The organism is Nocardia sp. NPDC050175, assembly GCF_044459885.1.
Lineage (GTDB): Bacteria > Actinomycetota > Actinomycetes > Mycobacteriales > Mycobacteriaceae > Nocardia.
Window position 1 is genome coordinate 396,370 of record NZ_JBITJI010000004.1, and the last position, 57,671, is coordinate 454,040.

Here is a 57,671-nt window from a genome sequence, read left to right on the forward strand (position 1 = left end):
TGTGTTCCCGGCGCAGCACGGTCAGCTCGGTCTCCGACATCGCGGTCAGCTCGTGGGCGCCGAGGTGGACCGTGCCCGCCGACGGCTTGTCCAAGCCTGCCGCACAGTGCAGTAGCGTGCTCTTCCCCGAGCCCGAAGGCCCCATCACCACCGTCATCGCCTGCCTCGGCAGGTCGAGTGTCACCCCGCGCAGCGCGGATACCGCTCCGCCGCCCGCGCCGTACACTCGCTCGAGTCGGTTCAACCGAACAGCGGGGCCACCTGCATGGCCGACGCTATCCGGAACGCCAACGGATTTCGGAACCGATCGCATGCGCGATCCACCCTTCTCCACAGTCGGAACAATTCAGGACGTTGTGAGATCGATGTCGCCGGAACCCGAGGCGACCGTCAGTGTGTTCGCCGCTCCCGCGACGTTGGGGATTCCGTTGTGGATCGATCCGCTGTCGGTATGCGTATCGATCCGATAGGGATGAGCGGGCACGGTGACGGAGATATGGCCCGACTTGCTGTGCGCGGTCAGCTTGTTCGGCGCGGCCGACAGCTCGATGCCGATATCGCCCGATTTGGTGGTCGCCGCGACGGCGGGCGCGACATCGCTCAAGGACACACTGCCGGAACCGCTCTCCACGTCCACCGGGCCCGCGATCTTCCTGATCGTCGCCGATCCGGAACCACCCCGATAAGTCACCTCGCTGACGCCCTCGATGTCCACGGAACCGGAACCGCCGAAGACGCTGATCTTTGTCGCGGCCGGGACGGTCAGCGTGTAATCGATCCTGCAGTTGTCGCAATCCGCGCTGAGCGCCAGCGTGCCGTTTGCCTGGCTCGGCACAGCCGAGGGCGCGTGGGAGCGGTAGGCGATCTCCCGGTGAATCTGAACGGCATTGCCCGGCGTCACCCGTACCGATCCGCTGCCGTTGTGGATCTCGATCACCGCCGGATTGCCTGCCACCGACGTATCGTCCGAGGTGTGATTGGCGGCCGGTCCCAGGTCCGAGCATGCCGTCACCCCGAGCGGCACGGCCATCGAGCAGACCACCACTCGGAGAATCGCCGACGATGTTTTCGCCGAAAGTTTCATAGCCCCCCTCTCCTGTTTTTGTCGGCAACATACAAGCCGTTGTGCCGGTCACCATATCCGGCGATAGCGGGTACAGAACAGTCAGGATTTCCCTACCTGACGCAAATGTCTTCGTGCAGAAGGCTTTTCGGATCGCCTAGCGGTCAGCTGTGGACACCTGGCGTCGTTTGGGGCACCAGCTCGGCGCCCCGTGGCGACGAGGCGCTCGCATGCACGGCGAGGACACACTGCAGGAGGGCCTGCGCTCCCTGCACCAGCAGCGGTTCGGGGGTGTACTCGTCCGGGGCGTGGCTGATGCCGCCGGTGCTCGGCACGAAAACCATTGCGGTTGGCACGTATCGGCTGAGCACGCTGGCGTCGTGTCCGGCGTAGCTGAGCAGCCGACCGACTGCGGGAGCAACCGTTCGCAGCGACATCTCCACCGTGTGGCACAGCGCGGGATCGAAACGAGCCACCGGCTTGTAGGAGATCTGTTCCACGGTGCCGGAACAGTTCTCCGCCTCGGCACTGTGCTGGACCAGCTGCTCCAACTGACGGCGCACCGTCCGGAGCGCTTGTTCCGTACCGGCCCGGAACTCGACGACGAATTCGGCCCGGCCCGGGATCACATTGGGTGCGCCGGGCTCGAACTCGATGAAACCGAGGTTGGCGACCATGCCGGGGTCCAGGGCGGTGACCAGGTCGATGATCTGGGCCGCCGCCTTGACCGCGGCCTGCCCCGCGTCGGCCCGTCCCAGCATGGGCGTGGTGCCGCCGTGGTTGGCGACACCCTGCATGGTCACGGAATAGCGTGCCACACCGACGATTCCGCTCACCGCAGCGAGCTCGAGCTCTGCGGCTTCCATTCGCGGACCCTGCTCGATGTGCAGTTCCAGGTAGCCGGCGACGCTCTCGATATGGCCGCCCGCACATAGGGCGGTGGAGCCCACCAGTCCCCCCGTCGAGTTGGCCTGTGCCCCTTCCTCATCCCAGAAACTGACGATCTCCAGCATGTCCGCCGCCGGGTGGTCGGCCTCATGGAGCACGCGAAGCACCTCGAGTGCCGCGATGACGCCGTAGGCGCCGTCCAGGTAGCCCCCGCCGGGCACGGTGTCGGTGTGCGATCCGACCAGCAACCAGGGGCCTCGGCTGTTCCCGCGGCGGCCGAAGACATTGCCGGTGTCGTCGGCCCAGCTGGACAGCCCGCATGCTTCGATGCGCTCCCTGATCCAGGCTCGGGAGGCAAGGTCGGCGGCGGAACCGGCGACGCGGTCGATCCCGCCGTCCTGCCGTCGTCCGAAGGTGGCGAGTTCAGCCAGGTCCAGCAGAAATCTCCGGCTCGAAATATGTAGTGGTGTCATGTGTTTCAGCTCTCTGTCCCGGGGACGTACCGCAGCAGGGCATCGACCCTGGACGGTTCGAAGACGCCCTGGTGATCACCGGCGATCCGGTCGATTCGCAGACCGCGCAGCGCGAGCGACCGCCATCGGTCCAGATATTCGGCGTAGCCACGCCCGCCGGTGACGGAGTGGGTGCCCGTGGCGCACTCGTCGGTCAGTACCAGGTGGACGCGCGCGGCGAGCGGTCCATAGCGGTAGGCCGACATGCTGCGGTCGAGCAGGCGCCAGGTGCGCATGTTCGCCGCCAGTTCGTCCAGCAGTTCGGGCTGGGCGCTCACCCCGGCCAGCCGCAAGAGCGCGATCAGCGTCTCCTCCACGCTCGCCCTGGACGCGCCTGTGGCGGCCGCACGGATGGCGAACAGGCGCTCGGCCTCGGCGAAGAACTGTTCATCCACGGCACCGCCCTGACCCGTCGCCGAATCCGCCCGATCGATGGCCGGATCGATGAGCGTCAGGATCGGGGCCGGCTCACCCCGCTCGATCAGTTGCCTGGCCATCTCCCACGCCACCGCGGCCCCCGACGACCATGCGAGCAGGTGCACGGGGCCGTCGGGTCCGGTCTCCGCCAGTTCCGCGAGATAATCCTCGGCCAACATCGCCACCGACGGCGGAGCGGCCTCGTCGCGAATTGCCTTGGCCGCGAAGGCCGCGACCGGGCGCTGCGGGCCGATTCGCTCGGCGAGCGGCCGGAACCAATGAATGCTCCCGCCGACGGGGTGCACGCAGAAGATCGGGGTGCCCTGACGGTTGGGGCTGAGCCAGACGAGGGATCTCGTCGCGGTGTCCGCCCGATCCACCTTGGCGGCCAGCTCCGCCACCGTCCGGCATTCCAGCAGGTCCGCGGTGGACAGGGCGAGGCCGAGTTCCTGCGCTTGGGCCACCACGCGCAGCATGAGCAGGGAGTGCCCACCGAGCTCGAAGAAGTCGTGGTGGACGCCGATGCGTTCGAGGTCGAGCACTCGACGCCACACCGAGGCGATCAGCACTTCGGTCTCGGTGCGCGGCGCGAGGTAGGTACGACTCGCGGCGAGACTCGTCAGTTCTGGCGCGGGCAGCGCGTTGCGGTCCACCTTCCCGTTCTGGTTGAGCGGGATCTTGTCCAGTTCGATGAACAGCGTCGGCACCATGTACTCGGGCAGCGTCTGCTTGCAGTGGGCGATCAACGCATCGCGGCCAGGTATTTTCGCCCCCTCGGCCACGCAGTAGGCGATGAGCTGTTTGTCGGTGTCGGCCAGCCTGCGCGCGACTACCAGGGCGTCACGGATCTCCGGATGGCCGGTGAGCACCGTCTGGATCTCGCCTGTCTCGATGCGGTAGCCGCGGACCTTGACCTGGTGGTCGACCCGATCGACGAAGACGATATTGCCGTCGGGGCGGACCCGGCACAGGTCACCGGTGCGGTAGAGCCGGGATCCCGGCATCCCGAACGGATCGGGGACGAACCGGTCGGCGGTGACGTCGGGCATATTGGCATAGCCGCGCACCACCCCGACCCCGCCGACGTAGAGCTCGCCGAGGGCTCCGATGGGAGCAGGCTCCATATTTTCGTCGAGCACATACATCGTGGTGTTGGGAATCGGCTTGCCGATCGGAACGAGTTCGCCATCCTGGTCGCCCGCGATCTCGTAGGTACAGTTGGCCACCGAAATCTCCGTCGGCCCATACTCATTGAGCAGGACCGAGGGGGCGCCGAGCACCCGCCAGCGTTCCAGGGTGCGGCGCGGGAAAGCGTCGGCCCCGACCGCGAGCAGCGGTGCCAGGTCCGCCGCCTCGCCGGCGGTGAGCTGCGCGGTGAGCAGGTCGAGGTGGCCCGGCGTCATCTTGATGAAGCGGTACGGGCCGGACTCGACCAGCAGCCTGCCCAGGTCGTCGACCTCGACCTGCTGCGGAAGCACGTGGACCGCCTCGCCCATGATCAGCGGCGTGTAGAGGTCGGGTACCACCATGTCGAAGGCGATCGACGAAAACAGCGGCGCCCCACCGGAGCCCTGCGCGGCGTAACCCTCGACGCACCACCACAGGTAGTTGGTCACGCCGCGGTGCGGAACCAGCACACCCTTCGGTCGTCCGGTGGATCCCGAGGTGTAGATGACGTAGGCAAGGTTGTCCACCCCGGCGGCGGGCGGCAACGCCTCGCCGGACTGGGCGTCGATCAGCTCGCGGTCGCGATCGACCAGCAGATAGTCGTCGGCGGGCAGGATATCGGCGAGCAGTTCGGCGTAATCGCTGTGCGTCAGCACAATGTTCGCGCCCGCGTCGGTGAGCATGTAGGCGAGCCGCTCGGCGGGATAGGTCTGGTCGAGCGGAACATAGGCGCCGCCCGCTTTCCACACACCGAGCAGACACGGGACCAGCTCGGGGCCGCGGTCGACCAGCACCCCCACCACCTGCTCGGGGCCGACACCACGCGCACGCAACAAGTGGGCGTACCGGTTGGCCCGGGCATCGAGTTCCGCATAGGTCATCCGGGTTCCGGCGAAGGTCACCGCGACCGCATCGGGATTCTTCGCCACCTGGATCTCGAAAAGCTCGTGCACACAAGCGATCCGGCGCGGCGCGGCGGTGTCGTTCCACGCGGCGAGGACCTGTTCACGCTCCCCGGCCGGCAGGTAGGCGGCGACCGCGTCACCGCCGGGGGCGGCGGCCATCGCCACCAGCACCGCCCGGTACATCGCGCCGAGCCGGGCGCCATTGGCGCGGCTGACGGCGGCCGTATTGGTGGTCAGGACCACGTGACCGTCCTGCGTGGCCGCGGAGAGTGCGAACTCGTTGGGGCTGGCGTCCACGCTCATCGCGTAGTCGACGAGATCCCGGTCGACCATGTGGAAATCGAGGTAATTGAAGAAGACGTCGACCAATCGCCGGCCGCCGGCGAATTCGTTCTGCATGGCCGACAGCGGGAATCGCCGGTGCGGCCACAGCTCGATCTCCTGCGCGAAGACCTGCTGGACCAACTCCCGCCAGGTGGACGCCGATCCCCGGAAGGCGAAGGGCACGGTGTTGAGATACATGCCGTAGACCTGGTCCGCGCCGAGCCGCTCGGGGCGGGTGTCACAGACCAGGCCCGCGAAGAAGGTGTCCTCGAAGGTGAGCATGCTGAGGACCTTGAGGTGCGCGGCGTGCACCACGCTCTTCATCGGCACGCCCGCCTCGGCGGCCAGCGCCCGCAGACCGTCCTCCAGGTCGTGGAAGGCGACGGGGACCTGATACATCTCCCGCGGCGCGGCGAGATCGCCCCAGTGCGCAGGCAATTCGAATTTTGTCCCCTCGCTCACCACGCGACTCCAGTAGCCCCGGTCCTCGGCCGAGGTGAGCGCCGCGCGCTCGGCGGCGACATAGTCGGCGTAGCGCACCGCGGGCATCGGCGTGGCCACCGGAACAGCGCCGGCCCGGATTTCGCGATAGCAGCGCAGCAGCTCCATCAACAGCGAGTGATAGCTCCAGCCTTCGAGAATCGCGTGGCACTCCGTGATGACCAGCCACCAGTCGGTCTCGCTCGTGATCTGCGCGAACACCCGAAGCAAGGGCGGATTGCCGAGGTCGAACGGATTCGCTCGTTCCAGTTCGATGTGCGCATGGACCGCCTGCCGCTGCGCCTCGTCGTCCAGCCTGCGCAGATCGTCCATGCCCACCGACATCTCGGCCGTGCGGTGCACCAGCTGCAGTGGCTCGGTGTAGCCGAACAGGTCGATGGAGGTCCGCAGCACCTCGTGCCTGCCGACGACCATGGCGGCCGCGGCTTTCAGGGCGGCCGGTGAAAAGGGCCGATCATCAAGGACTTTGAACGCGGTCACGTTGTGATAGGTCCGCTCCGCGCTGCTGAGCATCTCGAAGATCATCCCGGCCTGCACCTGCGACAGCGGGTACGCGTCGGTGACGTCTGTCTCGCGGACGCGGTCCGTGTCGGCCGCGGCCAACAGGCTGAAGGGAGCCACGGTCGGCTCCTCCACCAGGGCGGTGGTGTGCTCGGCAACCATGTCGGCCAGCCGCGCCACCGTCCGCAGCCGGAACACGTCGCGGACGGTGACGTCGAAACCGGCCGCCCGGATCGCACCGACCAGGACCACCGCCTTGATCGAGTCGCCGCCGAGATCGAAGAAGTCGTCGTCGACGCCGACCTGGTCCAGGCGCAGCATCGTTTCCCAGATCTCGGCCAGCACCGCCTCGTCGCCGGTGCCGGGGGCACGGTAGCCGCGGACCGCGCGATCGATCGCGCGCCCCGGCGCGGGCAGCAGCCGCCAATCCAGCTTCCCGCTGGTGGTCAGCGGGAAATGGTCGACAGCGACGAAGGCCGACGGGATCATGTAGACCGGCAGCGACCGGGCGGTCCAGTCCTTGAGCTCGGCCGGCTCGGGCGCCCCTCCCGAATCCTCGCCACGAATGACATACGCCACCAGCTCCTTGATGCCCGGGATGTCCTCCCGGACAACGACAACCGCGTCCCGCAGCCCCGGATGACCGGCCAGTACCGACTGGATCTCGCCGAGTTCGATGCGATAGCCACGAACCTTCACCTGGCTATCGATGCGGCCGAGATGCTCCAGCTCCCCGTCCGGACGGACCCGGCCGAGGTCTCCGGTCCGGTAGAGCCGGGCGCCCGGCGGACCGAACGGGTCGGGGACGAATCGTTCGGCGGTCAGGTCGGGGCGTCCGAGGTAGCCCCGGGCCAGCCCGGGACCGCCGACATGGATTTCCCCCGGCACCCCGATCGGGGCCAGATTGCCGTCTCGGTCCAGGACGTAACTGCGCAGGTCGGCGATCGGGCGGCCGACCGAATTCGAGGCGTACTCGTTCTCCGCCATGGTGATTCGGCGGTGGCTGACATGCACCGTCGTCTCGGTGATCCCGTACATGTTGATCAGTTCCGGGCGCTCGACGCCGAGCCGGGCGATCCAGGGCTCGAGCTCACGGACGTCGAGGTGTTCGCCACCGAAGATCACCGTGCGCAGGGCGAGGCGGCGCATCCGGGGATCGTCGCGGCGCGCCGCGTCCGTCAGGGCGCGGAAGGCCGACGGAGTCTGGTTGAGGACGGTAACCTGCTCCGCGACAAGCAGATCCAGGAACTCCTCGGGTGACCGGGACACTCCCCCGCCGACGATGACCAAGCGGCCACCGTGCAGCAGCGCCCCCCACAGCTCCCAGACGGAGAAATCGAAGGCGTAGGAGTGGAACAGCGTCCAGGTGTCCTGGGGACCGAACTCGAAGTGGCCCTTGGTGGCCGCGAAGAGGCGGACCACATTGGCATGGGTGACCGCGACGCCCTTGGGTTTGCCGGTGGAGCCCGAGGTGTAGATGACGTAGCCGAGATTGTCCGGGGCCGTACGGTTTTCCGGGGTGGTCGCGGGCATGGCGGCGATCGCCTCGTGGTCGCGATCGAGCAGTAACAATTCGAGCGAACGGGTAGCCGCCTCGGTCACCGTCGCCGCGTGCGCGGCATCGGTGACCACGATCTCGGCACCGGCGTCCGAGAGCGCCCAGCCGAGCCGTTCGGTCGGATGGGACGGGTCCAGCGGCAGGTAGCCCGCACCGGATTTCAGCACCCCGAGCAGCGTGGCGACCAGCTCTATCCCCGGCTCGAGGCAGACGCCCACCAGGGAGTCCGGCCCTGCGCCACGTTCCCGCAAAGCATGGGCGAGCCGATTGGCGTGCGCGTCGAGCTCCGCGTAGGTGCGGCTCGCACCGCCGGACACCACCGCGACCGCATCGGGTGTAGCGGCGGCCCGCGATTCGAAGAGCTCGTGCAGGCATGCCGCGCTCGGCGACGGTAGCTCCGCCGCCGACGGCGACCGTCCCCCCGCACTGAGCAGCGCGAGCTCGGTGGGCTCGAGCAGCGCGAACGCCGAGACCCGGGTATCCGGTGCCGCCGCGATACCGTCCAGCAGCCGAAGGTATCGATCCGCGAGGCGCCGCACGGTATCGGGTTCGAAGAGCGCGGTGGCGTATTCGATGACGCCACGCAGCGGGCCGCCGGCCTCCTCCTGCAAGTGGCAGGAGAGGTCGAACTTGGCGACCGTCGACGGGACGGCGACACGTTCCACCGCCACGCCCGCGATGCCCGAGACGGCATCGGCGGACTCGTGCATCGCGAACGCGACCTGGAACAGTGGCGTTCTGGCCAGGTCGCGGTCCGGCTGCAGATCGTCGACCAGCTGACTGAACGGCACGTCCTGATGCTCGAGCGCATCCAGCAGCGTCGACCGGTTCGCCACGAGCAGTTCGGTGAACGACGGATCTCCCGACCAGCGGGCCCGCAACACCAACGTGTTGACCAGATAACCGATCAGGTCGCGGATCTCGGCCCGGGTCCGAGCGGTGACGGGCGTGCCGACGGCCAGATCGGTGGTGCCGGTGTGGCGAGCGAGCAACACCTGAAAGGCGGTGAGCAGCACGACGAACGGGGTGGTGTGCTGCTCCCGCGCGATCGCCCGCAACGCGTCGGCGACGGGGGCGGCCACCGCGAACGGAACCGTCGCCCCGTGCCAGTCCCGCAGCACCGGTCGCGGCCGATCGGTGGGGAGTTCCAGCGGGCCGAGCCCGGCCAATTGGCGCTGCCAGTAGGCCGAGCCGCTCGCCTGCGCCGCCGACCGGTGGTTCCGCTGCCATGCCGCGTAGTCGGCGTATTGCACGGACAGCGCGGGAAGTTCGCCGTTCTTCGGCTCGCCACCAGACCCGTACAGCGCGGCCAGCTCGCCGGTGAAGATCTCCAGGGAACCGTCGTCACCGGCGATGTGGTGCATGACGACGATCAGCAGGTGCTCGTCGTCGCTCAGCCGAATCAACCGGGCCCGGATCGGCGCCTCGCGCTCCAGATCGAACGGGGTTGCCAACTCCTGCTCCAGCAGCGCCCACGCGGTCGACTCCCGCTCTTCCAGAGCGAGTTCGGTGAGATCCACCGAGTCCATGGCCGGTACGGTGTCGACCGAGCCGATCACCTGGACGGGCACCGCTCCGGCCAATCGGTAACGGGTGCGCAGGATTTCGTGCCGCCGCAGCACCTCGGTGAACGCCAGGCGCAGCGTCTCGGGGCACAGTGGCCCGCGCAACCGCAGCACCAGCGGCATGAGGTATTCCGGGCTCTCCGGAGCCCATCGGTTGAGGAACCACATCTGCTGCTGCCCGAACGACAGCGGCAGGTCCCCGTCCCTGGCCGCGGGACCGATCTCCCGCGGCACGCGCGCGGCGGCCGCGTCGCCACTTGCCGGGCGACCGGCCAACCGCCGCCGCAACAGCTCCTCGCGGAGGTCCCGGTCCTGGAAGTTGGCCACGCCGGCATCACCAATCGTCATGACGGGGTCTGCTCCTTGATCTGGTTCGTGTACGCCGCGATCTCGGCGTCGTCGAGCAGGGCGATCTCCGCTCGGATCTCCGCCTCCAGCACGTCCGCCAAGTCGGCGAGGGTGGGCCGCTCGTAGACCGTGCGCAGCGGCAGCACGAGCGCGAAGGACTCCTGGATCTCGGTGACCATGCGGGCCGCGAGCAGGGAGGTCCCCCCTGTGTGGAAGAAATTGCATCGTGCGCTGTCGACCCGGATCCCGCCGAGCAGCTCGCTCCATATCTCGGCGAGCCGTTCCTGCACGGGGCCGAGCAGGGCGACCCGCTCCTCGGGCGAGCTCCCGAATTCGGCGGGCGGCAACGCCTTTCGGTCCACCTTCCCGCTCGGGTTGAGCGGGAACTCGTCGAGCGTGACGAAGACCATCGGGATCATGTAGTCGGGCAACCGAGTTCGGCAGTACGCGGCGAGTTCGGCGGATGGCGGCCCCGGCGGATAGGCGGGCACGCAGTACGCGATCAACTGCTGCTCCGTCCCGACCTCGGCGGCGACCACGAGGGCATCGTGCAGCTCCGGATGGGTGCGCAGGACCAGGGCGATCTCGTCCGGCTCGATGCGGTGGCCCCGGATCTTCACCTGATTGTCGATCCGGTCCAGGTATTCGATCGTCCCGTCGGGCCTGCGCTTGACGAGGTCTCCGGTGCGATAGAGGCGCGAACCCGGGATCGACGAGAACGGGTCCGGGATGAACTGCGCCGCAGTACGTTCCGGCAGGTTGCGGTAACCGCGGGCGAGTCCCACCCCGCCGATGAGCAGCTCGCCGGGCACCCCGACCGGGACCTGCACCAGGTTCTCGTCGAGGACATAGACGGTGGTGTTCTGCAGCGGCCGCCCGATCGCGACCCGATCGGGGGCCTGCGCTACCTCCCAGGCCATCGACCAGATCGTGGTCTCCGTCGGGCCGTAGACGTTGGTCAGCCTGCCCACCCGCGTGCGTAACTGCCGCGCGAGATCGACCGACAGCGCCTCCCCGCCGACCAGGGCGACCGTCGAGGGTCGGTCGAATCCCGCCTGCAGCAACAGTTTCCACCCCGACGGGGTGGCCTGCACGTGCGAAACCCGGTGCCTGTCGACGAGGCCGAGCAGGGCCTGTCCGTCTCTGGCCTGCTCGGCACTCGCCAGCACGACCCGGCCGCCGGAGATCAGCGGGAGGAAAAGCTCGAGCCCCGAGATGTCGAACGACAGCGAGGTGACGGCGAGCCACACATCACCGGGCGCGGCACTCAGGTCGTCGCGCATGGCGAGGAGCAGGTTGGCCAGGCCACGATGTGCGACCTCGACGCCTTTGGGCCGCCCGGTCGAACCGGACGTATAGATGACATAGGCGAGATCACCGCCCGGCGGCGCGAATCCGGCTGTCTCCGTGGTGTTCTCGACATCTCCGCCCGACGTGAGCAGCACGGTGGTGCCGTTCGCCGCGGGCAGCAGTCCCTGGTGTGCGGCGTCGGTGATCACCACCGTGGCCTGCGAGTCGCCGAGCATATAGGCGAGCCGCTCCGCGGGCAGCTCCGGACTGAGCGGAACATACGCGGCGCCGGCCTGCCAGACCCCGATCAGGCAGGCCACCAGATCGGGGGTGCGGTTCATCAGCACCCCGACCACCGATTCGGGCCCGACACCGATGGCGCGCAAACGGCGGGCGTAGTGGCCTGCGCGCTGGTTCAGCTCGGCATAGGTCATCCGGCTCGTCCAGGAATCCGGGGATCGGCCGTCGATGATCGCGACCGCGTCCGGGGTAGCCGCCGCCTGCCGCTCGAAAAGCTCAGCGGCACCGGCCGAGTCGCGGCCGACGACGGTGTCGTTCCATTCGACGAGCGATTGCCGTCGTTCGGTCGCGGTGCGCAGCTCTACCGTGGAAACCGGCGCGTCTGGTTGTGCGGCAACGCTTTCCAGCAGCGTCAGGAAGTGCAGGGCCATCCGCTCGATGCTCTCCCGATCGAAGAGCGCCGTAGCGTATTCCAGTACCGCGCCCAGTGACCCGTCTCGGTCACGGTGCATCACCAGCATCAGATCCGTCTTGGCCGTCTGCCAACCTTGCTGCAGTACCTCGATTTCCGCGGCGTCCGCCATCGGCGCGGTGAAGCCCTCGTCGTGCAGGTCGAACATGACCTGATACAGCGGCGTGCGGGACAGATCGCGCTCGGGCTGCATCGCCTCCACCAGTCGCTCGAACGGGAGCTCTTGATGAGCGGACGCGGCCATCGCGGTGCGGCGCACCCGATCCAGGGCCACGTCGAAACCGGGATCACCGGTCAGGTCACAGCGGATCACCAGGGTGTTGAGGAAAAGACCGACGACGCCTTCGGTTTCCGGGCGGATCCGTCCGGCGACCGGAGCGCCGACGGGGATATCCCATCGACCCGTATAGCGAGCCAGCAGGGTGGCGAACGCGGTCAGCAAAGTCATGTACGGGGTGGCGCCGTTGCGCTGTCCCAGCTCGGTGACCGCACGGCTCGACCGGGCCGGAACGGTGAAGACGACAACTCCCCCGCGCACGTCGCGGATCGCCGGACGCGGCCGGTCGGTGGGCAGGTCCAGTGGCGCGATGCCGTCCAGGACCGAGCGCCAGTGGGCCAGCTGCCGATCCAGCAGGTCGCCGGTGAGCCGATCGCGCTGCCACACCGCGTAGTCGGCGTACTGCACCGGCAGCGGCGCGAACTCGGGCTCGCGCCCTTCGCGCAGGGCCGCGCAGGCGACCCGGAATTCGCGCTCCAGCAACGCGGATGACCATCCGTCGCAGGCGATGTGGTGGATCGTCAGGATGAGCAGATGCTCCGTGCCGGGGTTGCGTACCAGCAGCGCCCGCCACACCGGACCCGCGCCGAGGTCGAACCCCTTGGCGCATTCCGCCGCGAAAAGCTGTCCGAGCGCGGCATCGGCGGCCGGTCCGAGATCCTGCTCGGCCAGCTCGACGACGGGTTCGAGGTCGATGACCTGCCGGGGTTGTCCGCCGATCACCGGGTAGCGGGTGCGCAGCACCTCGTGCCGCCGGGCCAGCGTCGCCAGCGCTCGCGCGATCTGCTCGGAGCTCGTCTCGGCGGGAACCCGCAACAACAGCGGCACAACGTATTCCGCGCTGGCCGGGTTCAGCCGGTCCAGCAACCACAGGCGCTGCTGCCCGAAGGACAGCGGCATCGAGGCGCCGCGCTCGACCGGGCGCACCGGGGACATCTCGGCGCCGCGCGTCGCGATCAGTGCCGCCTGCTCCGCCACGGTGGGCGAGGCGAGCAGGTCCGTCAGCGCGACCTCCTGCCCCGACGCACTGTGCAGCCGCCCGGCCAGGCGGTTGAGCATCAGCGAATATCCGCCGCGCTGATAGAAGTCGTCGTGCACCCCGACGCGGTCGATACCGAGCAGTTCGGACCACAGACCTGCGACGAGGTGTTCCTCGGCCGTCCGAGGGGCTACGTACTCGGGGTCCATGGGCGACTCGCCGGACCAGTGATCCGGCAGCGCCGCCCGGTCGAGCTTGCCGCTGCTGGTCCGCGGCAGCTCCGCAAGCGAGACCAGGACCGTCGGCACCGCATAGTCCGGCAGCCGGGCGCGGAGATATTCGCGCAGTTCGCCGACCGTAATCTTGCGCGTGGCAACGAAATACGCCACGAGCTGCCGGGTACCGGCGCGATCCACACCGACGGTGACCGCCGCCTGCCGAATCACCGGGTGCGTGGTCAGGACACTCTCCACCTCGCCCGGCTCGATCCGGACGCCGCGGATCTTGACCTGATCGTCGAGGCGGCCGAGGAATTCCAGGATGCCGTCGGAGCGCCACCGCGCCCGGTCGCCGGTGCGATAGAGCCTCGCGTTGGCCGGACCGTAGGGGTCGGGGACGAACCGTTCGGCGGTGAGCGCAGGCCGGCCGAGATAGCCCCTGGCCACGCCGGGCCCACCCGCGTAGAGCTCGCCGGGGACGCCGATCGGGGCCAGTTCACCCGCCGCGTCGAGCAGCAGTACCCGCATCCCGTCGATGGGACGGCCGATCGGCACCTGACCGGTGGTTTGCGCGCGGTCGAACCGGTGGGCGGTGATGTCGATCGAGCATTCGGTGGGGCCGAACGTATTCCATAGTTCGGTGTCCGGTCCCAGCGGATCGAGGAGCCGATGCGCCAGCTCCGCGTGCAGCGGTTCGCCTGCCGAGAAGATCAGCCGCAGCGAGCCGCACAGTGGCCAATCCGGCTCGCCCGCAAGCAGACTCAGCACCGAGGGCACGCCCTGCAGCACGGTGGCGCCGCGCTCGATCACGGCGCGGACCAGGGCCTCGGGATCCCGCTCGGCACCCACCGGCGCCAGCACGACCGTCGCGCCGACCACGAGCGGGGCGAAGATCTCCCAGCCGGCCGCATCGAAGCTCAGCGGCGTCTTCTGCAGCACCCGGTCGGCACTGCCGAGCTGGTGGCGGCGCACGGTCCACCGCACCCGGTTGGCGATCCCCTCGTGGCTGATGACCACGCCCTTCGGCCGTCCGGTCGAGCCCGAGGTGTAGATCGCGTACGCGGCGCCCGACGGATCGCCCGGCCGCCCCGCATAATTCGTCGGAAATTCGGCGATCCCGGCGGCCGCGTCATCCAATGACACCCCGTTGTGCACTTGGTGGGCCAGCCGGGACTGGGTCAGCGTCAGCGCGACTCCGGTATCCCTTTGAATGAAATCCAGCCGGTCGGCCGGGTGGGCCGGATCGAATGGCACATAGCCGGCCCCCGCCTTCCACACCCCCAGCAGGGCGATCACCAATTCCGGGCTGCGTTCGATACATACGCCGACCAGATCGTCACGGCCGATGCCGCGGGCGCAGAGAAAGTTCGCCAGCTGATCGGCCCGCGCGATCAACTCACGATAGGTGAGCCGGTCGTCACCGGCTTCCACCGCAACGGCGTCCGGCGTCAGCCGAGCCTGTTCGTCTACCAAGCCTGGCAGCATAATCCCTACCGTTCCCGAAACCGATGAATTGTTCAGCCGCTATTTTTGGACTGCCGCCATACGCTGCCGCAGGCTGAGCGGACGCATATCGGTCCAGACCGACGCGATATGCGCGAGACAATCCTTTTTGGGGCCGCGGGTACCCTCCGCTCGCCAGCCGGCGGGGATATCCCGCTCAGCCCACCACACCGAATACTGTTCCTCGTGGTTGAGCACGACCAGATATTCGCGAATATCGGCTTCGTCGGCCATGACTGTCCTTTCTGTTCGAATAGCGAGATCAGTTCGGCAGGGCTTCCAGCAGCTGCTTCTCCCCCGCGATATTCAGATTCCGATCCACCCAGTCGTCCGAGAAGACGGTCTGCAGATACCGGTCACCGCGGTCCGCCAGAATCAGCACACAGTGCGACCCGGCCGGAATCTCCGCCGCCTTCTCCAAAAGCGCGGCCACCACCGCCCCCGACGAGGCGCCCGCCAGAATGGCCTCGGTGGCGACCAGCCGACGGCAGGCGCGGACGCACTCCGCGTCGGTCACATGAATGACCTCGTGTGCCGCGCCCTGATCGAACAGCGCGGGGCGAACGGCGGCGCCGTGCCCGGGCAGCAGCCGTTTCGTGGCGGGCTGCCCCTCGAAAATGCGGCTGCCGACGGCATCCACCGCGACCAGGCGGGTCGACAGCGAGTGGGCGGCAACATATTGGGCACAGCCACGCAGGGTGCCGAACGAGCTGACCGCCGAGAACAGATAGTCGACCGGCGCGTCCAGCGCGGACACGATCTCCCGCATGGTCTGTTCGTGGGCACGCGGGTTGAGCAGGTTGGCGTACTGATTAGGCCAGTACGCCCCCGGTAGTGAGTCGGCGATCTCCTGAACCCGCCGGATGCGGCTCAACAGATACTCGCCGTCCGCGCCCGGCCGGTTCACCATCTCCACCTCGGCGCCATAGGCATGCAGCATGCCGATGTTGTGCGGGCTGGTCTTCGCGTCGACCACACAGACGAACCGGATGCCGTAGTAGCAGCAGATCTGGGCGATCCCGACGGCGAGATTGCCGGAACTGGATTCCACCACGGTGGACCGGCCCGGCACCAACTCGCCGGACGCGATCTTGTCGGCCAGCATGCTGAGCGCGGAACGGTCCTTGATACTGCCGCCGGGGTTGGCCATCTCCAGTTTCGCGTAGACGGAGAAATCGAATCCCGACGACAACTTGACTAATTCGACAAGAGGCGTCTCGCCAATAGTGGCGAGAATACCCCCATGTTGCACACCCATCAGAATCCTCGTCCCTGCCAAGCTTCCCTGCCGCACAGTTTGGTGCCATTTCCTATATCCGCCCTATACTCCTCGCGGATCCTGTTCCGGGTAGCTGCCCCGGGGCCTGCTGTGATAAACAGGGACTCGGACCGCCTATCGGTTCCAACTCAATACATATGCATATGAAAATTGGGGGATCTATGGCCGCCATATCGCCACTGACCATCCAGCAGGAATCAATGCTGCTGCTCAACAAGATGGCGCCCGACGGTATCGGGTACAACCACTTCGTGGGATTCGCCGTCCGCCCGGGTATCAGCGTCGAACAACTGCAACGTGGCATGGATACGCTGCTGGCCCGGCACGAACTGCTCCGGTCTACCTTCCATGCCGACCACACCGGCACCCATCGGCTGACCAGCCGGCATGCGGTAATCGAACCCGAAGTCATCGACGGCACCACACTGGATGCCGACCAGACCCGTGAACTGGCACAGCAATTCGGCTACCGCCACTTCACGCTCGGCGAACAGCTACCGCTGCGCTGCCTGCTGATCACCCGGGGCCGGGAAGAATCGGTGGTGGTGCTGGTGACACACCACATCGCGAGCGATTTCCATTCGATCGGCGTGCTCGTGGAAGACCTGTTCACCAGCGCGCTCGAGCCGGATCGCGCACTGTCCCCGGTCGAGCACCCGTTCACCGATCATGTCCGGGCGGAGCAGCAGTGGCTGGACTCGGACGAGGCCGCGAACGCACGCGACCATTGGTTGTCGCTGCTCGACGGGGTCGATCCGGTGCTGGAATTGCCTGCCGATCTGCCGCGGCCTGCCGAGTACCGGCTGGTCGGCGGCACCGTCGACTTCCGGCTGCCCGACCAGCTCGTCACCGAACTCAAGACCGTGTGCCGCGAATCCGGTGTCACGCCGTTCTCCTACCTGCTGGCCGCCTTCGTCGTCCTGTTGCAGCGCAGCAGCGGCCGGCGCGAGTTCGTCATCGGCTCGGGCATCGGCACCCGCAGCCGCCGAAGTGCCCATGTGATCGGGCCTTTCGTGAACACCATGCCGATCAAGGCGGCTCCCGGAGCCGACCTCACCGTCGCCGCGCTCGGCACGGCCCTCGCCGAGCAGATCACCCGGTCCGCCGAACACGCCAGGTATCCGTTCGCGCTGCTGCCCAGCGCCCTCGGCATTCCGCGCGACCCAAGCAGAACACCGTTGGTGCAGGTGCTCATGACGCTGATGGCCGTCGGCCGGACCAACCCGGTGCTCGCAGCGATCGCGGAAGGCACGGGGCACGTGGAGATCGGTGATCACCTGCTGGAACACCTGGACCTGCGGCACCAGGAGGGGCAGTTCGACCTGGGTCTGGAGATCTACCAGACCCCACAGGCGATCCGGGGCCGACTGAAGTTCAACAGCGAGATCTTCACCATGGCCACGGTCGAGCGGATGGCCCGGCACTACACCACCCTGATCGCCGCGGCGGTGCACCACCCCGGCGAACTCATCGACCGGTTGTCCATGGTGGACCAGGAGGAGAAGGCCAGATTGCTGGCCTTCTCCTCCGGCGAATAGCGTTGGTGCGCACGGGGAACTAAGCCGACCGCTCGACAGGTGCGCTGGCCATCGGCACCCGAGGGCGGCAACCCAGCAGATCCAGGGCATCTTCCACATCGCTGGTGTCCTGGATCAACGCCCGGTCCTCCTGGCCGATGAAATCCGAACGGACGAGGTGGTCCAGCATCAGGATCAGCGGATCATAGAAGCCGTCGCGGTTGACCAGCACCATCGGCTTGCAGTGGAACCGCAGCTGATTCCAGGTGGCCACCTCCATCAGCTCGTCCAGGGTGCCGAGACCACCGGGCAGGACCGCGAACGCATCGGACATCCGATACATCAAGGCCTTTCGTGCGTGCATATCCTTCACCACGTAGATCTCACCCCGAACCTCCAGGGACTTCTCGCGCTCGCGCAGCTCGCGGGGGACGACGCCGGTGACCGCGCCACCACCGTCGAACACGCCCCTGGCCACGGCATGCATCACGCCGGTGCCGCCCGCGCCGTAGACGAGACTGCCACCGCGGCCGGCCAGTGCGAGCCCGAAGTCGTGGCCGAGCGCGATGTGATCGTCGGACGCGCCGGCCCGAGCGCCGCAGAAGACGGCGACCTTGTTGGTGAATGTGTTTGTAGCGCTATTGAACATGCTCATCTCCTCGATGACTTACTGGGATTTCGTGGCTGGATGACCACGGGTTGGTCCGGTCCGCCGGTCGGGAACGAGCACCAGAGCGCTGCAACACCCTCATTCCGGTGTCGCTCGCGACAGTTGGACTTCGGCAAACGCCCGACTGAAAAGCTGCTCGCCCGCCGCACGAACATCGAGCGCCACGGTGGCGGCGTCGGGTCCTATCGCCTGGATACGACCGCTCAGCGCGAGCTCGACCGCGGCCTCCGCGTCGACCTCGGCCAAGCGGGAGAACCGCACACCGAATTTCCGGATGGCGGTCGGATCGCCGAGCCACGCGGCCAGATATCCGGCGGCCAATCCCATGGTCAGCATTCCGTGCGCGACGACCGTCGGCAGACCGGCGAACCGGGCGGCGGCGTCGCTGAAGTGAATCGGATTCGGGTCCCCGGCTACGCCCGCGTAGTTCACCAGATCGCCGCGAGTCAGCCGGGCCGTCTGCGGCGGGAGCACATCGCCGACGGCCAGCCGGTCGGCCTGCGGCACCGTGTCGACGTCGGGTCCCCGATAGGGCCCGGCGGTGGCGACCTGCGGTTCCGCCGCGGCGGTTACCGGAATCAACCGTGGCGGCCGGTCCCCCGCACCCTGCCTGGCCACAGCTTCGACGAGCCGGGCGATATCCGGGCGCACTTCCTGCCCCTGCCGAACCGCGATCGTCGTCGATTCGGTTCGGATGACACAGCCCGACTGGTCGGTGACGACGAATCGTAAAGCCACGAAGTCCGTGTCGGCCGGCGAGCGAATCGACGCTATCGTCACGGCGGAGCGCAGCCGGTCCCCCGCGACGATGGCCCGGTGCGTCTCGATTGTCTGCTCGGCGTGCAACACCTGCGAGAGATCACGGTCGGGGAACACCGCGTTCAACACGGCGCGGATTCCACTGACCGTGAGAATCGAGGTGAAGGTCGGCGGCGCCACCAGCCCGAGATAGCCCAGTTTCCGAGCGCAGTCGTCGTCTCGATGCACCGGATGATCGTTCTGCACCGCCGCGGCGAATTCGCGAATCTTCTCCCGGCCCACCTCGTAGTGGTCGGGCAGCCGGAACCACCGGCCCACCAACCTGCGATCGTTCGTCAAGGGATCGTCACCACTTGGGCAGCGTGCACCAGTCCGGCGCCGTAGCCGACGACCAACGCCAGGTCGCCCCGGGATACCGCGCCGTCGGCGCGCAGCGCATCCATGGCGAGCGGGATCGAGGCGGCGCCGGTATTGCCCTGGGTCACGATGTCGCGCGCGATGGCCACCGCGGGCGGCAATCGCAAGGCGCGCACCAGAGTCTCGGTGATTCGCAGATTCGCCTGATGCGGGATGAAGGCCGCGAGATCGTGCGCCGTGACCCCGGCCGCCGCCATCGCCTTTTCGGCGACCGGTGCCACGGCGCTTGTCGCCCAGCGGTATACGTCCTGACCGATCATGGTCAGTGCCGGGAAGCGGGATCCGGATCGGGCGAAGTCGTCCGGATCCCGCAGCGCGTCCCATGGGGTGTGCTGCCGGATCGCCTGACTCTTCGCCCCCTCCGAACCCCACACCACCGCACCGATTCCCGGTGTCGCCGACGGCCCGACCACCACGGCGCCTGCGCCGTCGGCGAACAGGAACGCGGTCATGCGGTCCTCGAAATCGGTGAGGTCGGACAGCCGTTCGACCGATACGACCAGCACCCGCCGCGCGGAACCGCCACCGACCAGGTCGCCTGCGATCGTCAGTGCGTAGTTGAACCCGGCGCAGGCGGCGCCGACATCGAACGCGCCGGACCGTAACCCCAATTCGTGCGCTATTTCCGCGGAAACGGACGGAGTATTCCGCATCGACGACAGCGTCGCGACGATCACACAGTCGATATCCGCAGGCACGAGCCCGGCATCGGCGACGGCCGCGCGCGCCGCCGAGGCCCCCATCTCGACCAGAGTTTCCTTCTCCGAAGCCCGGCCTCTGGTCATGATTCCGGAGCGCGCCCTGATCCATTCGTCATCGGAGTCGATACGCTCACAGATCTCTTCATTGGTTACTGTCCGGCGCGGGCGATAGGCGCCGAGCCCTTCGATGCGGGCGAATCGCGTGCGGCGATCGGCCCGCATCTCACGTAGCGACATCTTGTTCTTCAATTCACGTGCCCCGTACCGTCTCTAAATTGCTTCGGGTAACATCTCCGGTTCACGCCGACGCCGACTCCTACCGTCGACCTCTCGGACCATGTACGTCGCCGTTGTCACGGCCGCCCTGGCACAGCCCAACATCTCCCGCGCCCGGGTCGTCTCGGAGTGGTTCAGCAATGACATGCCGTCCAGCGCGCATCGAACAAGGTAGGTCGTCGCCACGGTCAGTGGTTCGCCCGCCGGGATCGTATTCAGCTTCTCGTACGCGGACCGGAGTAGAAATTCCGCCTCCTCGAACGAGCTCCCTGGCATTACGCTGCCCCGGATTGATCGCTTTCCTGCCGCATGACGTAGTCGGCAAGATCGGCGACGGTGGTCAGCTTCGGCAATTCCGCATCCGGAATTTCGACGCCGAAGGAGGACTCGCTCGCCACGATCAGATCGACGGTGGTCAGCGAATCGACGCCGGCCGCCGTAAAACTGATCGACTCGTCATTACCGCCCTCGTACTCGGGAAGGAATCGCTTGATGAGAGCGAAGATCTCGGTGACAACCTCGACACGGTTCATGATAAACAACTTTCTCACTGATTTCCGATGAAAAATTCTCGTACCCTAAAGGCGAACAACCTGAGCCGCGTGGCTCAATCCCGCTCCGTATCCGATCAGCAGCGCCAGGTCACCGGATCGCACATCGGAGCTCTCGTACAGGCGATGCAGCGCGAGCGGGATCGTCGCCGAAGAGGTGTTCCCGGTATCGATCACATCGCGTGCCACCCGGTCCTCGGCGAAACCGAGTTGACGGGCGAGCGCATCGACGATGCGCAGGTTGGCCTGGTGCGGCACGAACCAGGCGATCTCATCGAGTCCGACACCGGCGAGCTCGCAGGCCCGTTTGGCGGCCGCGGGCATTTTCCCGGTGGCCCACCGATAGACGGCCTGGCCCTGCATCGCGATCCGGTCGTTTTTTCCCTCCTGTGCTTCGGTGGCGAGTACCGACGCCCGCGACCCGTCACTGCCCCAGCTGACCGGACCGATACCCCATTCGTCCGACGCCGAGACCACGGCGGCACCCGCACCGTCACCGAAGATGACGAACGGCTCGCGAATTTCCGGCCCGATCAGATCGGACAGCCGCTCGGAGGAGGTGATGAGCACATTTCGCGCTTGGCCGACCGCGACCGCATTGGACGCCATCGACAGCGCGTAGGTGAACCCGGCGCACACCGCTGCGAGATCGAAGGCGCCGGGCGCCGGAATGCCGAGTTCGGTCGCGATCTGCGGCGCGGCAGCGGGCATCAGCTGGCGTCGGCTCGAGGTGGTCAAAATGACGAGATCAACCTCGTCCGGCGCCACCTTCGCCGCTTCCAGGGCTTGCCCACCTGCGACAATTGCCATGGAGATGATATCGTCCGCCGGCCCGGCGTGATAGCGGGACTCGATACCGGTGCCGTTTCGAATCCAGTCCGGATCCAGTCCGGCCAGGGCGGCCAATTCATCGTTTTTGACGAGGTTACCGGGGCGATAAACACCCAGGCCACTGATTCTTGTTCCGCTAGAAGTCACAACGTCGCTCCACCATCGATCTGAAATACCTGGCCTGTGATATACGAAGAACGGTCGGAGGCCAGAAAGGCGACCAGCTCGGCTACTTCTTCGGCGGTGCCCGGCCGTCCCAGAGTAACGCCGGAGAGTATCTTTTCGGTGTGTTCCGCAGACAACGCCGAACTCATATCTGTTTCGATCAGTCCCGGTGCCACGATATTAGCTCGCGCGCCATACCGGCCTATCTCCTTCGCAAATGATTTGGTGAATCCGATCATGCCGGCCTTGGAGGCCGCATAGTTGGTCTGTGCGAAATTTCCGTACACGCCGACCACGGAGGACACGGTGACCAGCGAGCCCGACCGGCGGCGCATGAAACCGCGAACCACACTGCGGGCAATATTGTAAAGACCGGTCAGATTGACGTGGATGACATCGTGCCAGTCCTGATTGTCCATCAGGGCCAATGGGCTGTCCTTCACGATGCCCGCACTGTTCACGACGGTGGTTATCGGTCCGACCGTGTGCTCGACGTGCCGGATGAACTCCTGCACCTGCTCGAAATCGGTGACATCCAGTTTTTGGGACACCACTTCTACGCCCTTGTGACCGACCTCGTCGACCACTACTCGGGCGGCGTCGGAATTGGCTCGGTAAACGAAAGCAATGTCGTAGCCTTCCTCGGCCAAGCGGTTCACCACCGCCCGGCCGATGCCACGCGATCCGCCGGTTACCAGCGCAACCGGTCTTTTCGGGGTCGGGACCGACACTTTACCCCCACGATTACTGGTTGTTTCTTTTGTCGAGAATAAGCGTGCGCCACGCGTCGATACTGAACCTATATACAAGTGCGCACGCGGCTAATGCTTGTACGCATCCTCCTGCACCCAGTGAAAACCACGGGCGAGTTGCGGGATTTTCTGTAGGTCAAGCTGTTCCAGGCGCATATGCACGGGTTGTCCGTCGAGCTGCCCGTCCAGGGTGAGCCGGTCGGGCTGGGGCCTGGTGTAGGTCAGCACGATGACTCGGGCGCGATTACTCGGGTCCGTCAGGGTGAGCGTATTGCGGTTCTGGTCGACGTCGGCGCGGTATTTGGTCAACGAGTCGTTCATCGATTGCACGGACGTCTGCGCAGGCACATCGTCGAACACAATGCGACGCCAGCGTTGCGTGTCCGTGGTCAGCGGCGGCAATTCGTGGCCTGCGACGGAGTATTCCTCGATGTTCCAGATGCCGTACAACGGCGACTTCGGCTCTTCCATCCTGGTGATGGTCCAGCTCTGGTCCACGAGCGCGGCCAGAATCCAAATCCCCAGCAGCACTTGGGCGCCCGCCGCGATCCGGTTGGCGCGCACCGTGCGAAACAACGTCTGCGCACGCGATCGTTCGACCGGGCGGTCGCTCAGGAATACGTCCCGCAGTCGACGCGCGTGCGGTGCGGCCAGTACCAGGCTGAGCAGCAAGAGCTGGAACGCGAAGAGCTTCACCGGCACATCGAAAGCCAGGTTCAGCACGAACACCTGCAGCATCGACACCGCACTGAGCAGCGCACCCAACAGCGCCGTGCGCGGCAAGATCAGCAGCAGGCCGGCGACGATTTCGGCTGCCCCCAAGGACATCTCGTACGGTCGCGACGAGGCGACCTGCTGCCACAGCACGCTCATCGGACTGAAATCGCCCCACGGCTCGATCATCCTGGCAAGCTCGAACCGCATTTGGACCGGGAATACCTTGAGCGTGCCGTAGAAGAACATCTGCGATGCCAGGCATATCCGCAGAAATACCTGAAACCACTTGTGCAGCATCGTGTACTGCGTACGCCGTCGGTCCAGGACCGACCAGATCACGGCGACGACTACAGCCAGGACGAGCAGGCAGAACACCCATACCCAGTAGAACATGATGTCGCCGCCGCGCGAAGGATGGTATCGCGCCTGCACCCCGAACACGTGGGAGCCGACCCAGTCGACGACCGGGCTCAATTGCCGAGCCTCCCATCCGAGCACGCTCTCGCCGGCGTCGTTGGTGAGAAATCCGCCCCACCGCACCATGATCTGTCCGGTGCTGAGGCAGAACAACAGCAAATATGCGAAGTAGAACCGGAACACCATCAGGGTGGCCGGGTGCCAGCGCCGCTGAGGTTTCTCCTCACCTACTTCCCGATCATCTTGCAACGCAATAGAATCCACGTAAGTACTCATGCAATCGCCCTACTTCTTGGTCCGCGGTCCCGGCGGCGGCTGGATGCGGTAGCCGTCGGGGATCGTCGGAACATGCACTCGCCGACGGCCGAGCGCCTTTTCGATCGCCGGTGCCAGCCGGTCCAGCTTGGCCTTCTCGTTGGCCTCGTCGCGCTCATGGAATTCGGGCATGACTTCCCGCGCGAACAGCTCCATCGATGCGCAGATCTGCTCGTGCGGGATCCGGCCGGTCTGACAGATCAGCAGGATCTGGTCGACCCCGGCCGCTTCGTACTTGCGGAGGTTGGCTCTGATCTGGTCCGGCGTGCCGACCCCGTCGAACGCCGAGCTCCCGGTCGTCGAATTCTCGTCGGCACCCGACGCCACGTCCGGAATACCGAGGTCCTCCCACAGATTGGTGTTGCCGGGCACCGGGCGGCCGTACCGGTAGTAGTAAACGACGGCCCTGGCGAAGAATTCGTGATTGGCCATCCCCTGCTTCTTGGCCACCTCTTCATCCTCGTGCGCCATCAGATACATGGTCATGGCCACGTTCGGATTCACCGTCCGGCCGACCGGAACGCAGCTTTCGGACTCGATCGTCGCGTAATAGTCGTCGACCCACTTCCCGGCTTCCTCAGGACCGACGAAAGAAAGGGTGAGCGCGCCGGTCCCGCGTTTCGCGGCCTCAACGATCCCGTCGCGGCGCGACGCCGAGCGCCACAGCGGCGGGTGCGGTCGCTGCAGCGGCTTGGGCAGCACGTTCCTCGGTGGCATCCGGACATATTCGCCCTGATAGCCGGCGAATGGCTCCTCGCTGAACATGCGGATGATCGCCTCGAGCGACTCCTCGCACGCTGCCTGCTTCGTATTCCATTCGACATCGAATCCGCCGAGCTCGACCGGCGTGGACGACTCTCCGGAACCGAATTCCACCCGGCCATCGGAGATGAGGTCGAGCATGCTGATGCGTTCGGCCACCCGCGCCGGATGGTTGATCTTCGGCGTGATGACCATGACCCCGTGGCCGAGCCGAATGTTCGTGGTGCGCTGGCTGGCCGCCGCGAGGATTACCTCCGGCGCCGAGGAGTGGCTGTACTCCTCGAGGAAGTGGTGCTCCACCATCCATGCGTAGTCGAAGCCCAATTTATCGGCCAGTTCGATCTGGTCGATGGTCTGCTTGGCGATGCGATGGGCACCGCCTTCGACCCAGGGCTTGGGTTCTTGGAGTTCGAAGAACAGACCAAACTTCATTTGCGGCTCCGGTCTTGTCGTCTAACTGGTCAGATCCAGCCTGGAGCGCAGGGCAATACTGGACCTATACACCGCATACGAAGGGCGGCAACCTGCACTTTTCCGCCCACCGTTGCACCGCGATCACGAAGTCCGGCAACAGCACTCACGCATTCCGATAGAGAATTGCCGTCCGCTCGCTGTGCAACCCGGGCAGCGGAAAGAGCCCCGGATCGCCGTCGAGTACGGCACGAAATGCTTGCACAAGATCGAATCCGGGATCCACCCCGAGTTCGTCGGCCAGCAGGGCTCGTCCCTTTTCGTAGACGGCCAGCGCCTCCGCCTGACGGCCGGACAGGTACAGCGCCGCCATCAGCTGCACCCGAAGCCGTTCCCGGAACGGGAAGCGGTTGACGAGACCGACGAGTTCCAGGATCAATGTCCGGTGCAGTCCGAGCGCCAACTCGGCGTCGATGCGGTACTCCGTTGTCGTGGTCCAGGCTTCGTCCAATCCCGGCAATTCGGTTTCGGTCAGATACTCGGTGACATTGGTGAGTGCTGAACCACGCCAGATGCCCAGTGCCGCGCGAAGCAGTTTCGACGCCTCCTCGAACAGCCCCGCGGCCAGCCGATCACGCCCCTGCTGGGCCATCTCCTCGAATACCTCGATATCCACCCAGGCGTTCTTCGTGTCGACTCGATAGCCGGGCGCGCGGCGGATCAGCTCGACCTCCGGGCTCAGCCGTTTCCGCAACCGGGAAATGTAGGTGTAGATCTGCGCATCCACCGTCGTCGGCGGATTCCAGCCCCACAGCAGAAAACTGAGCCGGTCGACGGAAACAACCCGGCCGCGGGAGAGCAGCAAAATCGCAAGCATCGTTTGCAATTTCTTTCCCGGCAGGGCAAGCTCACGGCCGTCCCGTGTCGCCTCCACCGGCCCGAGGATCTTCAATGTCACATGTTCCCCCACCTCTCTTGCCAACGGAATTGTTCTTGCTTCTACAATTGCCATTGTCTCTCCTGGAAAATCTGTCAGGCACAAAGAGAAATACGGCCGGGCCGACTGCGGCTCGGACCTCGACGCCGCCGGCCACCGCGCCGATCCCGCCCTCCCACTGTCGAGATCGGTGCGCAGGCCCCACCTGGGCAGCCGGGCAGCGCAGGCCGGGCCCGGGCACCCGGTCAGGTGCGGGCACGGTACGGGCGACGTGCCTGCTACGGGCATCTGAAACGCCGACATGCGCGTCACGATCGCCGATGCCGCTTTCAGATCGCTTTCGTCCGTGCGGCCCAACCGAATCCACCCCGCGATAGACCAAACTTATAGGGGCACAAAACAATTCACGGAGGATTAGAGGGACACCGGAAGCGGCGTGTGGAATATTCGAAGCATGCGACGCACAGAGCCGCAATCTGCGGATACGCGCTCGTCCACTCGCTCGCTGGTTGCTGTCGGTGCGGGTGTCATGCTGGAGAACTACGACTGGGTGCTCTACGGCCTGCTGATCAATCAGTTCGCACCGGCCTTCTTCGGTAGCGGCAACCACGATCCGCTGCTGCAAGGCTGGGGTGTCTTCGCGCTCGGCTTCCTGGCCAGGCCGATCGGCGGCATCGTCTTCGGGCGGCTCGCCGACACCCGAGGGCGGCGATTATCGATGCTGTGGGCGATCGCCGCGGCGGCGGCGGGCAGCCTCGGCATCGCGCTCACCCCCACCGCCGATGCGATCGGATTCCTCGCTCCGGTCGCGCTGGTGTGCTGGCGCCTGCTCATCGGATTCGCCGCGGGCGGCGAACTTCCGGTGGCACAGACCTATCTGGCCGAACTGGCACCGGACAACCGGCGCAATCTGTGGTCGAGCGCCATGTACTTCTCCGGCTCGATGGGAACGCTCGGTGCGACCGGACTCGCGATGCTGTCGTTGCAGCTGTTTCCGCTCCCGCTCACGTCTGGGTTGAGCTGGCGCATCCCGTTTTTCATCGGCGGCGTCGGTGGGCTGGCGGTCCTGCTGTTGCGCATGCAACTGCGCGAGAGCCTGTCGTTCACTGCTCCGGGCACCCGCGCCGGGCGGCGACGGGTCAGGGCCCCGACCACCCTCCTCCGGCCGATGCTTGCCGTCGTTGGCCTGACCGCAGGGGTCACCAGCGCCCTCTACGTCTGGGGCACCGCTACCACCAGCTACGCCACCGCCACGCTCGGCCTGTCGAAAATGACGGCCCTGGCCGCCAGCGGCGCGGCGACCATCCTCTTCGCCAGCACGCTGCCGATGTTCGGCCTGCTCGCCGACCGGATCGGGGCCCGCACGGTGATGGCCACCAGTGCCGGACTGTTCGCCGTCGCGGGATTTCCGCTCGCACTACTGCTCACCAACGCCACCACGATCCGATTCGTGGGTTCGCTACTGATCGCCACGGTGTGCCTGTCCGCGATGTGCGCGGTCCTGCCCGGGATGCTGTCCGGACTGTTCCGAACACACATCCGGGCCACCGGACAGGCCATTCCGTATACGCTCACCGTCAGCGTCTTCGGCGGGACCGCCCCCTGGCTGCAACATCTCGCGGGGCGCCACTCGGGTCTGTTCGCCGCCTACCTGGCAGTCCTGCTGGTGATCACCGCGATCACCGCCCACCGGACCGCTCGGCTCGGCTCGACGGAAAAAGAACCAGCTCACCGGTTCGCACCGATTCGAACCGGAATACCAGGACATACCGCAGCTCAGCATCCCGCACGGGAGTGAGATGCCCTGTATCATAGGATGATTGGCGTATGATCGCTCAGGTGCGACCTGCCACGTGGTTCGGCATTCTCGGACCAGTAGCGGCCGTCGTCGGTGGGGAACCCGTAACCGTAGGTGCTCCCAGACAGCGCGCCCTACTGGCCTCGTTGGTGCTGCAAGCCAATCAACTGGTGACAGTGGACGAGTTGGCCGAACATCTCTGGGGGGAACATCCGCCCGCAGACGCCCGCGCGTCCATTCAGATCCACATGTCCCGGCTTCGGAAGCTGCTCGGGAAAGCCACGCCCAGCGATCGACCGCAGCTGATCGAGACCAGAGCCCGTGGCTACGTCCTCGGCCTCGAGCCGGAGCAGAGCGATATCTCCGAGTTCCGCCAAGCCAGAGCCGAGGCTACCCGGGCTCGTACCGACGGCGATCTGGCCGCGGAGGCGGCGGCCCTGTCCGCGGCGTTGCAGGTCTGGCGCGGTGAGGTTTTCGCGGATGTGGCGTCGGAATCGCTGCACCGGGACATAGTTCCCTATTTGCTCGAATTGAAACTGGAAGTCATCGAACGTCGCTACGAGGTACAGCTCGAGCTCGGCAATCACCGGCGATCGATACCCGAGCTGCGGGCCGACGTCGCGCGCCATCCGCTGCGCGAACGGCTGTGGTACTTCCTGATGATCGCCCACTGCCGGTGCGGCCAGCAGGCCGAGGCGCTCGAGGTCTACCGCACGGTGTCGCGCGTGCTCGATCAGGAGCTCGGCACCGCACCGTCGGCCGAACTGTCGGCCCTGCATCGATCCATCCTCGCCACCGGCCCGGTCGAACAACCGCCGTCGATCGGCTGGACCGCCACGTGCGGACTGCCCGCCGATATCCCGGACTTCGTCGGCCGGGCCGAAACGGTGGCCACGATCGCAGGCCAACTCACCGCGGCCGTTGGCGCATCCGGGATTCCGCTCGTCTCGATCGACGGTCCGCCGGGGGTGGGTAAAACGTCCCTGGCGGTCCGCGTCGCGCATCGCCTTCGCAAACAGTTCCCGGACGGGCAGTGGTACATCCGGTTGTCCGGACCGGCACGGCAGGGCAAGCGTCCGGCCGATGTACTCGCCGAACTGCTGCAGGCCTCCGGCGTCAGCAGAAGCCTCCTGCCCCCCGGCATCGACGCCCGCAGCGCCATGCTGCGCGCGCGGACGGCCGACCGGCGGGTACTGCTCGTCTTCGACGACGTGCTGTCCGCAGAGGCCGTCCGGGACGCGATTCCGGGCACCGCCGGGTCCGCGGTGGTCATCGTCGGTCCGACCTACCTACCGGATCTCGTGGTGCATCACAGCGCCCACCCGGTGCATCTCAGCGAATTGTCGTTGCCGGAGGCACGCGAGCTGCTGACATCGATCCTCGGCGAACGACGCGTGTCCGCCGAGAGCGCGGCAGTCGATCGTCTTGTCGAGATCTGTGCGCGGCTACCGCTGGCCCTGCGCGTGGGTGCCGCGTATCTGATGGGCAGGCCGCTGCTCGGTATCGACGAATTCGTCAGCCAATTGGGCCGGGGCAGTGCGCGATCCACGTTACGCATGGGTGCCAGGGACAAGTCGGCGCTGATCGCCGCGCTCGATTTCGCGTACTTCGCCATGTCGAAGGACGCACAGCGCGTGCTGCGGCTGATCGGTCTGCTGCCCGGGCTGGATTTCACCCTTGGCGCGCTGGAGGCGTTGACCGGCAACGACATCCCGACCGCCGCCGTGCTCGACGAGCTGACCGTGTTCGGGCTGCTGCGCGAAACCGTCGCGGGGCGCTTCCAGGCCGGCCGGCTGATTCAGCTGTACGCGGCCGATCGCGTCGCCGATGCCGAGGGGCGCGACGAGCGGCGCCGGGCCATCGAACGTCTGCTCGAGTGGTTTCTGTCCGCGGGCAACGCCACGATCGAACAGGACAACCTGGCCATCGCGGTGAGCGTCGCCGCGCAGAACGGTTTGCACAGCCTGGGCAGACGAATCGTCATGGCCATCGGCCCCACGCTCGGCTCGGGCGACGTCGGGCACCGGCGTAGCCTTCCGCGGGGCGAGCCCGCGACCACCTCCGATGTCTACGCCCTCAACGCACGCGCCCTGTACTTGCAACGTATCGGCAAAGCGGGCGAGGGCACGGCACTGCTGCGCGAGGCGCTCGACACCGTCCGCCTGCGCCAGGATTTCAAGGCGAAAGCCTTCACCGCAAGCAATCTCGCCGCAGGGCGGGAGCACATCGGGCGTCTTCCGGAATCGCTCGGTCACGCGATGTCGGCGATCACGCTCAAGCGGACGCTGGGGTCCGAGCTCGACGACCCCGAGGATCTGTACGCGCTCGCGATGATCCTGCTGTACTCCGGAAAGTCCGACCAGGCTTTCGCGCAGCTCCGTCGCGGGGTACAGATCAGTCAGCTGATCGGCTCGACAGACGCGGAGGCCCGCGCGCGGTGCGGATTGTCGGCCATCTATCGAGGACAACGGCACAGCGGGCAAGCGGTGGCCCAGGCCCGCAAAGCCGAGGCCCTGGCGGCGCGCGGCGACGACTCCGGCACGATGGCCATGGCGTCGAGCGCGCTCGGCGAGGCGCTCCAGGTCGAGGCAGTGCTCGGCGGCATCCCCGCACAGCTCCCCGAGGCCATGGCTTATCACACTCGCGCGCTGGATATTTCGGAGTCGATCGGTGATCAGCTGACGTCCACGCAGGCGCACATCTGTCTTTCCGCGGCGCACCGGCATCTCGACGATCGGGAAGGAGCGCTGGAGCACGCCGTGCTGGCGACGAATCTGACTGTCGCGCACGATTTCCGGTTACTGCAGGGGAAAGCCCTTGGTATTCTCGCCGTCGCGAATCTCGCGGTACAGCGGCTCTCGATCTCGTCGGACCGGATCGACGAGGCGCTGCAGATTCACCTGGCCACCGGGAACGCGCTCGAGGAGGACTGCCACCGAAACTGGCAGCACATCATCAGGGAATCCGAGCGGAAAGCGCACCGAACAGTACTGTCGTGACCTCGTTCCTACGAACGAGCCGCACCCAGATCGGTTTCCGAACCCAGGACTCGGATACCTCCGGTCGAGGGCACCGCGCCCGTTCCCACGGGACGACGTCGCCGGGCATCGGTGGACGGAAGTCGAAGCAGTCCCGCCGAATTGCCCGCGCCGACGGTGGCCAGGTTGATGATGCTGGATTCGATTTCCTCGCCCTGCCGCTGAGTGAAGTCGAGGACCAAGCTGGCCACCGTCGATCGATCGGCCAGGGTGGCCGGTGCCTGGACGAGTACCAGCGCATCGGGGTCGTCGACCGGCCGGAAGGCGGAGAACATCAGCCGGAGTCGATCGTGCGGGCCGACGGCTACGACCACCTCGCGGGCGGTCAGATCGTCGATGGCCTGGCACTCCCACCAGGTGGTGAGCTCCGGAAAATCGGCGCGGAGTACCGCGTATATCTCTTGGGTGCGAGCGTCGTCATGCCGTGCCGTCTGGGTGCGGAATTGCGCGAGGACGGCGCGGGCGAGGTCATTCCACTCAATGACATTGGCGCGGATCGCCGGATCCCCGGCGACACACCACATGAAATTGCGGCGGGCCGGGGCGATGTGCCCGGGGTCGGACCATACTGCCGCATACGCTCGATTCCACGCGGTGATGTCGAACCGGGAGTCCAGCAGCACCGCGGGACTGGTCTCCCAGGAGTCCAGCAGACACTGCGTGCGCCGCGCGACCGCTTGGTGATCGGTCTGCTCCAGCGCGGGCGGTAGGTACCCGGCCAACGCGAGCAAATGACGGCGAGCCGGCACGTCCAGACCCAGAATCTGCGCGACCGATTCCAGCACCTTCTTGGATGCCACGACTCGGCCCTGTTCCAGCCAGGTGTACCACGCCACGCCGACGCCGGCCAGGGCAGCGACCTCCTCGCGACGCAGGCCGGGAGTACGGCGTCGACCGGTGTTGGGCAGACCGACATCCTCGGGCTGTCGCTGTTCGCGGTGCGCACGCAGAAACGCGCTCAGCTCTTTGGGATTGGCAGAATCCTTGGGCGCAACAAACCTCGCGGCTCCATGATCGCTACGCAACAGTCGGCCCCTTCGATCGGTCGGCGAGGAGCCCTGACACTCAGCCATCGACCTAACCGGTGCGCATCGAGAATCCCCTTGTCAGCCCGGCGGCCGCTCCCACAACGCGCTACCGGGAACGCGGCAAGTGTATCAAAAGATCACCGTACCCGCTTCGATCAGCCGACCACAGCGCCTGCGAAATTGGCTGTACGACACAATAATTCAGCACCTAGTCGACAAGTGTTGTCAACCTCGACAGTCAGCCGAGCTGGGCGCGAAGGAACTCGGTGACGTCGCGCACGGCGTCCACGGCGGCCGGTAAGCCGGGAACGGCGATATGCCAGAGATGATCCGTGTCGTCCCAGATGCGGTGTCGTACCTGACCGCCGACGGCGCTCATTCGTTCGGCGAAGCGGGTGGCGTCGTCGGCGAGCACTTCACGGGCGCTGGAGTGGATCAACATCGGCGGCAGCCAGGCGAGCGCTTCGTCGGCGGCGAACAGCGGGGAGGCCAGCGGGTGCCGCGGATCCGCTCCGGCAAGATAGCGATCTACCGAATCGCGCACCGACGCGGCGTTGAGCATCGTGTCCGTGCCGTGGCAGCGCTCGTATGCGGCGGCGACGACGGTGAGGTCGTACCACGGGGACAGCCCGACGATCGCGGCGGGCGCGGGCAACTCGATATCGCGCGCAGCGAGTACCGCCGCCACAGCGAGTCCACCGCCGGAGGATTCACCGAGTACCGCGATCCGCTCCGGCGCAACGCCGCGGTCGAGCAGCGCGGCGTATGCCGCGAGTGCGTCGGCGACCGCGGCCGGGAACGGCTGCTCGCCGGAGAGCCGGTAGGTGGGCAGCAGGACTTCCATATCGGCGCCGGCCGCGAGGTAGGACGCCAAGCCCTGCGAGGTCATGGGCGATCCGGTCCGGTATCCGCCGCCGTGCAGGTGCAGGATGGTGCCGGCGTGTCCACCGGTGGCGGGACGGACACATTGGGTAGGCCGGCCGCCGAGGCCGGTCGCGCTGAGCACCGTGCCGACGGCCAATGGCGCGCGCCCGCTGGCCGCCAGTGACCATGCCTGTGCGGGATCGATCGTTCTGCGCCGCATGCCGTCTCGGTGTCCTTGTCGATCAATCACCCGAACGCAGCTCGGCCAGCAGTGGACGCAGCTTGCTCGGCTCGGCGGCCAGTTCGGGAGTGACGCCGATGCACAGCACCACCGTGGTAACACCTGGATGGAGGTAGCGGGCAATGCGTTCGCGCAGTTCGGCGGGACTGCCGTGCAGCCACAGCTGATCGATCAGCTCGTCCGGCAATGCGAGTGCGGCGCGGGGCCGGTCGCCCGCGGTGAAAAGCTGGTAGGAGTCGTGCAGCGCCTGCTCGCGCCCGCGCCAGACGTGGAACGCGTGGTAGGGCTTCTGATTGAGGATCCAGCCGAGGAAGCCGCGGCCAGCCTGCCGCGCCGCGGCCGCGTCGGTGGTGGGGCAGACGAACAGCTTCACCACCGTTTCTCGATCTGGATGCGGTCCGCCCGCGGCCGAAATCACCTCCGGCACATCATCATCGGTGAGCAGATTGAGGATCGCACCGTCGGCCTTCTCGTAGGCCAGCCGCAGCATCCGCGGCCGCAAGGCCCCCACGATCATCTTCGCGCCGCACTCGGCGAGCAGCGGCCGGACCGCGTCGACCGTGCGCCCGACCGTCTCCAGGGGTGCGCCGTGCGGAAGGCCGTTGAGCGCGGTCACATGGTCGGGGACCGAGGAGCCGACGCCGAGCACCACACCGCCTGCCGCGAATTCGGCCAATCCGGCGGCGGTTTGGGCGAGCACGCCGGGGCCGCGGGTCTGCGCGGGAACGACGCCGACGCCGACGCGGAGCCGGGGCTGCCACGCCGCGGCGGCGGCCAAGGGGGTGAACGCGTCGATCACCCCGCCCTCGCCCGTCCACACGTCGGTATATCCCAGATCGGGCAGTGCCTGCACCGTTTCCCGTTGTTCGCACATCTTCATCGCGGGCAGCGGGAGGTTAACGCCCCAGCGAAGCGGTTGTTTCGGCAATGCCATCGGCAGTCTTCCTCCTGGTGCTCGGGAACGCGCGGCGCAATCGACGCGCGGGCCTTTCGATCAAAATGTAGGACAGCCAGGCGAGTACCGTCGTGACAGCGACGGTGAGGGGGAACAACACGGCGAAAGACACCGTGCCCGGCCCGGTTTCGGTGAGCCGGAACCAGCTTTCGACCACCACCATGTGCCACAGGAACAGGCCGTAGGAGATCCGGCCGAACCAGGCGGGAATGCCCCGGGACAGCGGCCGAGCCGGCCCCCGCTGCGGCGCGGCCAGCAACGGTGCCACCAGCGCGACCGCGACCACCATATTGAGCACGTGCTCCAGCAGCGCTTGGCCGACGGTGGGATAGAAACTGGTGCTGCCGGTGATCGGGCTCGACAGCAGCACGTATCCGACCAGCGCCACCACCCATCCGGCCCACGGATATCGGGCCAGCGCGGCGAACCGGGCGCCGGACGCGGACACCACCGCCAGCGCCATACCGGCAGCGAAGTAGCCGAGATATTCCGGCAGCCAGAAGTTGGCCTGCGGATAGGCGCCCGCCGACGGCACGTGCGTGGCCACCACCGACACGATCGTGACAACCTCCAACACCCCCAGGGCGGCGAAGGCCATGGCGGGCCGGCGCAGGAGTGGGTGCAGCACAACAGCAATGAGCGGCAGTACCAGGTAGAACGCGACCTCGGTCGCCAGGCTCCAGGTCTGCGTGATCCCGGTCGGGATGCCCCCCTGCCCGTAGATGTGCAGCAACAACAGCGCGCGCAGGGTCTCCCACGGGTGCACCGGCGCGAACAGCAGCAGCGCCGCCAGTGCGGCGATCCAATACGGGGGCAGGATGCGCAGCGCTCGATGCCCCAGATACCGGAGGGTGGCCGGGCGTCCGCGCCCCGCCAGTCCGGCGGCGGCGTAGGGCCGATACAGCAGAAACCCGGACAGGACGAAGAACACCGGCACCGCCACCGTGCAGCGCGCCAGCACGACCCCGAGCGGGCCGCCCTGCCCGATCCCCAGCCAGCTGGAGGCCACCTGCCCGGTGTAGATCCCCACGTGCAGCGCCATCACCATGAAGGCGGCGATCGCGCGCATCCCGGTCAACGCGGGCGCGTCGAAAGTCGCTCCGTCGGCGCTCGAGGCCAGCGGCTCGCCCGCCGGAATCGTCAGTGGCGAAACGGCAGTCATGAATCCTCACCAGCCTTGGTCCGGGTTTCGGCCGACCGGGTCCGGCCCGCCAACGGCAGCGCGGTCAGTGCGGACAGCAGGGCCAGTCCGCCGCCGACCAGCGCGATGCCGACGGCCGCGTTCGCGAACGCCCCTACTGCGGCAACGCCGATCGCGGCACCCGCGTACAGGGTCGCGCTGTTCCACGAACTGGCGGTGGCGGCGAGATCAGGGCGCGTGGTCAGCAGCAAGGTCTGCACGTTCGTGACGAAGGCGCCACTGGCGACGAACCACACCAGCACCACCGCGGCCACCAGGACCAAGGGCGCCGCCCAGGCCGCGAGCACCGCCGAAACGCCGAGCACGACGGCCCAGACCGGAATCCACCCTGCGTCGTCGCGACCGTGCCGCCGGGCCCGGTCGCCGATCCGCCCGGCGAACAGCGATCCGAGCGCACTCCCGATCCCGACCAGCACGCCGAGCACGCCGAGCGCGCCGACCGACAGGTCGAAACGGTCGTGCAGCACCGCGCCGAGGAAGGTGTATGCCCCGAGACTGGCGGCTTGCAGCAGCAGCACCACGACCAGCGCGCGCCGCGCCGTCTGGTCGCGCCAGATCACGAACACCGCCCCGAGCCGCAGCGGTCGCCGCTCGAATCGACGGTCCGGCGTACGAGTCTGGCTGTGCAGCAACGGAAGTGCCAGCACGGTCAGCGCGGCCAGTACCCAGAACGGCGCGTGCCAGCCGCCCCAGCCGGCCAGGAAGCCACCCGCGGGGACGCCGAGCACCTGTCCCGCGGCGAACAGGGCCATGCCGAGGCCGATCGCGCGACCGCGGACCGCCTCGCCGGAAGTCTCGGCCAGGTGCGCCCAAATCGACGGTCCGGCGAATCCGGCGCCCAGCGCACCGACCACCCGGCCGAGCACGAGAACACCGAGATTCCCGGCCAGAGCGGCCATGACGTTACCGAGCAGGAACAGCACGGCGCCGATGAGGATGGTGGGCCTGCGGCCGAAGCGATCGGAGACCGCACCCAGGAAAGGCGCGGTGAGCGCGTAGACGATGGTGTAGGCGGTCACGGCGCTCGCCGCCGCGGCCGTGCCGACCCGCACGGACGAGGCGATCGTCGGCAGCAGCGGGGAAATGAGGAATGTTTCGGTGCCGATCAGGAACAGCAGTAGATAGACGCCGCAATATCGGGCCCACGCCACCTGGGACGGTGGCGCGATTGCGCGTTCGGCGGTGCGAGACATGCGATTCCCTTTAGTTTCGCGATCGAATAGGTTGGTTGTAATGGGCTTCGCGGACGCCAACAAGTTCTCCGTTCATGCTGTGAGTGGCACACACCCCCTGAGAGGGGGCCGACGAGCTCACCGTGGGACGGCACGCCAGGCACGCACGGAAATCCGGTAGACCTCGCCATATTCGGCCATCCGGCGAGCGGCGACCGCGCCGACGGCCCGGAAATAATCCGCTTGGCGATCCGGCACGACCCGGCTGAAATACGTTCCGAAAGTGGCGATATGGAAGCGGCGGTACTGCTCGGCATCGACTACCCGCACCGATACCCGGCGGTCCTCGACGGCATCGATGACGAGCCTCCGGTTCAGGATCGCGCGTACGTCGTCGACCGGTCGCGCTCGTGCGCCCATCGGGATCACTCGATCGAGCAGCTCCGGTGCGGCTCCGATCAGGGCGAGGGACTCGGCGGCGATCGTGTCCTCGCCCCCGCGCCCCGAACTGTCGATATCGGGATGGTGGGTAGTGACGAGAAATGCGCCGTCCGGTGCGAGATGCGCTGCTATCCACGCCGATACGCGGTCCTCGTCGGGATACAGCCAGTGCAGCACCGACGTCATCGTGACCAGATCGAAAGTCTCGGCGCGATCGGGCAATTCGCGCAGGTCGGCCAGCTCCACCGCGGCACGCGCACCCAACCGCGCGCTGGATTCCCGCACCCGCGCGGGCAAGCCGTCGATGCCGAGTGCGCGTTCGACCGGCCATTTGTCCAGCGCGGTCGCGAGCAGTAAGCCGGTGCCACAGCCCAGGTCGGCGATTCGTCGCGGGGCCCGCGGTGCCATGGCGAGCACCCAGTCGATGTCCTCGGCTTGGCGCAATCGGCTGACCTCGTCATAGTCGGCCAGGTTCTCCGCCTGGGTCACGAGGTCGGATGCGGCACTTTCGCTGCTCATCAGAGCGGTCGCGAAATCAGCTGCTGGATACGTTCCCGGACCGCGGTCTGGTCGTGCCCGCGGAGCAGGTTGATGCGATTGCGGGCGAGGTCGCCGCGGTGCACGGACTCGTACAGGTGCTGGCGCTGGCCGAAACTGTCCGAGGTCAGCTCCCAGGCCAGGCGGAACAGGCGCGACTTCTCGGCGGCCCCGATGTCTTTGCCGTGCATGTAGCGGTCGAGAAAGGTGCGCAGCGTGGGATTGGCGAGGTCGTTTTCGGTCGGTTGCATCAGGGTGCCGGACTGACCGATCCGCCGAACGATGTCCACGGCGCGGCCGGAGACTTCGGCCGCCCAGATCGCCGCGGCGGGCGTTGGCCCCGGCGCCAGCAGGCCGCTGTCCGTACGGCCTGCGCCTGCCTCGCCCGCCGCCAGGAAATGGTCCAGGATCTCGACATAGCCGGCGAGCTCGCCCAGCTCCTCCTGGATGTTGCGGAACTGGTCGACGCCGATGGCTTCGGCGATCAGGGTGCCGACACCGAGTAGCGTGCGCAGCCGTTCCTGATAGCGGATCTGGCCGATGTACTGACTCCATGCGGTGACCCGGCCGAGCCCCTCACGAGCCAGCGCACCGTCGTGCAGGAGAAAGACCCGCTCCCACGGGACCTGCACCTCGTCGAAGAACAGCATCGCATCCTGCTCGTCGAACCGGGAGGCGAAGGGGCGGGGGTGGCCGTGCCCGCTGGTGCCGAACGGTTCCCGGCACAGGATGTGTAACCCCGGCGCGTTGATCGGCAGTGCGAACCAGACGACGAACTGTTCGGTGCCACGCTGGGCGAACGACGCGGAAAGGTAGACCAGCACTTCATGGGCGAAGGGCGCGAGGGTGGCCAGCTGTTTCGCCCCGCGCACGACAATGCCGCTCGCGTCTTCGCTGATGATCCTGAGTGCGTGGTCGGGATGGTCGACCACGTCGGCGCTCCGGTCGATCTGCGGGTCGCCCAGGGCATGGGTGAGCAGCAGGTCTCGATGTGCGGCATAGTGATACCAGGCGGCGGCGTGCGCGCCGAAACCGGCGCGATTGCTCTCCAGCCGATGCCGAAAGTCATACAGCCCCAAGGCAATCGACGCCATGAACGCGGGCGCCCTGCCATGTTGTCCCCACGACTCGCGCATCCACACCGCCGCGCCGCGCCGCGCGGCACGCAGATCATCCAGGGTGTGCGGCGGGTGGTAACCGCGACCGATGCGCAGACCCGTCGCGGGATCCTCGACGGTCAGTGTTTCGCGGTATTCCGGATCGTGCTGCAGGTCGAGCAGCCGCGCGAGCTCGGCGACCGATCGAGCGAAGGCCGGATGTTCCGCGACACTGTCGATCTGCCGACCGTCCAACCACACGGCGCGCCCGTCGTCCAGTGACGCCAGGTAACGGTCTCCCGTCAGCGCACCTAACGGTGCGACATCCACCGCCAGCGGCGGCGCGCCATCGATCCCGCCGGAGCGGTCCGCCGCGCGCGGTTCGAAGTACTCGGTATCGGTCATGCGCATTCGTCCTCTGGGATCGGCGCGTGCTCGACGCGCGGTAATCTGCCGCTCACGTGATCCGCACCTGATAGGTGCTCAACCAGGAGTTAACGGCCACAAGGAATTCCAGGCCCCCCGTAGGGTGCGGCGCGGCGCGCGGCCCGGGTAACACCGCACCGTCGTCCAGCAAGCGCCGGACCTTGGCCCGATCGACGAGCTGGAACACCGGGGCGTCCCGGCGCAACAGTTCCTCGACCTCGTCGCGCACCGCGCGCCGGTAGGCCGGGGCCGAGCTGGCCGGATAGCCGCTCTTCGGACGGTTCAGTACCAGGTCCGGTAGCAGTCCGGACAGCGCCATGCGCAACAGCGCCTTCGGTGTGCCGCCCTCGGCCTTGAGCCGCCAGGGGACGTTCCACAGGTATTCGACGAGGCGATGGTCGGCGAACGGCACGCGCACCTCGAGACCGGCGGCCATGCTCATTCGATCCGTCCGATCCAGCAGGGCCGGCAGCCAACGCGTCAGGGCCAGATAGGAGATTTCGCGCATCCGCCGGTCGAATGCGTGCTCCCCGGGCAGCAGCGGCACCTCGGCGAGGGCCGCGCGCAGGCGTTCGCGCGCGTACTCGCGCGGGCGCACCAGGTCTGCGACGTCGTCGCGAAGTAGCTCCGCGGGCGAGCTCTTGTGCCGCGACCACGGGAATTCGTCCAGCGGACCACCGGAACCGTGAAAGTACGGATAGCCGCCGAACACTTCGTCGGCGACGTCACCGGACAGGGCGACCGTAACCTGTTCGCGGACACCACGAAACAGTAGGTGCAGCGACGTGTCCGGTTCACCCCAGCCGGGCCGGTCGCGGGCCGCCAGTCCGGCACCGCGATGCGCCAGCAGCCCGGTACCGGTCACGGCGACCGAGGTGTGGGCCGTACCGAGTTCGGCGACGACTTCCCGGATGTAGGGCTCGTCGTCGGCCACGTTCCACGCGCCGAGTTGCTCGGGTGACTCGTGCGCGGGGAAACCCACGGAAAAGGTCGAGATCTTGTCCGTCGCAGCGGCGCCCGGCGCGACGGCAAGTGCGGTGAGCGCACTGGAATCCAGACCACCCGACAGCAGCAAACCCAGCGGAACGTCACTGATCAGCTGACGACCTACGGCATCGGCGAGCAGATCGCGGACGTGCGCCACCGTCTCCTCCGGCGGGTCACGATGGTCGGCCGACCGCAGTTCCCAATAGCGAGCCGAGTGCAGCCCCGCCCGCGAGAACCGAACCAGGTGGCCGGGACGAACCTCGTACAGTCCCCGATAGAGCGCGTGCCCCGGGGTCGGCGCGGTCGGCACCGCGAACAGTTCGGCTATCCCTTCGGCGTCGAGCTCGGCGCGGAACAAGGGATTGGCCAGCACCGCCTTCGGCTCGGATCCGAACAACAGCCGCCCGGCCGCCGGTGCGTAGTACAGCGGTTTGACGCCGAGCCTGTCGCGAACCAGCAGCACCTCTTCGGTGCGCGCGTCCCAGATGGCGTAGGCGTACATACCGTTCAGGCGCTCCGCTGCCCCCGCGCCCCACTCCAGATGCGCACGCAACACGACCTCGGTGTCCGAGTGGGTAGCGAAGCGGTGCCCGAGCGCGGTGAGTTCCGCGCGGAGCTCGCGGAAGTTGTACACCTCGCCGTTGTAGGTGATCGCCGCCCGCACGCTGCCGTCCTCGTCGCGAACGACCATCGGCTGCGTGCCACGGTCGACATCGATGACCGCCAGCCGACGATGTCCGAACGCGGCCCGCTCGGACAGCCACACGCCGCCGGCATCGGGACCGCGCCGAATCATGGTGTGCGTCATGGCACGGACCGTGGCTGCGTGGGTGCGCAGATCACGCCCGTAATCGATCCAGCCGACTATTCCGCACATGAGCTCTCATCCGCGGATATCGTGTGCGCACCGGTCCGGGCGGTGATCTCCCACCGGCATCCGTGACCGTTGGCGCCGTCGATCAACGTGTACCGCGACTGGAAACCCTTCGCAGCCACGTTCGCGCCGATCGCATGGGTGCAGTACTCGCACGGGGAATCGAGCGTGATCGGCACGCCGCGCGCGCGGGCCCGCTCCCGGTAGTCCCAGATGCCGCAGCGATCGATCTCGATCGTGGCACGATCCGAGCCGGCGTCCGGCACTCGGTACTCGGACGAGTAGAGCTCTGCCTGGCGGGCAATGCGCAGCGCCGGGTCGAGCGCACCATTGCCGTTGTCCCGCTCGACATATCGGTGGACCTCGGCGTTCGCGTCCGCCCACCCTTTGAGTTCACCGTGTCCGTACCTGGTCACCAGAAACCGCTCCATCAGGGCCTGTGCCCGGAAGAAGATCCGCTGCCACCCGGCGGAGTCCGCATCGTCGGGCAGATCAGCGAACATCTGTGCGCACAACCGAAGCCAGTCACCGTGGTCTCGACCACCGTGGTGCTCGGTGAGGTACCGCGTCATGCCCGCCGCTGCCTCGAAGACCCGCTGTTTCCAGAGTGCCGACCTCTCGATCTGGCTCATCGTCACGGAATGCCCTGCCATGGATCCCCCCTATACCGGGTTTGCCCCTAATAATGGTGTCGTATCATCATCGAAACTCGACGCCCCCTCGGCCTTCGCGGCCAAGCCCAACAATAGAAATGGCGCTGACTTCGGTCAATGCCAATCCGATATACCCTGATAAATACACTATCTAGTACAGGTAACAGGATAAAATTGTTCGCCACCGGCGGGCCCGGCGCTACACTGCAGAGGTGTTCACCGGCTTTACAGCGTTCGATTTCGATGTCTCCGGCGTGCGGATCCACGGCGTACATGGCGGCACCGGACCACCATTGCTATTGCTGCACGGTTTTCCCCAGACGCACGTGATGTGGCACGCGGTCGCACCGCGATTGGCAGAGGAATTCACCGTCATCGCCAGCGATCTGCGCGGCTACGGAGACAGCGGAAAGCCGCCGACGACTCCCGACCACGCGCCGTACACGAAACGCGCGATGGCCGACGATCAGGCACAACTGATGACATTGCTCGGGTACCAGCGGTTTTCGGTCGCGGGACACGACCGGGGTGGTCGCTGCGCCTACCGGCTGGCATTGGATCACCCTGGGCGGGTGGAGCGCCTCGCGGTGTTGGACGTGGTACCGACCCTGGACGCGCTGGCGGGAATGAACGCGCAGTTGGCTCATGCACTGTGGCGCTGGTTCTTCCTCAGCCAGCCCGCGCCGCTTCCGGAAAATTTCATCGCCACAGACCCGGAGACATTCTATTTCGGCAAACACGCCAACCTTTTCGAGCCGAGCGCCCTGGAAATCTATCGGCGCGCGGTAGCCGACCCGGAAACTGTCCACGCCATGTGTGAAGACTATCGCGCAATGGTCGATTCAGATGTCCGCCATGATGAAGCCGACCGCGCCGCCGGACACCGGATCACCTCGCCACTATTGACTCTTTGGGGTAAGCGTTCACACCTGCACCATCATTACAATGTCCTCGACATATGGCGCTTATGGGCAGATAACGTGCACGGCCGCGCACTCGACTGCGGCCACTTCCTTCCCGAGGAATCACCAGCCGAAACCGCCGAAGAATTAGCGGCATTCTTCAGATGAATCTGCCGTCGCCCCAGCGAGCACCCATACCCATGCTGCCGCGGTGATACCGCGAGCACGGCTCAGCCCTCGTCGGGAAGACCGTTCTCCTTGGCGAGGATCCGGTATCGCGCCAGCAGGGCATGGTGGTCGAGCAGGGCGACCTGGGGGAAAAAGGAGAGGTGGCTGACCAGGAATCCGGGGAAAATGCAGTTCGGGCGGCCGAGGTAACCGGGGATCACCACGGACAGCAGATGTTCGTCATCGTCCACGGCGGACATGTACGACAGGTCCGTGCCGAGCCAGGAGATGAAGTTGATCGACAGACGATCCTGCCACGGGATCGGCGCTCGCGGCACTTCCTCGAACGGTCGCTGGTCATCCAGGAAGTGATGGTGCAGTATCGACGCCAATGTGCCGCTCGCCCAGAGGGTTCCGCCGAATCCCTGCGCAGGCAACTCCAGCCGCATCAGGTCGTGCGGTATCGCGCCGGACTGCTGCTGGTAATAGGCGCACACACCGTTGTTGACGACGTTGGCGCTGACGAGAAAGAAGTTCGGTTCCTGCCGCCGGAATCGGATGAATTCCGCTAGCTGATCGAGCTGCAGGTAGACGACATCGTCATCGCATTTCAAGAAGACGGCATCGGCATAGTATTCGGCCCGGACCGAGTAGAACCGGTAGAACTCGGCCCAACCCTGGCCACCGACGGCGGTCCGGTACCGGTACTCCGTCGCCGCCAGATCGGGAAAACGCCATTCGCCGTCGGAGCCGTACCCGGTCTTCACGTAGACGCAGTACGCACCGATGCCGCCGACATCTGCCAGCACCGTGTTCCCGTCCACGCTGAGCGCAAGGCCCGACGCTCCGACCGATACCTCCAGATCGCGAAATACATTCTGCGACAGAATGCCTGGCGTGTAGCGATCGGCGACCGGCGGCGGACGATCAGTACGCGACTCGTGCTCGTGCAGAAACAGTTCGCCGGCGCGCACCTGTCGAAGCACGGTTCGTTGATTACTCCATCCACCGATGACCAGCTCGTAAGCCGGCGCATCCTCGTCCTGAGGTGCGAGCCCGATGTGAACATCATTGGCCGCACGCACCCGGCCGCGCCACGGCGAGTCCGGAACAAGCTCGCCCGCAGCGGAATACAGCGGATCGTCCGCGGTGCGGCCGACGATCGGGAAACGCGATGCCAGCCAGCGGCCGTCGTCGTCGTTCCGGGAAAAGTCCCAGACATGCCATTCGTCGATCAGACCGCGCCGAATCGCCTCGCCCACATAGCCGGCGAGCAGCTCCATCCGGTCCCGTCGCCCCGCGAAGGTGACAAGGATGACGGGTTCCGTTGCCATCAGTTCGATGCCCGCTAGGTCAATGTGGCCAGGACGCTGTCGAGCGCCTGGCGCATGTCGGCCGCCTCGATCCGCATCAGCGTCTCCTGGTCCAATGCCCGCAGATCCAGCGTGTCGTCCATGGCGAGCCGGTACTCCCGCTCCTCCTCGGCGGTTTCGACGATATTACGGATGAATCGGCCGTTGCCCGCGATGTCGACGCCGCGCCGCGGCAGGCCACTCTGATCGGTGCGCTCGGCGTTGTACAGCTCCGTGCACGCCGAGCGCAGGAGCTCGATCGCGTCGTCGGAGATGGTCGAATCACGCTTGCCCGCAATGAATGTGCCGATGTCGCACAGTTCCGTCGGCGAATACGAGTCGAATTTGACCCTTTTCGAGAAGCGGGACGCCAAACCGTCGTTGCTGGCCAGGAATCGGTCGATCTCGCCGTCGTAGCCCGCGATGATCACCACCAGCCGGTCGCGATCGTTCTCCATCCTGGCGAGCAGGGTGTCGACCGCTTCACGACCGAAGGCATCACCACCGGACAGTCCGGTCTGGATCAGCGTGTATGCCTCGTCGACGAAAAGCACACCGTCCATTGCCGAGTCGATCAGCTTGTTGGTTTTGATGGCGGTGGAGCCGAGGTGCTGGCCCACGAAATCGGAGCGTTTGGTTTCCACGACCTTGTCGGTTTTGAGCAGGCCCAAGCCGCAATAGATCTTGGCCACCACCCGGGCGATGGTGGTTTTACCCGTTCCCGGCGGGCCGGTGAAGGCCAGATGCTGACCGCGCGGCATGCTGGTGAGGCCCTTCTCGGCCCGGATCTGCGCCAGTGTCGCCGAGGATTGCAGCTTGGCGACCTGGACCTTCACCGCGCCGAGGCCGATCTGCGCCTGCAGTTCCGCGCGGGCGACGGCCAGGATCCCCTCGGCCCTGTGCTGTTGCTGCTCCTGGGCGGCCTCTTCCAGTGACGGCGCCGACGCCGGATCCCAACGGTCGACCCGGGATTCGAGCTGTTCCTTGGTGGTGACCACGATGCGGAACTTGGGGTCGTGCATCGCCTGCGCGACGGCCGCGAAATCGGGGACCTGGGTGTAGACGGTCTCCAGTAGTGCGCGCGCCTCGTCCTCGTTGCCCTGCTCGCGCACGCACAGGCCGCGGCAGTACATGGCCGCGATGCGCGCGGCCGGAATGGGACCGCGCTCGGCCATCTCCAAGCGCCGGGTCGCCTCGCCGAACAATCCGAGGTGCGCGCACGCGGTGCCGACCATGACGTGCGCACCCGCGGCCATGTAGGTGTCCTGCCACTCCGCGGAACCGACCAGCACCGACATCACGTCCGGCCAGCGCTGCGTGATGAAGTGCAGGACGGCGCGGGTATAGGCACACACCTGATCGTCGACCACCCGGTCGGGATCATCGACGATCTTGCGGCGTCGGGCCGCGAGCTCGTCCAGGAGTTGCTCGGCATCGCCGAAACGCTTGTCGTCGATCAATCGCATCGCCTGGGCGAGCCAGATCTCGGTCAGGCTGGCGATCGGATAGTCGATGTACTGACCGATCTGGAACCGGCCCGACAGTTGTCGCGGCGGCAACCCGAGGCGCCGCTGCTCGCGCAGCAGCGAGGTCGACGAGGTCTCGTAAAGCCGTTGCAGCACATCGGGAGTCACCTCACCGGCGGTGACCCGGCCCAGCCAGGCATCGCACATGCCCGGATCGAGTTCGGTGGCACGGCGGAAGGCGGCTTTGGCGTAGTCGAGATCCTTCGCGGCCTGTCGGCCGTCGACCATGACACCCAACGACAGCACGCCCGCGTCGAAGATCTGTTGCGCTTGCCGGTTGGCTGACATGCCCGGCAATGTAGCGGCCATCGCCCGCACCGGTCGCCTCGGAACAAACCGCGCCTACCGGACATTCACGGACCGTTCACATACTCCCGAGGGCGTGACCGGGGTTTCCGCATGTCGTCTCCGCGGCGCGGTTACGACGAGGCGAACTCTGTTCGCCACGGGTGCCACGCCATCGGCCGATTGATACCTTGCCGAAGATCGAGACCAGGAACTTCGGGAGTCGTTTAGGTGATGGAGTCGACGGCTATCGAGCCGCAGCGGTGCCGTGTTTCCGTGATAGGCGGAAATACCCAGGTGGACGTGGTGTTGCCCACGGCGGTCGCGATCGCCAATTTCATCCCGGATGTGGTGGAGCTCATCGCATCCCGCAATCCGGACCTGTCCGAGCACGACGACGGCGGCCCGCTGGCGGCCCAACATTGGACGCTGGCGCGGTTGGGCCACAGCGCGATCGATCCCGCGCGCACGTTGACCGACGCGGAAGTCTTCGACGGTGAACTGCTGGTGCTGCGGGCGGTGGACTCGGCCGAATCGCCCGCGCTGTTCGACGATGTCATCGATGCCGTTGCCCGGTTGACCGAAAGTTCTTTCCGCGGTTGGACATCCAGTTCGTCCGGGCGGGCGGGCATGGCGGCCGCCCTCGCCGCCAGCGTCGGGGTATGCCTGCTGCTCCTGGTCTCGGCGATGCGCGGCTCGGGCATCGTGGCGGGTGTGAGCGGCCTGGTGGTCGGACTGCTGACGCTGGTCGCCGCCACGCTCGTCGCCCGGATCTACGGCGCGGCGGCAGCGGCCACCGGGCTGTCACTGTGCGGGCTGTTGCTGGCGGGCAGCGGCGCGGCCGTGCTGGTGCCTGGTTCACTCGGCGCCCCGCATCTGCTGCTGAGCAGCGCGGTCACCTTGTTGCTCGCGGTGATCGCGCTGCGGATTGTCGGTGCGGGCCAGACGATGTTCTCGGCGGTGATCAGCCTGGCGGTGTTCGGCACGGGCACCGCGGGCGCGGTGACGGTGTGGCACGTGGCACCGTCGAAGGCCGCGGCGGCGGTCATCGTGGTCGCACTGATCGGCATCACGCTGGCGCCGCGCATCGCGGTGGCGGCGGCCCGGCTGCCGGTGCCGCCGGTACCGACGGCCGGTGGCGCGATCGATCCGCGAGACCACGAGCCACGCCCGAATATCGAAGGCATCGGCGCGATCGGCGCGACGTCGATCCCGTCGGCGGCCGGGCTCGGCCTGCGTTCCCGGCTGGCGAACCAGTACCAATCCGGCATGATCATCGCGATCGTGGCGGTCACCGTAAGCGCGACGATCACGACGGTGGTGACCGCGACGCACTGGAACGCGGTGGCGCTGGCCGGTGCGGTCGGGATCGTATTGGCCAGGCGCGGGCGCGGATTCGCCGACCTGACCCAGGCCTCGACCCTGGTGCTCGGCGGCTGCGCCGGCCTGGTGGTACCGGCGGTGGTGGTGGGTCTGCGGATATCGGACGCGACGCTCCCCGCGGCGGGCGCGCTGGTGGTGTTCGCGGTGCTGGCCGTGCTGATCGGCGTGGCGGGCCCGCACCTGGAGGTGTCGCCCGTCGTGCAGCGCGCGGGTGAGCTACTGGAATACCTGATGATCTGCACGATCGGCCCGCTGGCCTTCTGGATACTCGACATCTACTCCCTCGCGCGCCATGGCTGAGCCCCGGCGCGCGGTGCTGCGGGGCTGCGCGGCCGGGCTGGCGCTGGGCTTGGCGCTCGCGCCGATCGGCACGGCGCAGGCCGTGGCCCCGCCCGAGGTGGATCCGGGTGCGCTGGTCACGAACGCCCCGGTGGCGCCGCCGGAACCCGCACAGCAGCGACTGCTCTGCTCGCATCCGATCTGGACCGGTCCCCCGCCGGTCGGGACACCCGCCGTGCAGAAGGCGCTCGGACTCGAAGCGGCCTGGAAATTCAGCAGGGGCGACGGGCAAACCGTGGCCGTGATCGATACCGGCGTCAATCCGCACCCTCGCCTGAACGTGGTCCCTGGTGGCGATTACGTCGCCGATTCCAATGGCACGGTCGATTGCGACGGGCACGGCACGCTGGTCGCCGGACTCATCGCCGCGCACCCGGCGCCGGACGGCAGCGACGGCTTCTCGGGCGTGGCTCCGCAGGCGACGATCCTGTCGATCCGCCAGACCAGCCTGGCCTACGAACCCAAGAACAGTTACGGCACAGACCATCCCGGCGGGATGTCGGCCGGCGGCTTCGGGACGGTTGCCACCCTCGCCGACGCGGTGGTGCACGCGGTCGACCTGCACGCCACCGTCATCAACATCTCGGAGGTGTCCTGTCGCCCGGTCGGCACCGACCCGGTGGACGGAATGCTCGGCGCCGCTGTGAAATACGCCAACGACCACGATGTCGTCGTCGTTGCCGCAGCGGGCAACCTGGAGTCCCAGGGGGCATGCAAGGACCAGAACGGCACCGCGGGCTGGGATGCGGTCAATACCATCGCGGCCCCGGCCTGGTTCGCCCCCTATGTATTGACGGTCGCCGCGGTCGAGGCCGACGGATCACCGTCGCCGTACACCCTTTACGGACCGTGGGTCGGGGTCGCCGCGCCTGGCAGCAATCTCATGTCGCTCGACAGCACCTCAGGTGGTACCGGGCTGGTCAACGGCACGCCGCAGTCCAACGGCCAGGTTGCCCCGGTCGACGGGACCAGCTTCGCCAGCGCCTACGTGGCCGGTCTGGCCGCGCTGGTCCGCGCCCGCTACCCGCAACTGTCCGCGGCCGAGGTGACAAACCGCATCACGGCCACCGCGCACGGGCCGGGCACCGGGCGCGACAGCCGGATCGGGGCGGGCATGATCGACCCCGTCGCCGCGCTCACCGCGGTGCTGACGCCAAGGACCGCGGGCGACCCAGCGGCCGGCATACCGATCGCCGCGCCGATCCCGCCGGTACCCGAAAACCCTTGGCCGCGCTGGATCGGCGAGGCCGGGGCCGTGATCTGCCTGGCTCTGCTCGGTCTGGTGCAGGCTCTGTCGATTCCGTTCCGGCGGGAACAACACAAAAAACTCGCCTTCCCCGGCGACGAGACCGAGGAGCTGTCATGACTACTCAGGGCTTCATCCGGGTGGCTCGGATCGCACCGCCGCGCGCGCCGGGCGGCGAGGTGGTGCTCAACGCGCCGCCCGAGATCACCGCACCGATACCGAGCCCGCTGTGGCAGCGGTTGATGCCGGTGGTGATGGTGGTCGCCATGGTCGGCATGGTGGTGCTGATGGTCACCATGAGCGGCAAGGCCATGCTGAGCAACCCGATGACCATGATGTTCCCGATGATGATGCTGATGTCGATGGTCGGCATGATGGCCGGACGCGGACAGGGCGGCACCAAGAAGGCCGCCGAACTCAACGAGGAACGCAAGGACTACTTCCGCTATCTGGACCAGCTGCGCCGCGATGTGCGCGATACCGGTGCGCTGCAACGTGAGTCGCTGACCTGGAGTCACCCGCACCCGATCGACCTGCAGGCGCTGATCGGCACCCGGCGCATGTGGGAGCGCCGACCCAACGACCCCGACTTCGGGCACGTGCGCATCGGCATCGGCAGCCACCGCATCGCCACCAAACTCGGCAGGCCCGAGACCGGCCCGCTCGAAGACCTGGAACCGGTGGGCACCGTGGCGCTGCGCCGTTTCGTCCGCACCCATTCGGTGGTGCACGCGCTGCCGACCGCGATCTCGCTGCGCGCGTTTCCCGCGGTCAATATCGAGGGTCCCCGCGAGCACGGCCGGACGCTGGTGCGCGCGATGCTGCTCGAGCTGGCCACCTTCCACGGCCCGGACCACCTGGTGTTCGCTATCGTCACCGCCGACCCCGAGTCCGATACCTGGGCGTGGACGAAATGGCTTCCGCACCTGCAACATCCGCGCGACGCCGACCGCATCGGCACGGCCCGCATGCTGTACGAATCGCTGTCGGAGCTGGAGACCGCGCTGTCGGAGGACCTGCTAGAGCGTGGGCGGTTCCTGCGCAACGCGCCGCCGACCGCGGGCCGGTTGCATGTGGTGGTGGTGATCGACGACGGTTATGTCAGCGGCTCCGAGCGCACCATCAGCGACGCGGGCCTCGACTCGGTGACCGTGCTCGACCTGACCGCGCCGCAGACCGGGCTCGCGGTACGCCGCGGGCTGCAGCTGGTGGTCGAGGAAGGGGTGATCGGGGCCCGCACCGGTGGTTCGGTGGAGAAATTCGCCGACCCGGATCTGGTGAGTTCGGCAGTAGCCGCGACCTTCTCGCGCGGCATGTCCCGCTACCGCATCGCCACCACCGCACAGATCGTCAATCTCGGTGACGGCGGCAGTGGTGACCCTGGTCTGATGGCACTGCTGCGGATCTCGGACGCGGCGGCCATCGACCCGAACACGGTCTGGCGGCCCCGGTCTTTTCGCGAGCGGCTGCGGGTGCCGATCGGTGTCACCCCCGACGGAACACCGGTCGAGATCGACATCAAGGAATCCGCCGAGAACGGCATGGGTCCGCACGGATTATGTATCGGCGCAACGGGTTCCGGTAAGTCCGAGTTTCTGCGGACGCTGGTGTTGTCGCTGGTGACAACTCATTCACCCGACCTGCTGAATCTGGTGCTCGTCGACTTCAAAGGCGGCGCGACCTTTCTCGGCCTCGATCCGCTGCCGCACGTGGCCGCCGTCATCACCAACCTCGAGGAAGAACTCTCGATGGTGGACCGAATGCGCGACGCGCTGGCGGGCGAGCTGAACCGCCGCCAGGAACTGCTGCGCTCGGCCGGAAACTTCGCCAACGTCACCGAATACGAGAAGGCCAGGGCCAACGGCGCCCCGCTCGATCCGCTGCCCGCGCTGTTCGTGATCGTCGATGAGTTCTCCGAATTGCTCTCGCAGAAACCGGATTTCGCCGAGCTGTTCGTGATGATCGGCCGGTTGGGCCGCTCGCTGCGGGTGCATCTGCTGCTGGCCTCGCAGCGACTGGAGGAGAACCGGCTGCGCGGGTTGGACTCGCACCTGTCGTACCGGATCGGCCTGCGCACCTTCTCGGCCGGTGAATCTCGTCAGGTACTCGGCATCACCGACGCCTACCATCTGCCCGGCCAACCGGGCGCCGGATACTTGAAGAGCGACTCCTCGGATCCGTTGCGGTTCAACGCGACCTACGTTTCGGGCCCCTACGTGCCGCCGACCACCCGGCCGACCGGCGGCGGTCCGATCGCGCCCGCGATGGGCGTCGTCGATGTGTTCACCGCCGGCACCGCCGAGGTCACGACGGAGACGCCGTCGGTGGTCGAGGTGGCGCTGCCCGACCTCAGCGAGCTGCTCGCCGAGACGCCGCTGAGCGGGGTCGAACGTTCCGTGTTGCAGACCGTGGTCGAGCGGCTGGTCGGCCACGGCCGTCCGGCGCACGAGGTGTGGCTGCCGCCGCTCGAACTCTCCCCCACCGTCGATATGCTGCTGCCGCAGTCGGATTGGCGCTCGCCGGAAAACGTGCACGGCAAGCTGTGGCTGCCGATCGGCATCGTGGACAAGCCGTATGAGCAGAAGCGCGACGTCTTCACCATCGATCTGGCCGGCGCACAGGGCAATGTCGCGGTCGTCGGCGGACCACAGTCGGGTAAGTCCACCACGCTGCGCACCATCATCATGGCCGCTGCCGCCACGCACACCCCCGAGCAGGTGCAGTTCTACTGCCTCGACTTCGGCGGTGGCACCCTCGCGGCGCTCAACGGCCTGCCGCATGTCGGCTCCGCCGCCGGCCGACTCGAGAGTGATCGGGTGCGCCGCACGGTCGCCGAGCTCAGCACCCTGTTGCGCCAGCGCGAGGCCCGATTCCTGGAGCTGGGCATCGAATCCATGCGTGACTTCCGCAAACTGCGGTCCGGGCTGGCGGCACTGCCGCAGGACCAGCGCGCCGCACATCCACTCGCCGCGGACCTGTTCGGCGACGTCTTCCTGGTGATCGATGGCTGGGCCGCGTTCCGCGAGGAATTCGAGCTGATCGAACCCCAGGTGCAGGCGCTGGCCGCGCGCGGGCTGTCCTACGGCATCCACCTGATCATCGGTGCCAACCGCTGGGCCGAGTTCCGGCCCGCCGTCAAGGATCAGATCGGCACCCGGATCGAACTACGCCTCGGTGATCCGTCGGACTCGGAGATGGATCGCCGTGCGGCCGTCGGGGTTCCGATCAATCGACCGGGCCGCGGGCTCAGCCCGGACAAGCTACACATGCTGCTCGCCCTGCCCCGCCTGGATTCCGACGTCGACCCGAACACGTTGTCCGAGGCGGTCATCGCGGCCAAGGAGGCGCTGACCGAGCTCTACGGCGAACGGCGCGCGCCCGCGGTCCGGATGCTGCCACTGGAACTTCCGCGCGAGCAAGTACTGGCGACAGCCCGTGCGCAGGGCCTGGTGCTGGACAACCAGCGGGTGCTGATCGGACTCAGCGAGTCCGAATTACAGCCGATGGTCCTGGATTTCGCGGAACAGCCGCATCTGATGATCTTCGCCGACGTCGGCTGCGGCAAGACCACGCTGCTGCGCAACATCGCGCAGAGCATCGTGGAGAATTGTGGTCCGGACGAGGCCCGCATCATCCTCATCGACTACCGGCGCACCATGCTCGGCGCGATCGAAACCCCGCATCTGGCCGGGTATTCGACCTCCGCGCAGACCTCGATCCCGACGCTGAAAGAGGTCGCGGGATTCGTCTCCGCCCGCCTCCCCGGTACCGACATCACCCCCGCGCAGCTGCGCGAACGGAATTGGTGGACCGGGCCGGAGGTGTACGTGATCGTCGACGACTACGACATGGTGGCCGCCAACAATCCGCTGCTACCACTGATGGATCTGATCCCGCAGGCCCGTGACATCGGGCTGCACGTGATCATCGCCCGGCGTGCGGGTGGTGCGGCGCGGGCACTCTATGACGGCGTGCTCGGTCCGCTGAAAGACATGTCGGTGGACGGCATTTTAATGAGCACGCCCAAGGACGAGGGCGTGCTGCTCAGCGATGTGCGGCCGGCGCAGTACCCCACCGGGCGCGGAATGCTGGTGTCGCGCACTCGAAGTCGCGAGCTGATCCAGGTCTGCTACCTGCCGCCGGTGTGAGTTTCCGGTGCGGAATCGGTCAGCGCCGCGCGGAGAACTCGTCGGCGCCCTGTAGACCGTCGGCTGCCTGCCGCATGCCCTTGGCGAACTCCGTCAGCGTTTGCGCCAGGTCGAAACCACCCTGCAGCAGGTCGACGCTCATGGCGACGTAGCCGGAGGCGCCGGTGGCGAACTTGCGGCCGGTCGCGTCGGTGGCCCACGGCGGCCGGGGGCTGTCGGTGGAGCTCACCACCGTGGCCGATCCGCTCCCCGAGGTACCGCTCGGTACCGCGGAGATCGGGTCGCCGAGGCGGGTGAGGGTCTCGTACAGCGTGGTAACCGTGTGGCTGATCGCCTCGTACACGCCGTCCATGTCGGCCGCGGCGGCCCGGAGTCCGGCGGCCGAATCGACGGTAATGACCTGTGCCACAGTGGTTCCTCCTGGTCGGGGCGGACCACACCACCGTGATCGACACAGTCGACCGGGACCAGGATTGTGCGCGAGCAGCGCCGAAACAGTTTCTTAACAGTATGTTTCGGAGCTTATGAGCTGAATCACGCTGTTACGCAGCACTACTCGCCCGACGGCCTCGGTATTCCAGCTCGCCCACCGGGAGGAAGCGGCGGACGGGGCGGGTGCCGAGGGTGTGGTGGATGCAGCGGGCCCTGCGGCTCAGGGGGCTCGGGCGGTCCCGGCGGCTCCGGCGGCTCCGGCGGCTCCGGCGGCTCCGGCGGCTCCGGCGGCTCCGGCGGCTCCGGCGGCTCCGGCGGATTGGGCGGATTGGGCGGCTCGGGCGGCTCGGGCGGGTGCGACGGATTCGGCTGGCCCCATGCGGTCGGGTCCGGCGCTGACGGCGCGGAGTACGGGATGATCTCCGGGTTGTGGTGCTTGTACTGCTTCGGGCGGGTCTTGCCGCGCAGGTCTGTGGCCTTGGCCTGGTAGACGTCGGTGCCGGGACCGCCGGTGCCGTACTCCTTTCCGATCCGTTCGCTGCGCATCAGAGCCCGCTTCCACCAGGTGTTCTCGTCGGTGCCAGGTTGCGTGCTCTTCCTGGCTTCACCGTCGGCCGTGCGATTGATCGCCTCCCGGTTCATCCGCACCATTCGGTGGTCGTCGGCATGGCGCTGTGCCTGATCCGCGCGGCGCTGCAGGTTGTCGGCGTCGGCCTGATGGTGATCCGCCGTGCGTTGCGTGTGGCCTGCCTCCCGCTCGGCAGCGCTCAATCCGCGCAACGCCTGCTCGTGCGCCCGCTGCGAATCGACGAGACGCCCTTGCAGGTGCTCGACCCGCTGCGGGTCGGGCGTCTGGGCGGTCCGCGCCCCGGCCAACTGCCTTTCGGCATCGTGCACTTGACGTTGTGCTTGAACAAGATTCGCCCGCGCCTCACCGACCCGCCCCTCCCCCGCATCGGCCAGCGTCTGCTGCACGGTCGCTTTCCGCTGCGCGGTATCGGCGACGTCCTGAGCCTGGTCGGCCGCCTGCTGCGTCGACGCTGCCCGTTCCGCGAACTCCCGCGCACGGCCCGACATCCGCGCTGCCCATGGCGGCTGCCGCTCGGCTGACTCCAATCCCGCTGGGTCGCCGAGCGCCCTAGCCCGGGGGCTGCTCCCCTGCGACTCGACGGGTTGCGCCCGCAGCTGCGACTCGGCGGACTCCTGCCTCGCACCGGCTCTCGGGCGGCTCCCCGGCGACTCAGGTGATGGTGTCGCCGGGTCGTCTGCCGCTGACCGCGTTCGCTCGCCGAGCGCCCTGGCCCGCGATCTATTCCCCTGCGGCTCAGTAGGTTCGGCCTGCAATCGCGGTTGACGTTCACGCACCTCGGCGTGGTAGCGACGCAGGTTCGCGGCATCCTGCCGGTCGAGTTCCGCCAGCCTGCGTTGACGCGTGGCGCCCGAGCCTTCGACCGTGGATCGGTCCACCGGTGCGGGGCGTGCGACGGTGTCGTTGCCTGCGGTGCCGATAGCTTTGGCGACGCGGCTCGCGGGCGCGTAGACGTTGCCCTCGGCGTCGAAGTGGAAGTGTCGGAGAAAACCGGTGTTCGCCGGGCCGCGGGGCACCCGGTTGAGCTGGAACAGGCCGCGGGTCGCGCCGGGCACCGCGCCGCGGAAGGCACCACCGGCCATCGATGCGGCGAAGCCGGAGCCGCTGAAGCCGCTCTGCCAATCCCCGGTATTCAGCGCGGCGCCGACCGCGCCGCCGATGGTGCTCACCTCACCACCGAACGCACCAATTGCCATGCCGCGCACCGCTCCACCGGCCGGGCCGAGCCGATTGGTCAACCGGCCGATCGTGGTGTCGAAGGCGATGCCGCCCCAGTGCGCTCCGGCCCGGCCCACCATGCCGCCCAGGAAGGACGAACCGAACGACAGCACCAACTCGTTGCTGTCGAAGGACCTGCGCGTGTGCGCGGCCAGCTGGACTCCCTGGACGACCGCGTCCACGGCCACGGCCTGCGTGCCGGACACCACCCCTTTGACCGCATAGGTGGACAGATTCTTGACGACCAGCTTCGACCACGGCTTGCGGCCGACAGTTCCCAAGGCCCGCAACACCAACTGCTCGATCTTCTCTACCGTGAAATCCTCGGCCGCGCGCAACGTCGACCTGGTGCCTGCCACGGCGGCGGCCTCCAGCGCCGGAGCCGTCGGCGGAAACATCCACGCCCACATGATCTCCGCGGCAAGCAGCACATAGGAGACGATCATCATCAGCTTCGCCTCCTGCACCGCGGTGCCGAAATCGAAAGCGGCATTACCGAGTTCATCGAAATCGGTCGCCAGGGTCGCCAGCGAGGCGCCGCCGTGCAGCAGGCTGTCGAACAGTCCAGCGATTGCCTCCGCGCCGGACCCCGAGGTGTAGGCCCTTGTCGCGTCCCACTGTACCTCCGTCAACGGATCCAACTGAGCGGCAAGGCCTTTCGCGGCATCGTTCCAGGCGTTGCCGATCGCGAACAGTAGATCCTCGTTCCCCTCCGGCGGGTCGATACCGACCAGCCAGCCCAGCCATTTCAGCTCGGGCGGGATCTCGATCATCGCGTGCGCACCGTCGTCCGTTCCGGTGTCACTCGTCGTCCTCCGTGCGATCGGTGCGCCGCCGTTTGACGTGGCCTGGACCGAAGATATCGGTGGAGAGCGAACGGCCCTGGCGGCTACTCGTCCCCGGATCCGTTCCAGTGCCTGGCATCTCGGCGTCCGGGGCCGGGTTCTCGGAAACGTCACCGTCCGTGCCCGCGTTCCACCATTCGACGAACCCGCGCCGGTTGGCGAACTCTTCCTCGGCGGCCACCGTCTCGTCGTGCAACGCGTGGCGATACGCGCTCGCGAGCAACCACGGCCAGATCGGCTGATCGGGGCCGGGCATCGGGCCAGATCCGGGGTACATATCCCGGCCGACCACGTACCGGATCGGACCACCGGCCACCTCCAGCAGGATCGCGTAATGGCCCGCGGTAGTCGGATCCGCTTCCGCGATACCGTGTTCCGAGGTGAACAGGGCGTCGTCGCCCTCGTCGATCGCCTCGAGGATGTCGTTTCGCGCGGCGCCGATCGGCGTGAATATCCGCCGGAGCCCGTCCGGGTTCCTGGCGGCGAATTCGCGCAGGATCTGGGTCAGCTGGGGGTCACCCAGATCAATGGGAACGTCGCCGGGCCGCGGGCCGGTGACCGGATCCCAGAGCGGGCCGGGCAGCTCGCTCGGCAGGTGCAGTCCGACCGCCGCGGCCAGCTCGGCGCTGATCAGCCATTCATCGCGATCCGCGTCCCTGACCAGCACGCCGTCGTCACTCGACGTGACCTCATACGAATCGCCATGGATCAGATACAGCGGAGCGGCTTCGCCACCTAGCCCGATGCGCCGCGCGTGCACGAGCTCGTGACCGGGCCAGAGGATACCGAGTGCGTCGGGCCGGGCGAAGCTGCCGACGGCGGCCGTCACGAAACCCTCGGCGCGCAACTCCGCCAACGTCACCCGCCGGGTCTGCCCCGCCTGTTCGATCTCGACGAAGTCCACGACGCCGTCCGTGCGCTGGGCCACACCGGTCACCACCGCCACCGTGTCCTGTTCCCAGCCGGCCCCGTGGTTCTCGAAACGGAACCCGGCGCGCGCGAAGCGCACGAACTCGTCGCCGCGGCGCACGGCACGCGCCGCGTCGGCCGGTAGGAAACTGTCCTCGCCGGGCAGCACGAATCCGGCGGCCGCCAGCTCGGCCGGCGTGACCCAGGCGGTGGTTCGCGCTTCGCCCTCCACCCGGACCAGGGACGGGAACCCGTGCGGCCCAGCATATTCCACTTCGACCACGGTCAGTAGCCGGTTGCCGGCGGCCACGATCCGGGTGCCGTCCGAGGCCACGACGGCGGCCGTATCGCCGGTGTATCGCAGCCGCCGCTGTGCCCACTCCGTCTGCCTGGGCACCGTCGCGGCGGACGGCACGAAGAACGGACGGTCGGGCTCGCCGACCGAAACCAGCGACTCGGGCCCGAACGACCGCAGCGCGAACCGCTGGATGTTGCCTATGACTTCGACTCGATTTCGCTCGTTGTCGAGGATCGTTGTTCCCGCGTCCGACCACGAAGGTGCCGTGCCCGGCGTATCGGCCGGTACCGCCGCCGAAATCCCAGTACTCGCCTGGACGGCGCGGCTCGCCTCGAAGATCAGGTATGGCCAGATCGGCCGCCCGCTCACGTACGGCAGATCGGTGAAACAGTCCACCGACACCCATTGCTCACCGATGCGCACCTCGACATTACGGAATTGTCGGCGCTCGACGCCATGCTCATCGAGCAACTCGGCCGCGGTCACCGGCGCTTGCGCGTTATCGGCACCCTCG

At 67.2% G+C, this 57,671-nt stretch carries 37 protein-coding genes (2 of these 37 only partly in view); 7 read left to right on the top strand and 30 right to left on the bottom strand.

Features of this window, described 5'->3' with window-relative positions:
- The 7 genes from ACIBK2_RS16315 to sbnA form a co-directional block, all read right to left on the bottom strand.
- A protein-coding gene (locus ACIBK2_RS16315; RefSeq protein ID WP_396967926.1) for an ABC transporter ATP-binding protein crosses the window boundary here: on the bottom strand, positions 1–313 show its start. The gene continues 470 nt to the left of window position 1, outside the view; only the first 313 of its 783 coding nucleotides appear in the window; its start codon is at positions 311–313; the stop codon falls past the left edge of the window.
- A 33-nt stretch (positions 314–346) separates the two neighbouring features.
- On the bottom strand, positions 347–1,084 hold the full coding sequence (locus tag ACIBK2_RS16320; protein WP_396967928.1) for a DUF4097 family beta strand repeat-containing protein: 738 nt from the start codon (positions 1,082–1,084) through the stop codon (positions 347–349).
- A gap of 143 nt (positions 1,085–1,227) precedes the next feature.
- Positions 1,228–2,424 (bottom strand): M20/M25/M40 family metallo-hydrolase, encoded by a 1,197-nt coding sequence (locus tag ACIBK2_RS16325; RefSeq protein ID WP_396967930.1) that lies wholly within the window; start codon positions 2,422–2,424, stop codon positions 1,228–1,230.
- 5 nt (positions 2,425–2,429) lie between these two features.
- Positions 2,430–9,749 carry an amino acid adenylation domain-containing protein gene (locus ACIBK2_RS16330; RefSeq protein WP_396967932.1) on the bottom strand — a complete coding sequence of 2,440 codons (7,320 nt, stop codon included), beginning with the start codon at positions 9,747–9,749 and terminating at the stop codon, positions 2,430–2,432.
- Complete coding sequence (locus ACIBK2_RS16335) at positions 9,746–14,698, bottom strand: amino acid adenylation domain-containing protein (RefSeq protein ID WP_396967934.1); 4,953 nt, start codon at positions 14,696–14,698, stop codon at positions 9,746–9,748. Before ACIBK2_RS16335 ends, ACIBK2_RS16330 begins: the two co-directional genes overlap by 4 nt.
- Positions 14,699–14,749: 51 nt before the next feature.
- Positions 14,750–14,962 (bottom strand): MbtH family protein, encoded by a 213-nt coding sequence (locus ACIBK2_RS16340; RefSeq protein WP_396967936.1) that lies wholly within the window; start codon positions 14,960–14,962, stop codon positions 14,750–14,752.
- Between the two features lie 28 nt (positions 14,963–14,990).
- A complete protein-coding gene (sbnA, locus tag ACIBK2_RS16345; protein ID WP_396967938.1) occupies positions 14,991–15,986 on the bottom strand; it encodes a 2,3-diaminopropionate biosynthesis protein SbnA in 996 nt (331 codons plus the stop codon).
- A 182-nt stretch (positions 15,987–16,168) separates the two neighbouring features.
- Here sbnA and ACIBK2_RS16350 point away from each other — a divergent pair, with 182 nt between their 5' ends.
- Positions 16,169–17,545 carry a condensation domain-containing protein gene (locus ACIBK2_RS16350; RefSeq protein WP_396967940.1) on the top strand — a complete coding sequence of 459 codons (1,377 nt, stop codon included), beginning with the start codon at positions 16,169–16,171 and terminating at the stop codon, positions 17,543–17,545.
- Between the two features lie 19 nt (positions 17,546–17,564).
- On the opposite strand, the gene ACIBK2_RS16355 is transcribed toward ACIBK2_RS16350, so the two are convergent.
- The 9 genes from ACIBK2_RS16355 to ACIBK2_RS16395 form a co-directional block, all read right to left on the bottom strand.
- Entirely contained in the window at positions 17,565–18,173 is a 609-nt protein-coding gene (locus ACIBK2_RS16355) for a TIGR00730 family Rossman fold protein (protein ID WP_396967942.1), read from the bottom strand.
- A 99-nt stretch (positions 18,174–18,272) separates the two neighbouring features.
- Positions 18,273–19,292 carry a fused (3R)-hydroxyacyl-ACP dehydratase subunits HadA/HadB gene (locus tag ACIBK2_RS16360; RefSeq protein WP_396967944.1) on the bottom strand — a complete coding sequence of 340 codons (1,020 nt, stop codon included), beginning with the start codon at positions 19,290–19,292 and terminating at the stop codon, positions 18,273–18,275.
- Positions 19,289–20,320, bottom strand: coding sequence for a beta-ketoacyl-ACP synthase 3 (locus tag ACIBK2_RS16365; protein ID WP_396967946.1), 1,032 nt, complete (start codon positions 20,318–20,320; stop codon positions 19,289–19,291). Before ACIBK2_RS16365 ends, ACIBK2_RS16360 begins: the two co-directional genes overlap by 4 nt.
- Before the next feature lie 302 nt (positions 20,321–20,622).
- Positions 20,623–20,880 (bottom strand): acyl carrier protein, encoded by a 258-nt coding sequence (locus ACIBK2_RS16370; RefSeq protein WP_396967948.1) that lies wholly within the window; start codon positions 20,878–20,880, stop codon positions 20,623–20,625.
- Between the two features lie 45 nt (positions 20,881–20,925).
- On the bottom strand, positions 20,926–21,876 hold the full coding sequence (locus ACIBK2_RS16375; RefSeq protein ID WP_396967950.1) for a beta-ketoacyl-ACP synthase 3: 951 nt from the start codon (positions 21,874–21,876) through the stop codon (positions 20,926–20,928).
- Positions 21,873–22,625 carry a 3-oxoacyl-ACP reductase FabG gene (gene fabG / locus ACIBK2_RS16380; protein ID WP_396967952.1) on the bottom strand — a complete coding sequence of 251 codons (753 nt, stop codon included), beginning with the start codon at positions 22,623–22,625 and terminating at the stop codon, positions 21,873–21,875. Before fabG ends, ACIBK2_RS16375 begins: the two co-directional genes overlap by 4 nt.
- Before the next feature lie 90 nt (positions 22,626–22,715).
- A complete protein-coding gene (locus ACIBK2_RS16385; RefSeq protein ID WP_396967953.1) occupies positions 22,716–24,056 on the bottom strand; it encodes a DoxX family protein in 1,341 nt (446 codons plus the stop codon).
- A 9-nt stretch (positions 24,057–24,065) separates the two neighbouring features.
- Positions 24,066–25,289, bottom strand: coding sequence for an LLM class flavin-dependent oxidoreductase (locus ACIBK2_RS16390; RefSeq protein WP_396967955.1), 1,224 nt, complete (start codon positions 25,287–25,289; stop codon positions 24,066–24,068).
- 145 nt (positions 25,290–25,434) lie between these two features.
- A complete protein-coding gene (locus ACIBK2_RS16395) occupies positions 25,435–26,226 on the bottom strand; it encodes a BTAD domain-containing putative transcriptional regulator (protein WP_396967957.1) in 792 nt (263 codons plus the stop codon).
- A gap of 433 nt (positions 26,227–26,659) precedes the next feature.
- Here ACIBK2_RS16395 and ACIBK2_RS16400 point away from each other — a divergent pair, with 433 nt between their 5' ends.
- Together ACIBK2_RS16400 and ACIBK2_RS16405 are read left to right on the top strand one after the other, a co-directional pair.
- Positions 26,660–28,003, top strand: coding sequence for an MFS transporter (locus ACIBK2_RS16400; protein ID WP_396967959.1), 1,344 nt, complete (start codon positions 26,660–26,662; stop codon positions 28,001–28,003).
- A 41-nt stretch (positions 28,004–28,044) separates the two neighbouring features.
- The gene (locus ACIBK2_RS16405) at positions 28,045–31,002 is read left to right on the top strand and encodes a BTAD domain-containing putative transcriptional regulator (RefSeq protein ID WP_396967961.1); all 2,958 of its coding nucleotides are present in this window, start codon (positions 28,045–28,047) and stop codon (positions 31,000–31,002) included.
- Between the two features lie 8 nt (positions 31,003–31,010).
- On the opposite strand, the gene ACIBK2_RS16410 is transcribed toward ACIBK2_RS16405, so the two are convergent.
- The 9 genes from ACIBK2_RS16410 to ACIBK2_RS16450 all read right to left on the bottom strand — a co-directional run bounded on the left by ACIBK2_RS16410 (position 31,011) and on the right by ACIBK2_RS16450 (position 41,517).
- Positions 31,011–32,066 carry a helix-turn-helix transcriptional regulator gene (locus ACIBK2_RS16410; protein WP_396967963.1) on the bottom strand — a complete coding sequence of 352 codons (1,056 nt, stop codon included), beginning with the start codon at positions 32,064–32,066 and terminating at the stop codon, positions 31,011–31,013.
- 241 nt (positions 32,067–32,307) lie between these two features.
- Positions 32,308–33,153 (bottom strand): alpha/beta hydrolase fold domain-containing protein, encoded by an 846-nt coding sequence (locus tag ACIBK2_RS16415; protein ID WP_396967965.1) that lies wholly within the window; start codon positions 33,151–33,153, stop codon positions 32,308–32,310.
- 22 nt (positions 33,154–33,175) lie between these two features.
- Positions 33,176–34,108 (bottom strand): LLM class flavin-dependent oxidoreductase, encoded by a 933-nt coding sequence (locus tag ACIBK2_RS16420; RefSeq protein ID WP_396967967.1) that lies wholly within the window; start codon positions 34,106–34,108, stop codon positions 33,176–33,178.
- Positions 34,071–35,291 carry an acyltransferase family protein gene (locus ACIBK2_RS16425; protein WP_396967969.1) on the bottom strand — a complete coding sequence of 407 codons (1,221 nt, stop codon included), beginning with the start codon at positions 35,289–35,291 and terminating at the stop codon, positions 34,071–34,073. The genes ACIBK2_RS16420 and ACIBK2_RS16425 overlap by 38 nt, the downstream gene beginning before the upstream one ends.
- The gene (locus ACIBK2_RS16430; protein WP_396967971.1) at positions 35,288–36,523 is read right to left on the bottom strand and encodes an MFS transporter; all 1,236 of its coding nucleotides are present in this window, start codon (positions 36,521–36,523) and stop codon (positions 35,288–35,290) included. The genes ACIBK2_RS16425 and ACIBK2_RS16430 overlap by 4 nt, the downstream gene beginning before the upstream one ends.
- A gap of 117 nt (positions 36,524–36,640) precedes the next feature.
- Entirely contained in the window at positions 36,641–37,462 is an 822-nt protein-coding gene (locus ACIBK2_RS16435; RefSeq protein WP_396967973.1) for a class I SAM-dependent methyltransferase, read from the bottom strand.
- A complete protein-coding gene (locus tag ACIBK2_RS16440; RefSeq protein WP_396967975.1) occupies positions 37,462–38,982 on the bottom strand; it encodes a 4-hydroxyphenylacetate 3-hydroxylase N-terminal domain-containing protein in 1,521 nt (506 codons plus the stop codon). Before ACIBK2_RS16440 ends, ACIBK2_RS16435 begins: the two co-directional genes overlap by 1 nt.
- A 52-nt stretch (positions 38,983–39,034) precedes the next feature.
- Entirely contained in the window at positions 39,035–40,867 is a 1,833-nt protein-coding gene (gene asnB, locus ACIBK2_RS16445) for an asparagine synthase (glutamine-hydrolyzing) (RefSeq protein ID WP_396967977.1), read from the bottom strand.
- Positions 40,855–41,517, bottom strand: a complete 663-nt coding sequence (locus ACIBK2_RS16450; protein ID WP_396967979.1) for a hypothetical protein — start codon at positions 41,515–41,517, stop codon at positions 40,855–40,857. Before ACIBK2_RS16450 ends, asnB begins: the two co-directional genes overlap by 13 nt.
- Before the next feature lie 212 nt (positions 41,518–41,729).
- On the opposite strand from ACIBK2_RS16450, the gene ACIBK2_RS16455 reads away from it, so the two are divergent.
- Positions 41,730–42,587, top strand: a complete 858-nt coding sequence (locus ACIBK2_RS16455; RefSeq protein ID WP_396967981.1) for an alpha/beta fold hydrolase — start codon at positions 41,730–41,732, stop codon at positions 42,585–42,587.
- Between the two features lie 62 nt (positions 42,588–42,649).
- Here ACIBK2_RS16455 and ACIBK2_RS16460 read toward each other — a convergent pair whose 3' ends face one another.
- Positions 42,650–43,921 (bottom strand): hypothetical protein, encoded by a 1,272-nt coding sequence (locus ACIBK2_RS16460; RefSeq protein WP_396967982.1) that lies wholly within the window; start codon positions 43,919–43,921, stop codon positions 42,650–42,652.
- 14 nt (positions 43,922–43,935) lie between these two features.
- Complete coding sequence (eccA, locus tag ACIBK2_RS16465) at positions 43,936–45,753, bottom strand: type VII secretion AAA-ATPase EccA (RefSeq protein WP_396967984.1); 1,818 nt, start codon at positions 45,751–45,753, stop codon at positions 43,936–43,938.
- A 231-nt stretch (positions 45,754–45,984) separates the two neighbouring features.
- On the opposite strand from eccA, the gene eccD reads away from it, so the two are divergent.
- The 3 genes from eccD to eccCa are packed head-to-tail and all read left to right on the top strand — an operon-like array spanning position 45,985 to position 52,866.
- Positions 45,985–47,433 carry a type VII secretion integral membrane protein EccD gene (eccD, locus tag ACIBK2_RS16470; RefSeq protein ID WP_396967986.1) on the top strand — a complete coding sequence of 483 codons (1,449 nt, stop codon included), beginning with the start codon at positions 45,985–45,987 and terminating at the stop codon, positions 47,431–47,433.
- Positions 47,426–48,838, top strand: a complete 1,413-nt coding sequence (gene mycP / locus ACIBK2_RS16475; RefSeq protein ID WP_396967988.1) for a type VII secretion-associated serine protease mycosin — start codon at positions 47,426–47,428, stop codon at positions 48,836–48,838. Before eccD ends, mycP begins: the two co-directional genes overlap by 8 nt.
- Complete coding sequence (gene eccCa, locus ACIBK2_RS16480; RefSeq protein WP_396967990.1) at positions 48,835–52,866, top strand: type VII secretion protein EccCa; 4,032 nt, start codon at positions 48,835–48,837, stop codon at positions 52,864–52,866. Before mycP ends, eccCa begins: the two co-directional genes overlap by 4 nt.
- A 19-nt stretch (positions 52,867–52,885) precedes the next feature.
- Here eccCa and ACIBK2_RS16485 read toward each other — a convergent pair whose 3' ends face one another.
- The 3 genes from ACIBK2_RS16485 to ACIBK2_RS16495 all read right to left on the bottom strand — a co-directional run.
- On the bottom strand, positions 52,886–53,275 hold the full coding sequence (locus tag ACIBK2_RS16485) for a hypothetical protein (RefSeq protein WP_396967992.1): 390 nt from the start codon (positions 53,273–53,275) through the stop codon (positions 52,886–52,888).
- Between the two features lie 143 nt (positions 53,276–53,418).
- On the bottom strand, positions 53,419–55,878 hold the full coding sequence (locus ACIBK2_RS16490; RefSeq protein ID WP_396967994.1) for a hypothetical protein: 2,460 nt from the start codon (positions 55,876–55,878) through the stop codon (positions 53,419–53,421).
- A gap of 28 nt (positions 55,879–55,906) precedes the next feature.
- Positions 55,907–57,671, bottom strand: the 3' portion of a protein-coding gene (locus ACIBK2_RS16495) for a C2 family cysteine protease (RefSeq protein WP_396967996.1). Its footprint extends 26,951 nt past the window's final position; 1,765 of the gene's 28,716 nt are visible here — the last part of the coding sequence; its start codon lies off the right edge, out of view — the gene reads right to left on this strand; it ends in the stop codon at positions 55,907–55,909.

Bases quoted from the DNA above. Each gene is read 5' to 3' on its own strand.
- ACIBK2_RS16450 (WP_396967979.1), bottom strand. From the start codon at position 41,517: ATGGCAGGGCATTCCGTGACGATGAGCCAGATCGAGAGGTCGGCACTC.
- ACIBK2_RS16325 (WP_396967930.1), bottom strand. From the start codon at position 2,424: ATGACACCACTACATATTTCGAGCCGGAGATTTCTGCTGGACCTGGCT.
- ACIBK2_RS16370 (WP_396967948.1), bottom strand. From the start codon at position 20,880: ATGAACCGTGTCGAGGTTGTCACCGAGATCTTCGCTCTCATCAAGCGA.
- sbnA (WP_396967938.1), bottom strand. From the start codon at position 15,986: ATGGGTGTGCAACATGGGGGTATTCTCGCCACTATTGGCGAGACGCCT.
- ACIBK2_RS16320 (WP_396967928.1), bottom strand. From the start codon at position 1,084: ATGAAACTTTCGGCGAAAACATCGTCGGCGATTCTCCGAGTGGTGGTC.
- ACIBK2_RS16355 (WP_396967942.1), bottom strand. From the start codon at position 18,173: ATGTTCAATAGCGCTACAAACACATTCACCAACAAGGTCGCCGTCTTC.
- ACIBK2_RS16460 (WP_396967982.1), bottom strand. From the start codon at position 43,921: ATGGCAACGGAACCCGTCATCCTTGTCACCTTCGCGGGGCGACGGGAC.
- ACIBK2_RS16330 (WP_396967932.1), bottom strand. From the start codon at position 9,749: ATGACGATTGGTGATGCCGGCGTGGCCAACTTCCAGGACCGGGACCTC.
- ACIBK2_RS16420 (WP_396967967.1), bottom strand. From the start codon at position 34,108: ATGGCATTGCCGAAACAACCGCTTCGCTGGGGCGTTAACCTCCCGCTG.
- mycP (WP_396967988.1), top strand. From the start codon at position 47,426: ATGGCTGAGCCCCGGCGCGCGGTGCTGCGGGGCTGCGCGGCCGGGCTG.
- eccA (WP_396967984.1), bottom strand. From the start codon at position 45,753: ATGTCAGCCAACCGGCAAGCGCAACAGATCTTCGACGCGGGCGTGCTG.
- ACIBK2_RS16400 (WP_396967959.1), top strand. From the start codon at position 26,660: ATGCGACGCACAGAGCCGCAATCTGCGGATACGCGCTCGTCCACTCGC.
- ACIBK2_RS16430 (WP_396967971.1), bottom strand. From the start codon at position 36,523: ATGTCTCGCACCGCCGAACGCGCAATCGCGCCACCGTCCCAGGTGGCG.
- ACIBK2_RS16490 (WP_396967994.1), bottom strand. From the start codon at position 55,878: ATGATCGAGATCCCGCCCGAGCTGAAATGGCTGGGCTGGCTGGTCGGT.
- ACIBK2_RS16340 (WP_396967936.1), bottom strand. From the start codon at position 14,962: ATGGCCGACGAAGCCGATATTCGCGAATATCTGGTCGTGCTCAACCAC.
- ACIBK2_RS16440 (WP_396967975.1), bottom strand. From the start codon at position 38,982: ATGACCGATACCGAGTACTTCGAACCGCGCGCGGCGGACCGCTCCGGC.
- eccD (WP_396967986.1), top strand. From the start codon at position 45,985: ATGGAGTCGACGGCTATCGAGCCGCAGCGGTGCCGTGTTTCCGTGATA.
- eccCa (WP_396967990.1), top strand. From the start codon at position 48,835: ATGACTACTCAGGGCTTCATCCGGGTGGCTCGGATCGCACCGCCGCGC.
- ACIBK2_RS16435 (WP_396967973.1), bottom strand. From the start codon at position 37,462: ATGAGCAGCGAAAGTGCCGCATCCGACCTCGTGACCCAGGCGGAGAAC.
- asnB (WP_396967977.1), bottom strand. From the start codon at position 40,867: ATGTGCGGAATAGTCGGCTGGATCGATTACGGGCGTGATCTGCGCACC.
- ACIBK2_RS16415 (WP_396967965.1), bottom strand. From the start codon at position 33,153: ATGCGGCGCAGAACGATCGATCCCGCACAGGCATGGTCACTGGCGGCC.
- ACIBK2_RS16385 (WP_396967953.1), bottom strand. From the start codon at position 24,056: ATGAGTACTTACGTGGATTCTATTGCGTTGCAAGATGATCGGGAAGTA.
- ACIBK2_RS16350 (WP_396967940.1), top strand. From the start codon at position 16,169: ATGGCCGCCATATCGCCACTGACCATCCAGCAGGAATCAATGCTGCTG.
- ACIBK2_RS16390 (WP_396967955.1), bottom strand. From the start codon at position 25,289: ATGAAGTTTGGTCTGTTCTTCGAACTCCAAGAACCCAAGCCCTGGGTC.
- ACIBK2_RS16425 (WP_396967969.1), bottom strand. From the start codon at position 35,291: ATGACTGCCGTTTCGCCACTGACGATTCCGGCGGGCGAGCCGCTGGCC.